Origin of the sequence: Pseudomonas sp. PA-1-3F (genome assembly GCF_021609665.1) — a bacterium.
In the GTDB taxonomy this organism is placed as follows: Bacteria; Pseudomonadota; Gammaproteobacteria; order Pseudomonadales; family Pseudomonadaceae; genus Aquipseudomonas; species Aquipseudomonas paracarnis.
Window position 1 is genome coordinate 1 of the sequence record NZ_WJZD01000004.1, and the last position, 57,671, is coordinate 57,671.

The 57,671-nt window shown below is 60.9% G+C and carries 47 protein-coding genes, 2 tRNA genes and 1 riboswitch (1 of these 50 running past the window's edge); of the genes, 18 read left to right on the forward strand and 31 right to left on the reverse strand.

Going from position 1 to position 57,671, the window contains the following annotated elements:
• The first annotated feature begins 1 nt into the window (after window position 1).
• The 4 genes from GIV26_RS03530 (at window position 2) to GIV26_RS03545 (ending at window position 3,052) form a co-directional block, all read left to right on the forward strand.
• A tRNA-Leu gene (locus tag GIV26_RS03530) sits at window positions 2-88 on the forward strand.
• A 154-nt stretch (window positions 89-242) separates the two neighbouring features.
• Window positions 243-329 (forward strand) — tRNA-Leu (locus GIV26_RS03535).
• Between the two features lie 144 nt (window positions 330-473).
• Window positions 474-1,499, forward strand: a complete 1,026-nt coding sequence (locus GIV26_RS03540) for an extracellular solute-binding protein (RefSeq protein WP_236279508.1) — start codon at window positions 474-476, stop codon at window positions 1,497-1,499.
• Window positions 1,499-3,052 carry an ABC transporter permease gene (locus tag GIV26_RS03545; protein ID WP_236279509.1) on the forward strand — a complete coding sequence of 518 codons (1,554 nt, stop codon included), beginning with the start codon at window positions 1,499-1,501 and terminating at the stop codon, window positions 3,050-3,052. Before GIV26_RS03540 ends, GIV26_RS03545 begins: the two co-directional genes overlap by 1 nt.
• Window positions 3,053-3,160: 108 nt before the next feature.
• Here the strand turns inward: GIV26_RS03545 and GIV26_RS03550 are convergent, their stop codons facing one another.
• From GIV26_RS03550 to GIV26_RS03605, 12 genes are all read right to left on the reverse strand, one after another.
• Window positions 3,161-5,095 (reverse strand): methyl-accepting chemotaxis protein, encoded by a 1,935-nt coding sequence (locus tag GIV26_RS03550; RefSeq protein ID WP_236279510.1) that lies wholly within the window; start codon window positions 5,093-5,095, stop codon window positions 3,161-3,163.
• A 139-nt stretch (window positions 5,096-5,234) separates the two neighbouring features.
• Window positions 5,235-6,524: an adenylosuccinate synthase gene (locus GIV26_RS03555; protein ID WP_014716669.1), complete on the reverse strand. Its 1,290-nt coding sequence runs from the start codon at window positions 6,522-6,524 to the stop codon at window positions 5,235-5,237.
• A 54-nt stretch (window positions 6,525-6,578) separates the two neighbouring features.
• A complete protein-coding gene (locus tag GIV26_RS03560) occupies window positions 6,579-7,766 on the reverse strand; it encodes an ATP phosphoribosyltransferase regulatory subunit (RefSeq protein WP_236279511.1) in 1,188 nt (395 codons plus the stop codon).
• 293 nt (window positions 7,767-8,059) lie between these two features.
• Entirely contained in the window at window positions 8,060-8,926 is an 867-nt protein-coding gene (gene hflC / locus GIV26_RS03565; RefSeq protein ID WP_003188064.1) for a protease modulator HflC, read from the reverse strand.
• A complete protein-coding gene (hflK, locus tag GIV26_RS03570) occupies window positions 8,926-10,101 on the reverse strand; it encodes an FtsH protease activity modulator HflK (protein ID WP_003188062.1) in 1,176 nt (391 codons plus the stop codon). The genes hflC and hflK overlap by 1 nt, the downstream gene beginning before the upstream one ends.
• 96 nt (window positions 10,102-10,197) lie before the next feature.
• The gene (hflX, locus tag GIV26_RS03575; RefSeq protein WP_003188061.1) at window positions 10,198-11,499 is read right to left on the reverse strand and encodes a ribosome rescue GTPase HflX; all 1,302 of its coding nucleotides are present in this window, start codon (window positions 11,497-11,499) and stop codon (window positions 10,198-10,200) included.
• Between the two features lie 12 nt (window positions 11,500-11,511).
• Window positions 11,512-11,772, reverse strand: a complete 261-nt coding sequence (hfq, locus tag GIV26_RS03580; RefSeq protein WP_003188059.1) for an RNA chaperone Hfq — start codon at window positions 11,770-11,772, stop codon at window positions 11,512-11,514.
• Between the two features lie 94 nt (window positions 11,773-11,866).
• Complete coding sequence (gene miaA / locus GIV26_RS03585) at window positions 11,867-12,838, reverse strand: tRNA (adenosine(37)-N6)-dimethylallyltransferase MiaA (protein WP_054896266.1); 972 nt, start codon at window positions 12,836-12,838, stop codon at window positions 11,867-11,869.
• On the reverse strand, window positions 12,838-14,754 hold the full coding sequence (gene mutL / locus GIV26_RS03590) for a DNA mismatch repair endonuclease MutL (RefSeq protein WP_054918857.1): 1,917 nt from the start codon (window positions 14,752-14,754) through the stop codon (window positions 12,838-12,840). The genes miaA and mutL overlap by 1 nt, the downstream gene beginning before the upstream one ends.
• Window positions 14,754-16,175 carry an N-acetylmuramoyl-L-alanine amidase gene (locus tag GIV26_RS03595; protein WP_003188054.1) on the reverse strand — a complete coding sequence of 474 codons (1,422 nt, stop codon included), beginning with the start codon at window positions 16,173-16,175 and terminating at the stop codon, window positions 14,754-14,756. The genes mutL and GIV26_RS03595 overlap by 1 nt, the downstream gene beginning before the upstream one ends.
• A gap of 15 nt (window positions 16,176-16,190) precedes the next feature.
• Entirely contained in the window at window positions 16,191-16,661 is a 471-nt protein-coding gene (tsaE, locus tag GIV26_RS03600; protein ID WP_014716665.1) for a tRNA (adenosine(37)-N6)-threonylcarbamoyltransferase complex ATPase subunit type 1 TsaE, read from the reverse strand.
• Window positions 16,649-17,509 (reverse strand): NAD(P)H-hydrate dehydratase, encoded by an 861-nt coding sequence (locus GIV26_RS03605; protein ID WP_236279512.1) that lies wholly within the window; start codon window positions 17,507-17,509, stop codon window positions 16,649-16,651. Before GIV26_RS03605 ends, tsaE begins: the two co-directional genes overlap by 13 nt.
• A gap of 63 nt (window positions 17,510-17,572) precedes the next feature.
• On the opposite strand from GIV26_RS03605, the gene queG reads away from it, so the two are divergent.
• Window positions 17,573-18,637 (forward strand): tRNA epoxyqueuosine(34) reductase QueG, encoded by a 1,065-nt coding sequence (queG, locus tag GIV26_RS03610; RefSeq protein ID WP_236279513.1) that lies wholly within the window; start codon window positions 17,573-17,575, stop codon window positions 18,635-18,637.
• Here queG and GIV26_RS03615 read toward each other — a convergent pair.
• Together GIV26_RS03615 and orn are read right to left on the reverse strand one after the other, a co-directional pair.
• On the reverse strand, window positions 18,634-19,251 hold the full coding sequence (locus GIV26_RS03615; protein ID WP_169913170.1) for a trimeric intracellular cation channel family protein: 618 nt from the start codon (window positions 19,249-19,251) through the stop codon (window positions 18,634-18,636). The genes queG and GIV26_RS03615 overlap by 4 nt on opposite strands.
• 182 nt (window positions 19,252-19,433) lie before the next feature.
• Complete coding sequence (orn, locus tag GIV26_RS03620) at window positions 19,434-19,976, reverse strand: oligoribonuclease (protein WP_003171343.1); 543 nt, start codon at window positions 19,974-19,976, stop codon at window positions 19,434-19,436.
• A gap of 108 nt (window positions 19,977-20,084) precedes the next feature.
• Here orn and rsgA point away from each other — a divergent pair, with 108 nt between their 5' ends.
• Both rsgA and GIV26_RS03630 read left to right on the forward strand, forming a co-directional pair.
• The gene (gene rsgA, locus GIV26_RS03625; protein WP_072434863.1) at window positions 20,085-21,116 is read left to right on the forward strand and encodes a small ribosomal subunit biogenesis GTPase RsgA; all 1,032 of its coding nucleotides are present in this window, start codon (window positions 20,085-20,087) and stop codon (window positions 21,114-21,116) included.
• 286 nt (window positions 21,117-21,402) lie between these two features.
• A complete protein-coding gene (locus tag GIV26_RS03630) occupies window positions 21,403-21,798 on the forward strand; it encodes a type II toxin-antitoxin system PemK/MazF family toxin (protein ID WP_200648131.1) in 396 nt (131 codons plus the stop codon).
• A gap of 58 nt (window positions 21,799-21,856) precedes the next feature.
• Here the strand turns inward: GIV26_RS03630 and motB are convergent, their stop codons facing one another.
• Both motB and motA read right to left on the reverse strand, forming a co-directional pair.
• Window positions 21,857-22,876: a flagellar motor protein MotB gene (gene motB, locus GIV26_RS03635; RefSeq protein ID WP_034134753.1), complete on the reverse strand. Its 1,020-nt coding sequence runs from the start codon at window positions 22,874-22,876 to the stop codon at window positions 21,857-21,859.
• A 3-nt stretch (window positions 22,877-22,879) separates the two neighbouring features.
• On the reverse strand, window positions 22,880-23,731 hold the full coding sequence (motA, locus tag GIV26_RS03640) for a flagellar motor stator protein MotA (protein ID WP_003188041.1): 852 nt from the start codon (window positions 23,729-23,731) through the stop codon (window positions 22,880-22,882).
• 166 nt (window positions 23,732-23,897) lie between these two features.
• On the opposite strand from motA, the gene GIV26_RS03645 reads away from it, so the two are divergent.
• Genes GIV26_RS03645 through asd form a run of 3 tightly spaced genes read left to right on the forward strand, consistent with a single transcriptional unit; the run spans window position 23,898 to window position 27,182 of the window.
• Window positions 23,898-25,433: an HDOD domain-containing protein gene (locus tag GIV26_RS03645; protein WP_236279514.1), complete on the forward strand. Its 1,536-nt coding sequence runs from the start codon at window positions 23,898-23,900 to the stop codon at window positions 25,431-25,433.
• A 57-nt stretch (window positions 25,434-25,490) separates the two neighbouring features.
• Complete coding sequence (locus GIV26_RS03650; RefSeq protein WP_034125642.1) at window positions 25,491-26,306, forward strand: rhodanese-like domain-containing protein; 816 nt, start codon at window positions 25,491-25,493, stop codon at window positions 26,304-26,306.
• Between the two features lie 15 nt (window positions 26,307-26,321).
• The gene (gene asd / locus GIV26_RS03655; RefSeq protein WP_236279515.1) at window positions 26,322-27,182 is read left to right on the forward strand and encodes an archaetidylserine decarboxylase; all 861 of its coding nucleotides are present in this window, start codon (window positions 26,322-26,324) and stop codon (window positions 27,180-27,182) included.
• 134 nt (window positions 27,183-27,316) lie between these two features.
• Here asd and serB read toward each other — a convergent pair whose 3' ends face one another.
• Window positions 27,317-28,531: a phosphoserine phosphatase SerB gene (gene serB, locus GIV26_RS03660; RefSeq protein ID WP_003188034.1), complete on the reverse strand. Its 1,215-nt coding sequence runs from the start codon at window positions 28,529-28,531 to the stop codon at window positions 27,317-27,319.
• Window positions 28,532-28,664: 133 nt separating this feature from the next.
• Here serB and GIV26_RS03665 point away from each other — a divergent pair, with 133 nt between their 5' ends.
• A complete protein-coding gene (locus tag GIV26_RS03665; RefSeq protein WP_202691009.1) occupies window positions 28,665-30,212 on the forward strand; it encodes a histidine kinase in 1,548 nt (515 codons plus the stop codon).
• Window positions 30,213-30,265: 53 nt separating this feature from the next.
• Here GIV26_RS03665 and GIV26_RS03670 read toward each other — a convergent pair whose 3' ends face one another.
• The 9 genes from GIV26_RS03670 to GIV26_RS03710 form a co-directional block, all read right to left on the reverse strand.
• Window positions 30,266-32,836 carry a hypothetical protein gene (locus tag GIV26_RS03670; protein WP_236279516.1) on the reverse strand — a complete coding sequence of 857 codons (2,571 nt, stop codon included), beginning with the start codon at window positions 32,834-32,836 and terminating at the stop codon, window positions 30,266-30,268.
• 163 nt (window positions 32,837-32,999) lie between these two features.
• Window positions 33,000-33,713 carry a PqiC family protein gene (locus tag GIV26_RS03675; RefSeq protein WP_032873461.1) on the reverse strand — a complete coding sequence of 238 codons (714 nt, stop codon included), beginning with the start codon at window positions 33,711-33,713 and terminating at the stop codon, window positions 33,000-33,002.
• Between the two features lie 173 nt (window positions 33,714-33,886).
• Window positions 33,887-36,151: a DNA topoisomerase IV subunit A gene (gene parC / locus GIV26_RS03680; protein ID WP_034125639.1), complete on the reverse strand. Its 2,265-nt coding sequence runs from the start codon at window positions 36,149-36,151 to the stop codon at window positions 33,887-33,889.
• 70 nt (window positions 36,152-36,221) lie between these two features.
• Window positions 36,222-37,217 (reverse strand): esterase-like activity of phytase family protein, encoded by a 996-nt coding sequence (locus GIV26_RS03685; protein ID WP_236279517.1) that lies wholly within the window; start codon window positions 37,215-37,217, stop codon window positions 36,222-36,224.
• The gene (gene parE / locus GIV26_RS03690) at window positions 37,217-39,121 is read right to left on the reverse strand and encodes a DNA topoisomerase IV subunit B (protein WP_003188026.1); all 1,905 of its coding nucleotides are present in this window, start codon (window positions 39,119-39,121) and stop codon (window positions 37,217-37,219) included. Before parE ends, GIV26_RS03685 begins: the two co-directional genes overlap by 1 nt.
• 46 nt (window positions 39,122-39,167) lie before the next feature.
• A complete protein-coding gene (locus GIV26_RS03695; protein WP_014716651.1) occupies window positions 39,168-39,776 on the reverse strand; it encodes a YqiA/YcfP family alpha/beta fold hydrolase in 609 nt (202 codons plus the stop codon).
• A gap of 187 nt (window positions 39,777-39,963) precedes the next feature.
• Window positions 39,964-40,776, reverse strand: a complete 813-nt coding sequence (gene cpdA / locus GIV26_RS03700) for a 3',5'-cyclic-AMP phosphodiesterase (RefSeq protein ID WP_236279518.1) — start codon at window positions 40,774-40,776, stop codon at window positions 39,964-39,966.
• Window positions 40,777-40,873: 97 nt separating this feature from the next.
• The gene (locus GIV26_RS03705) at window positions 40,874-41,323 is read right to left on the reverse strand and encodes a DUF1249 domain-containing protein (protein ID WP_003188022.1); all 450 of its coding nucleotides are present in this window, start codon (window positions 41,321-41,323) and stop codon (window positions 40,874-40,876) included.
• Window positions 41,314-41,931, reverse strand: a complete 618-nt coding sequence (locus GIV26_RS03710; protein ID WP_034125636.1) for an NUDIX domain-containing protein — start codon at window positions 41,929-41,931, stop codon at window positions 41,314-41,316. Before GIV26_RS03710 ends, GIV26_RS03705 begins: the two co-directional genes overlap by 10 nt.
• Before the next feature lie 193 nt (window positions 41,932-42,124).
• Between GIV26_RS03710 and GIV26_RS03715 the strand changes: the two genes are divergently transcribed.
• A complete protein-coding gene (locus GIV26_RS03715) occupies window positions 42,125-42,871 on the forward strand; it encodes an RsiV family protein (RefSeq protein WP_054896254.1) in 747 nt (248 codons plus the stop codon).
• Window positions 42,872-43,053: 182 nt separating this feature from the next.
• Here GIV26_RS03715 and thiC read toward each other — a convergent pair whose 3' ends face one another.
• Window positions 43,054-44,943 (reverse strand): phosphomethylpyrimidine synthase ThiC, encoded by a 1,890-nt coding sequence (gene thiC, locus GIV26_RS03720; protein ID WP_236279519.1) that lies wholly within the window; start codon window positions 44,941-44,943, stop codon window positions 43,054-43,056.
• A gap of 149 nt (window positions 44,944-45,092) precedes the next feature.
• A riboswitch (TPP riboswitch) is annotated at window positions 45,093-45,198 on the reverse strand.
• A 196-nt stretch (window positions 45,199-45,394) separates the two neighbouring features.
• On the opposite strand from thiC, the gene GIV26_RS03725 reads away from it, so the two are divergent.
• Window positions 45,395-46,834, forward strand: coding sequence for a TolC family outer membrane protein (locus GIV26_RS03725; RefSeq protein WP_032893875.1), 1,440 nt, complete (start codon window positions 45,395-45,397; stop codon window positions 46,832-46,834).
• A gap of 118 nt (window positions 46,835-46,952) precedes the next feature.
• Here the strand turns inward: GIV26_RS03725 and waaA are convergent, their stop codons facing one another.
• Both waaA and GIV26_RS03735 read right to left on the reverse strand, forming a co-directional pair.
• A complete protein-coding gene (gene waaA / locus GIV26_RS03730) occupies window positions 46,953-48,230 on the reverse strand; it encodes a lipid IV(A) 3-deoxy-D-manno-octulosonic acid transferase (protein ID WP_054918870.1) in 1,278 nt (425 codons plus the stop codon).
• 23 nt (window positions 48,231-48,253) lie between these two features.
• Window positions 48,254-49,144 carry a LysR family transcriptional regulator gene (locus GIV26_RS03735; protein ID WP_014716644.1) on the reverse strand — a complete coding sequence of 297 codons (891 nt, stop codon included), beginning with the start codon at window positions 49,142-49,144 and terminating at the stop codon, window positions 48,254-48,256.
• 103 nt (window positions 49,145-49,247) lie between these two features.
• On the opposite strand from GIV26_RS03735, the gene GIV26_RS03740 reads away from it, so the two are divergent.
• From GIV26_RS03740 to GIV26_RS03755, 4 genes are read left to right on the forward strand one after another with little or no spacing between them, the layout of a single operon-like run.
• On the forward strand, window positions 49,248-49,583 hold the full coding sequence (locus tag GIV26_RS03740; RefSeq protein ID WP_003188013.1) for a DMT family transporter: 336 nt from the start codon (window positions 49,248-49,250) through the stop codon (window positions 49,581-49,583).
• Between the two features lie 55 nt (window positions 49,584-49,638).
• Entirely contained in the window at window positions 49,639-50,814 is a 1,176-nt protein-coding gene (locus GIV26_RS03745) for an NAD(P)/FAD-dependent oxidoreductase (RefSeq protein ID WP_057975429.1), read from the forward strand.
• Window positions 50,811-51,623, forward strand: a complete 813-nt coding sequence (locus GIV26_RS03750) for an aldo/keto reductase (RefSeq protein WP_034125629.1) — start codon at window positions 50,811-50,813, stop codon at window positions 51,621-51,623. The genes GIV26_RS03745 and GIV26_RS03750 overlap by 4 nt, the downstream gene beginning before the upstream one ends.
• Before the next feature lie 41 nt (window positions 51,624-51,664).
• Window positions 51,665-52,624: a hypothetical protein gene (locus tag GIV26_RS03755; RefSeq protein WP_003188010.1), complete on the forward strand. Its 960-nt coding sequence runs from the start codon at window positions 51,665-51,667 to the stop codon at window positions 52,622-52,624.
• Window positions 52,625-52,651: 27 nt separating this feature from the next.
• On the opposite strand, the gene hldE is transcribed toward GIV26_RS03755, so the two are convergent.
• Window positions 52,652-54,076 (reverse strand): bifunctional D-glycero-beta-D-manno-heptose-7-phosphate kinase/D-glycero-beta-D-manno-heptose 1-phosphate adenylyltransferase HldE, encoded by a 1,425-nt coding sequence (hldE, locus tag GIV26_RS03760; RefSeq protein ID WP_116666257.1) that lies wholly within the window; start codon window positions 54,074-54,076, stop codon window positions 52,652-52,654.
• 229 nt (window positions 54,077-54,305) lie between these two features.
• Complete coding sequence (gene msbA / locus GIV26_RS03765; protein ID WP_014716640.1) at window positions 54,306-56,111, reverse strand: lipid A export permease/ATP-binding protein MsbA; 1,806 nt, start codon at window positions 56,109-56,111, stop codon at window positions 54,306-54,308.
• Between the two features lie 158 nt (window positions 56,112-56,269).
• Between msbA and GIV26_RS03770 the strand changes: the two genes are divergently transcribed.
• On the forward strand, window positions 56,270-57,671 hold the 5' portion of the coding sequence (locus tag GIV26_RS03770) for a bifunctional O-antigen ligase/aminoglycoside phosphotransferase family protein (RefSeq protein ID WP_236279520.1). It continues 440 nt past the right edge of the window; 1,402 of the gene's 1,842 nt are visible here — the first part of the coding sequence; it begins with the start codon at window positions 56,270-56,272; its stop codon lies off the right edge, out of view.

A 57,671-nucleotide genomic window follows, 5' to 3' on the forward strand; every position in this document is an offset into this window, starting at 1 on the left:
TGCCCAGGTGGTGAAATTGGTAGACACGCCAGCTTCAGGTGCTGGTGATCGCAAGGTCGTGGAAGTTCGAGTCTTCTCCTGGGCACCAAATTCAGATCAAACCCGCGAAAGCGGGTTTTTTCGTTTCAGGCCTCTGATTTTTAACGGAAAAATTGATTTATATTTTTCGAATCAGGGGTTTACAGATCAAAAGCCCCGCCGTATAGTTCGCCCCATCAACAGCGGCAACGTTGTTAGATAATGCCCAGGTGGTGAAATTGGTAGACACGCCAGCTTCAGGTGCTGGTGATCGCAAGGTCGTGGAAGTTCGAGTCTTCTCCTGGGCACCAAATTCAGATCAAACCCGCGAAAGCGGGTTTTTTCGTTTCCGGGGTTTGAAAACTTCCCCAGTGATTTTCCCCTCATCCGCACTTGAGAAGATTTATCGTTTATCCTTGCAATGATTTGTTGCACATAAGCGAGGAACACTTCGGATGATGATCCGTGACAATCGACTCAAGACATCCCTTCTGCGCGGCCTGACCCTCACCCTACTCAGCCTGACCCTGCTCTCGCCCGCCGCCCATTCTGCCGACAAGGTCTCCCTGACCTTATACAACGGCCAACACAAAGAAGTCGGCGATGAACTCGCCAAGGCCTTCGAAGCCAAGACCGGCATCCACGTCAACGTGCGCAAAGGTAGCAGCAACCAGCTGGCCAGCCAGGTCGTCGAAGAAGGTGAGCGCTCCCCTGCCGACGTCATCTACACCGAAGAATCACCGCCCCTGAACAAACTCGGCGAGCAAGGCCTGTTGGCAAAAATCGATGCCAGCACCCTCGATGTACTGCCCAAGGATTACGTGGGCAAAAACGGCGACTGGATGGGCGTGACCGCACGCACCCGCGTCGTAGCCTTCAACCCCAAACTGATTGCCGAAAAAGACCTGCCCAAGTCGGTACTGGATTTTGCCGGCCCCGAGTGGCAAGGCAAAGTCGGCTTCGTTCCCACCAGCGGCGCGTTCCAGGAGCAAGCCGTGGCGATCATCAAGCTGCACGGTCGCGAAGCCGCAGAAGAATGGCTGACCGGCCTGCGCGCCTTCGGCAAGGTGTACAGCAACAATATGGTTGCCCTCAAGGCCGTGGAAAAAGGCGAAGTAGCCACCGTGCTGGTGAATAACTACTACTGGTTTGCCCTGAAAAAGGAAAAAACCAATCTGGATTCCCAACTGCACTACTTCACCGATGGTGATGCTGGCGGCCTGATCACCGTATCCTCCGCTGCCGCACTCAAACCCAGCAAGCATCCCAAAGAAGCTCAGCAATTGCTGGCATTCATGGCCAGCGAAGAAGGCCAGCGCGTGATCACCAACACGTCGGCCGAGTACCCGCTGCGCAAGGGCATGGAATCGAACCGCGGCCTCAAGCCATTCAGCGAGCTGCAGCCACCAAAGGTCACCCCCGCAGACCTGGGCAACGCCGAAGAAGCCCTGGAACTGGAACGTGACGTTGGCCTGAACTGATGAACCCATCGCTTTCCGTCGCGGGGTTCACCCCCCGTCGCAAACGCCCGTCGATCTGGCTGCTGCTACCTGTGCTGTTGCTGGTTGGCCTGAGCCTGTTGCCGCTCGCCTACGTCGGGCTCAAAGCCTGGCAGGCGGGCTGGACGGAGGCGATGCATCTACTGTGGCGGCCTTATGTGTTCGGACTGCTGCGCAACACCCTGGCGCTGATGGTCGGCGTGACGCTGACCTGCGGCGTGATCGGCCTGTCCCTGGCCTGGCTGCTGGAACGCAGCAACCTGCCAGGGCGGCGCATCTGGGGTGTGATCCTGTGCCTGCCGTTTGCGGTGCCGGCGTTCGTCAGCAGTTTTACCTGGGTGTCGCTGAGCGCCCAGTTCGAGGGGCTTGGCGGCGCGACCCTGGTGATGAGCCTGTCCAAATACCCGCTGGTATTTCTGCCGGTGGCGGCAACGCTACGCAATCTTGACCCCTCCCTGGAAGAATCGGCCCGCACGCTGGGGCTCAACCGCTGGGGCGTGTTCTTTCGCATCACCTTGCCGCTGCTGTGGCCATCGCTGCTGGCCGGCTCACTATTGATCGCACTGCACATGCTGGTGGAATTCGGCGCGCTGTCGATCATTGGGCTGCAGACTTTCACCACCGCGATCTACCAGCAGTTCGAACTGGAGTTCAGCAATGCCAATGCGGCAATGCTCTCGGCAGTGCTGCTGGTGATGTGCCTGACCCTGCTATGGCTGGAACTGCGCGTACGCGGCAAAGGCCGGCACGTGCGCATCGGCCAGGGCGCGGCGCGGCACGCCGAGCAGGTTCGACTGGGCAGGTGGGCGCCATTGGGCCAGGTGTATTGCCTGGCGCTGGCGATCATTGGCAGTGGCATCCCACTGGGAATGCTCGGGTATTGGTTGGCAGTCGGTTCGTCGGCAGCGTTTCCGATGGCCGAGATCGGTGAGGCGCTGCTGTCTTCCCTGGCGCTCTCGCTGGGCGGCGCCGCACTGTGCCTGGTACTGGCAGTACCGGTTGGTTTGCTGGTGGTGCGCTACAAAGGCCAACTGGCGCTATGGGCCGAACGCTTGCCGTACTTACTGCATGCCCTGCCCGGCCTGGTGATTGCGTTGACCCTGGTGTATTTCGCCCTGCATTACGTGCCAGCGCTGTACCAGACCTCGGCATTGCTGCTGATTGCTTATGCGCTGCTGTTTTTGCCATTGGCGCAGGCGCCGATTCGTACAGCGCTGAACAAGGCGGCGCCACAGTTGGAAGAGGCTGCGCGCACGTTAGGCGCATCGTCCTTCAGTGCGTTTTGCCGGGTGACGTTGCCAATTATCTTTCCGGCGCTGGGGGCGGCGTTTGCCTTGGTGTTCCTGGATGCGATGAAGGAATTGACGGCGACATTGCTGCTGAGCCCAACCGGGCTGAATACCTTGGCAACGGCCGTCTGGGCGCATACCTCGAATGTGGAATTTGCGGCGGCGGCGCCGTATGCAGCGTTGTTGATTCTGGTGTCGGGGTTGCCGGTGTATCTACTTACGACGCGGATGTATTTGAGCCGCTGAAACAGCTATCGCAGGCAAGCCAGCTCCCACAGTTGACCGCGCTCCAACTTTGGAATGCAGTTGAATGTGGGAGCTGGCTTGCCTGCGATGAAGCCCGTCCAGACAACCTCACGCCCTGAACTGCCCCAAGCTCGCCTTCAACTGCGCCGCCAACCCATCCAGCACCTTCCCACTGGCCGTCGTCTCCACCACCGCTTGCGCCGCACGCTCCGCCTGGGCATGGATCACCTCCACGCGCCCACGCACCGCATGCGCGCCCTGGGCCTGATGCTCAGCCGCACGCGTCGCCAGGCCAATCGCCGCATGCACCTGCTCCACAGAAGCCTGCACCGTCTGCTGCAAGCGCACGCTGTCGCGCAGCACCAGCAAGCCCTCACTGGCCTGGCGCCCCGCCTTGCCGATGGTTTCCACCGCCTCACGTGCGCCCTGCTGCAATGCCACGATATGCGCCTGGATGTCGCCAGTGGAGCTTTGAGTCTTGCTCGCCAGCGCACGCACTTCATCGGCCACCACCGCAAAGCCGCGCCCAGTCTCGCCAGCCCGTGCCGCCTCGATGGCCGCGTTGAGAGCGAGCAGGTTGGTTTGCTCGGCGATGCCGTGAATCACGGTGAGCACGACCTCGATTTGCTCGCTTTGCTGCGCCAGCCGTTCGATCACCTGGGAACCGGCCTGCACCTGCCCCGCCAACGCCTCGATCAAGCTACCGACTTCAGCCGAGGTTCGTGAGTTTTCATCCGTGGCCTGGCGAATATCCACCACCTGCTGCAAGGCCGCCTGCATAGCGTGGCTTTCCTCCTGGGCCTCGTCGGCCATTTGCGACAAAGCGCGCAAACTCTCGGCCACTTCATCACGCTGCAAGCCCGCCGCCGCATCGGCGCCAGCATTGCGCAATGTCATGGCACCGATTTCCACACCGGTACGCTGGGCCACGTCGCCCGCCTCGCGCACGATGGGCTGCAACTTATCCACAAAGCGATTGACCGCCGAGGCCATATCGCCGATTTCATCCTTGCTGTTGATCTGCACGCGCTTGGTGAGGTCACCCTCGCCGGCCGCCAGATCATCCATCGCGGCAATCAGCAACTTCAGGCGATTGACCACGCGCCGCCCCAGCACAATGGCGATCAGCAGCAATACCCCAAGCCCCACCAGTGCCAGCCCCATGCCGATGCGCCAGCGCAGGGTGCCCGCCGCGTCTTGCACGGCGGCGGCGGTGTTGGCCGTCATTTGCGTGGCAGTGGCTTGTGCCGATTGCAGCCGGGCGCCCATGGCGTTGGCGCTGTCAGCGGCGGCTCCCTTGAGGCTATCACCCACCAGTTGATCACCGCTGGCGATCATCGCGGCAAAGCGCTTATCCAAGGCTTGCAGGTCGGCCTCAACCGCAGCGGTCGACACGCCCATGCGCACCTTGCCGATTTCCACACCGTTGGGGCTGATGGAGGCTTCAACGTAGTACACGGAAGGGTCAGTCTTGGCCGCGTCCAGTACCTTATCCAGAGCACGCTCACCCGCGCCTTTTGCCAGCAACGCCTGGTTGATCGGGTTCTCACGGTTCAGATAACGCGTCAGGTGCTCGCCTGCGGCGTCGTCATACACCACGAACAGCACATTGGGGTTGCGCTGGGCCCGGCGGGCAAACTCTGAAAGGGTCGGCACGTCACTGTCCCACATGGCACGGGGCGCGACCGAGGCCAGCAGTTGCGCCATGTCATTGGCGGAGTCCTGCAGGTCTTTTTCCAGCGTCGCACGCAACTGCTTTTGCTCTTCCTGCAAGCGCGTGGAAAGCCCAGTTGTCAGTCGCTGGCGCGTGCTGGCGGACAGGCTGTCCAGGCTGGACGTGACTTCCTTGCCAGCTTGGGCCAGTTCGCCAGACAACTTCTGGCTATCAATGCCCAGGCGATTGCCCAAATCGGCTTCCAGCGCCGTCACCGTGCTCCGCGTCAGCGCGACGGCCACCAGCACTTGCACCAAAAGAGCGATACCAAGGGTAACGAACACCGGCCGCAACAGACGGCTTTGTAACAACGAGAGAACGGCAGACACTGGAAATCCCTCCACCACGGGTGCCACTAATTTGATAGCACCTCGAAAGAGGGAAACACAGCAAGGGTCGTGCCGCTTGCCAGGCAGAAACGACAAAGGGCTCCCGAAGGAGCCCTTTGCTTTTCACATCAACAGCTTATTACGCGAACGGGTGACGCAGAACGATGGTCTCGTTGCGGTCCGGGCCCGTCGAAATAATGTCGATCGGCGCACCGATCAGCTCTTCCACACGCTTGATGTAGGCGCGGGCGTTGGCTGGCAGCTCTTCCAGGGTCTTGGCGCCCACGGTCGATTCGGTCCAGCCTGGCACTTCTTCGTACACAGGCTGCAGGCCCACGTAGCTGTCAGCGTCAGTCGGGGCAACATCGTTGCCTTGGGCGTCTTTGTAGCCGACGCAAATGTTGATGGCTTCCAGACCGTCGAGTACGTCCAGCTTGGTCAGGCAGATGCCCGAGATGCTGTTCACATCTATAGCGCGACGCAGGATAACGGCATCGAACCAGCCGCAACGACGAGCACGGCCAGTGGTGGCGCCGAATTCGTGGCCTTGCTTGGCCAGGTGCGCGCCGACGTCGTCGAACAGCTCAGTCGGGAACGGGCCCGAACCTACGCGAGTGGTGTAGGCCTTGGTGATACCCAGGATGTAGTCCAGGAACATCGGGCCAACGCCAGAACCGGTCGCAACGCCGCCAGCGGTGGTGTTGGAGCTGGTCACGTACGGGTAGGTACCGTGGTCGATGTCCAGCAACGAACCCTGGGCACCTTCGAACATGATGTCCTTGCCAGCGCGACGCAGATCGTGCAGCTCGGCCGTCACGTCCAGCATCAACGGCTTGAGCAGCTCAGCGTATTCCTTGCACTCGGCCAGGGTCTTTTCAAACTCGATGGCTGGCTCTTTGTAGTAACCCACCAGCATGAAGTTGTGGTAATCCACCAGTTCACGCAGCTTGTCTTCAAAGCGCGGCATGTTGAGCAGGTCGCCCACACGCAGGCCACGACGTGCAACCTTGTCTTCGTAGGCCGGGCCGATGCCGCGACCGGTGGTGCCGATCTTCAGCTCGCCACGCGCCTTTTCACGGGCCTGGTCCAGCGCAACGTGGAAGGACAGGATCAGCGGGCAGGACGGGCTGATACGCAGGCGCTCGCGCACCGGTACGCCTTTCTCCTCCAGCTTGGTGATCTCGCGCAGCAGGGCGTCAGGTGCAACCACCACGCCATTGCCGATCAGGCACTGCACGCCTTCGCGCAGGACACCCGACGGGATCAGGTGCAAGACAGTTTTTTCGCCATCGATGACCAGGGTGTGGCCAGCGTTGTGACCACCTTGGTAGCGCACTACGGCGGCAGCATGTTCGGTCAGCAGATCAACGATCTTGCCTTTGCCCTCATCACCCCATTGGGTGCCCAGGACTACGACATTCTTACCCATAACACTTGTCCTCATTCGCGCAAACTTGGTGCCGGCGATGGCCGGCAGGAAAACTCAAGAAGCCAGTGGCGATACTTGCCAAAGCCCGTTCTGCTGAATCAATTGCCGGTCGCAGTCCGCTTCACGGGCGGCGGCCAATGGCTGCCCAGGCAAGGCCTGGACTACACGCTGACCCTCACGGCGTAACTGGCAAACCTGCTGCCAGAGCGCTGCGTCCGTACTGTCGGGCATCCAGATGCCACCAGACGGCAGCTCGACCTCAGCACGCCCCAGGGTCACCAGGGTTTTCAAATCGGTGGAAAAACCAGTGGCCGGACGCGCACGACCGAAGTCGGCGCCGATATCGTCATAGCGACCACCTTGGGCGATGGCCTGGCCAACACCCGAGACGAATACCGCGAACACCACACCGGTGTGGTAGTGGTAGCCGCGCAATTCACCCAGATCAAAATACAGCGGCAGCTCCGGGAACCGTGCTGACAGGCGCTCGGCAATTGCCAGCACATCATCCAGTGCCGCCAATACCGGTGCCGGCGCATTGGCCAGGCGCTCACGCGCAGCCACCAGCACTTCACGGCCGCCGCACAGATTTACCAGCGCCCGCAGCATGCCAGCCAGCTCAGCAGGCACACCCTCGGTGAGAGCGATCACTTCATCGATCGCCTTGCGCTGCAGGGCATCGAACAACTGTTGCTCCACTTCACCGGACAACCCGGCAGCACGCGCCAGGCCACGGTAGATACCGACGTGGCCCAGGTCCATGTGCACGTCCGGCACATCCGCCAGTTGCAGCATGGCCAGCATCAGGCTGATCACTTCCACATCGCTGCTCGGGCTGGCGTCGCCGTACAACTCGGCGCCCAACTGGATCGGGCTACGGGAAGACGACAAGGCGCGCGGCTGGGCATGCAGTACGCTGCCGGCGTAGCACAGGCGGCTCGGGCCTTCGCGACGCAGGGTGTGCGCATCGATGCGCGCCACTTGTGGCGTGATGTCGGCACGGAACCCCATTTGCCGGCCCGATTGCGGGTCGATGACCTTGAAGGTGCGCAGATCCAGGTCCTGGCCCGCGCCGGTCAGCAGGGATTCCAGGTACTCGATATGGGGAGTCACGACAAACTCGTAACCCCAGCTCTGGAACAGATCCAACACCTGGCGACGCGCTACTTCAATGCGCGCAGCTTCTGGTGGCAGTACTTCTTCGATGCCATCTGGCAGCAGCCAGCGGTCTACCGTTGCCATTACGCCATTCCCCTTTGATCCGGGCGGCCAGCCCTCGGCCGAGCCTTGAGTGAAGCAGAAAATACCCGCCCCTTGCATAAACCACGCGCAAGAGCGACGTGACGAACGGCCTGCAAACGGCCTCGTCGGGCACTTTCCTCGAAAAACCTGTCACGCCTGCCGAATCAAACATGCAGACGCAAAAAAGCCGGGAATTTCCCGGCTGCCGCATCATACACCCGTTTTCTGAAAGGATCACCCCGCCAGGCATTTTAGCCGCCCGACGGAGTGCGCCTTACAGAATCACGGGCTGGTTACTTGGACTTTTCCAGGTAGCGGAAGAAGTCGCTGCTTGGGTCCAACACCAGTACGTCGGTTTTGTTCGCGAAGCTTTCACGGTAAGCGCGCAGGCTACGGTAGAACGCGTAGAACTCCTGGTCCTGGCCGTAGGCCTTGGCGTAGATCGCCGCGGCTTGAGCATCGCCGTCACCACGAGCCTCTTCAGACTCACGATAGGCTTCTGCCAGCAGTACACGACGCTGACGGTCGGCATCGGCACGGATACCTTCAGCCAACTCGTTACCCTTGGCGCGGTGCTCACGCGCTTCACGCTCACGCTCGGTGCTCATACGCTCGAACACGCTGCGGTTCACTTCCTTGGGCAGGTCAATGGCCTTGACGCGAACGTCGACCACTTCAATACCCAGCTCTTTTTCCGCCATGGTGTTCAGCGAACGGGTGATGTCAGCCATCAGCGCATCACGTTCACCGGATACCACCTCGTGCAGGGTGCGCTTACCAAACTGGTCACGCAGGCCCGATTCCAGACGACGGGACAAACGCTCGTCGGCAATCTGCTTGAGGCCAGAAGTCGCGGTGTAGAAGCGCTCGGCATCCTTGACGCGCCACTTGGCGTAGGCGTCAACCATCACGGCTTTCTTTTCCAGGGTCAGGAAGCGCTGTGTCGGTGCATCCAGGGTCATCAGGCGGGCGTCGAACTTGCGCACCTGGTTGACGTAGGGGACTTTCACATGCAGGCCTGGCTGGACATCCGCCTGGACCACGCGACCGAATTGCAGCAGCACCGCACGCTCGGTCTGAGCGACGATGTAGAAGCAGTTCCAGGCAGCGATGACCACGACGACGCCCACAATCAGGGCGGTCAGCGATTTATTGCTCATCAACGGCTCTCCCTGGTACGTGTTTGCTGTTGCAGCAAGTCAGCGGCCGCACGGGCGCTCGCTTCGTTGGCAGCGGCATTCGAACCGGTGGACGGTGCACTGGCGCCGCTACGACCACCTTCGATCATCTTGTCCAGCGGCAGGTACAGCAGGTTGTTCTGCCCACCTTTGCTGCCGGTCACGAGAACCTTGCTGGTGTTGCTGAAGACTTCCTGCATGGTGTCCAGATACAGACGCTCGCGGGTCACTTCAGGAGCCTTGCGGTACTCGGCGACCAGCTTGGTGAAACGATCTGCCTCACCCTTGGCGCGGGAGACCACCTCATCGCGGTAACCGTTGGCATCTTCAAGGATGCGCTGGGCCTGACCACGGGCTTCCGGCACAACGCCGTTGGCATAGGTTTCAGCCTGGTTGCGCGAACGCTGCTCGTCTTCACGTGCACGGATCACGTCGTCAAAGGCTTCCTGCACTTCACGCGGTGCCGCTGCGCTCTGTACGTTCACCTGGGTAACGGTGATACCGGTGCGGTAAGTGTCGAGGAAGCGTTGCAGACGCTCCTTGATTTCGCTGGCCATCAACTCACGACCTTCGGTGAGCACCTGGTCCATGGCGGTGGAACCCACCACGTGGCGCAGGGCACTTTCGGTTGCGTGTTGCAGGCTGATTTCCGGCTGATCAACGTTCAGCACGAAGTCTTGCAGGTTGCTGATCTTGTACTGCACGGTCAGCGGCACTTCGACGATGTTCTCGTCTTCGGTCAGCATCTGGCCCTGCTTGGTGTACGCACGCTCACGCGTCACGTTCTCCATGTACTTCTTGTCGATCGGCGGGAAATAGATGTTCAGGCCTGGCCCGACAGTCTCGTAGTACTTGCCGAAGCGCAGCACCACGGCTTGCTCCTGCTCGTCCACCACGTAGACCGCGCTGTACAGCCATACGGCCGCGAGCACGACAAGACCCAGGCCCAGCAGGCCATAGCCACCGCCCTTGCTTGTGCGACCGCCGTCGTCACCACCACGTTTTTTTCCACCACCGAACAACCCATTCAGGCTTTCCTGCAGCTTTCGGAAGGCCTCGTCGAGATCCGGTGGCCCCTTGCGGTCGCCATTATTGCGGCGCTTACCACCCCAAGGATCCTGATTATTCGAGTTGCCACCCGGCTCATTCCAAGCCATAGCGCTCTCCATCTGATAAAGCAAAGACGCACCCACGGCGCGCCGACCAATGCTACAGAATGCCTGCTACTGCGGCACAACCGCTTTCTCAGGCTTTTATTGCAAAGTGTGTTGTTCGATGAACTCTGCCGGTACAACACCCTCTCGGCTGACCAGCCGATTGAGTTCCGAGCGTGGCAATCGAACGGCCAGCAAGCTGACACCTTCTTCGTCGTGTTCTTCTTTCTGTACCGCGCCCAACTCGAAAAACTGTGCACGCAGTCGAGCAAAACGCTGCGGCAAGCGCAAGGTGCCGACGAACAAATCGCTGCCGAGCAATTCGGCAATGGCTTGTTCCAGCAACTCCAAGCCACTGCCATCTCGCGCCGATAACCAGACCCGCTGGGGCTTGCCGTTCTCGTCGCGCTGGATCTGTGGCTCAACGCCTTCAAGCAAATCGAGTTTGTTATAGACCTCGAGGATCGGCAAGTCCTGGGCACCAATCTCGCCCAGCACCACCATGACCTGTTCAATCTGCAACATGCGATCCGGTTCGGCCGCATCGATCACGTGCAACAGCAGGTCGGAATTGCTCGACTCTTCGAGCGTAGACCGAAATGCCTCGACGAGCTTGTGGGGCAGGTGACGAATGAAACCCACAGTATCGGCCAGCACAATCGGCCCCAGGTCGTCGATGTCCAGACGCCGCAGGGTCGGGTCGAGGGTGGCGAACAGTTGGTCGGCCGCGTAAACATCCGACTTGGTCACGTTATTGAACAACGTGGACTTGCCGGCGTTGGTGTACCCCACCAGGGACACGGTCGGGATATCCGCACGGGAACGGCCACGTCGCGACTGTTCACGCTGGCTGCGCACTTTTTCGAGGCGGCCCTTGATCTGGCGCAGGCGAACCCGCAGCAGACGCCGGTCGGTTTCCAGCTGGGTTTCACCCGGGCCACGCATGCCGATACCGCCACCCTGACGCTCAAGGTGAGTCCAGCCGCGAACCAGGCGCGTGCTCATGTGGTCAAGCTGGGCCAGTTCAACCTGGAGCTTACCTTCATGGGTGCGGGCGCGTTGGGCGAAAATATCGAGAATCAGACCGGTACGGTCGATCACGCGACACTCGAAAACACGTTCGAGGTTACGTTCCTGACTGGGCGTGAGGGTGTGATTGAAGATCACCAGATCGGCTTCTTCGGCATGAACCAGGTCGCGCAGTTCCTCGACCTTGCCGCTGCCAATCAGATATTTGGCGGTTGGCCGATGACGCGGTACGTTAAAAAACGCAACGGTCTCGGCGCCGGCCGAATTTGCCAACTCCTGAAACTCCTGCGGATCTTCGCGCGCCTCAGGGTCCTGTCCATCCAAGTGAACGAGGATTACTCGCTCACCACCACCGTGGCGCTCAAAGAACAAAGGAGACTCCTATCAGGCGTTACCTGGCTCAGCGTCACCCTGTTCATCACCTGCTGCGCTAGGCAGACGGATTGGACGAACTGGAACGACTGTCGAGATAGCGTGCTTGTAAACCATCTGGCTGACGGTGTTTTTCAGCAGGATAACGAATTGGTCGAACGACTCGATCGTACCTTGCAGCTTGATGCCGTTGACCAGATAGATGGAAACCCCAACTTTCTCTTTACGTAAAGTATTCAAGTAAGGGTCTTGTAGCGAATGCCCTTTTGACATGTGCCGCACTCCTTTAAGGATCAATAATAAAAAATCGGAAAATAGATAGCTTATGGCCGTCACACCCCCAAGGATAGACGGCAATTGCAAGGACTCAGCTCAATATGGAGACCGTTCCCAAGTATTTCAAGGCGCGTGACAGATTGTCGCTGTCCAGGCTGTCCAACCAGTGCAAATCGCTCCAGCTGCGCAGCCAGGTGAACTGGCGCTTCGCCAATTGGCGCGTGGCAATGATGCCGCGCTCCTGCATTTCGGCGGACGTCAGCTTGCCATCCAGATGATCCCAGACTTGGCGGTAGCCTACAGCACGTATCGAAGGCAGCCCTGCATGCAGGTCGCCTCTTGAACGCAATGCTACGACCTCGTCCACAAACCCCTGTTCCAACATTATTGTGAATCTTTGTGCAATTCGTTCATGCAACACCTGGCGGTTTGCCGGAGCGATGGCCAGATTCGCCACAGTATAGGGCAATTGTGACTGTCCAGATGCGCCTGCATCAGTACTTTGCGCAGTTTGTTTCAGGCGATGTTCAGTCATGGTCTGACCACTGACACGCCATACTTCCAGGGCGCGTGTGAGCCGCTGGGGGTCATTGGGGTGAATACGTGCCGCAGAAACCGGGTCTACCGCCGCCAACTGGTCGTGAAGGGCCTGCCAGCCAAGGCGCGCAGCCTCTTCTTCAAGCTCGGCGCGCACCTGGGCATCGGCAGGCGGCATATCGGCCAGACCTTCCTGCAACGCCTTGTAATAGAGCATGGTGCCGCCCACCAGCAGCGGGATATTGCCGCGCGCGGTGATCTCGGCCATGGCCGCCAGGGCGTCGGTGCGAAAATCCGCCGCCGAATAGCTCTGCGCCGGATCGATGATGTCGATCAACTTGTGCGGATACTGGGCCAACAGCGCCTTCGACGGCTTGGCCGTACCGATATCCATGTCCCGGTAAACCAGGGCAGAGTCGACGCTGATCAACTCGCAGGGCAGCACCTTGGTCAGCTCGATGGCCAGGTCGGTCTTGCCGGCGGCCGTGGGGCCCATCAGGAAAATGGCGGGAGGCAAGGCACTCATCAGCGGCCGCGCAAGAACAGTTTGTCCAGATCATCCAGGCCCATCTGGGTCCAGGTCGGTCGGCCATGGTTGCATTGGCCGCTGCGCTCGGTGTTTTCCATGTCGCGCAACAGGCCGTTCATTTCCGGCAGGGCCAGGCGGCGGTTGGCGCGGATGGCGCCGTGGCAGGCCATGGTGCCGAGCAATTCGTTGATATGCGCCTGGATACGGTCGCTGGTGCCGTACTCCATCAGGTCGGCCAGCACATCGGCCACCAGGCGGTTGGCCTCGGCCTGCTTGAGCAGCGCGGGAATCTGGCGGATCGCCAGGGTTTCCGGACCCAGGCGTTGCAGCTCGAAGCCCAGCTTCTGGAACACACCGTGATGTTCTTCTGCGCAGTCGGCTTCACGCTGGCTCACCGCCAGGGATTCGGGCACCAGCAGCGGCTGGCCGCTGAGGCCTTCGCTGGCCATGGCGATCTTCAGGCGCTCGTACATGATCCGTTCATGGGCAGCGTGCATGTCCACCAGCACCAGGCCATGGGCGTTTTCGGCGAGGATATAAATGCCTTTGAGCTGCGCCAGGGCATAGCCCAGCGGCGGGATATCACCGCCGCCTTCGGGCAACGCCACAGCAGCACCCGGCTCGGCACCCGGCAACGGCGCGAAAAACTCACGGTACGCCGCCTGGGCTTCGGCCACCGGCGCCGTCGATTGCGGGCGCGGTGTGTATTGGTACTGATAACCCGCACCGGCACCCGAATTCGGCGCCGTGTAGGCTGGCTGCGCCTGGGGCGATTGCAGCAGGTTGGCCGCCAGGCTCATTTCACCTTGCGGCCCGAACTCGCCGGCCTCGGGACCGCTCGGGCGCACCACCGCGGTGACGATCGGCGCCGACAATTGATCATCCGGGCGCACATCACCCAGGGCACGGTGCAGCGTGCCATACAGGAAGTCATGCACCATGCGCCCATCACGGAAACGTACTTCGTGCTTGGTTGGGTGCACGTTGACGTCGACCACCGAAGGGTCAACCTCAAAGAACAGTACAAAGGTCGGGTGCCGCCCGTTGAACAGCACATCGCGATAAGCCTGGCGTACCGCATGGGCCACCAGTTTGTCGCGGACCGCCCGGCCGTTCACAAAGAAATACTGCAAGTCGGCCTGGCTTCGAGAGAACGTCGGCAACCCGACCCAGCCCCACAACCTCAAGCCATTGCGCTCGATCTCAATCGGCAGCGCCTGTTCCAGGAACCCGCTGCCACACACCGCTGCCACCCGCCGAGCACGTGCGGCGTCGTCGTTGGCTTCGTGCAGGCTGAGGATGGTCTTGCCATTGTGGCGCAGGTGAAACGCCACATCGAAACGCGCCAAGGCCAGGCGCTTGATGACTTCTTGCAGGTGATCGAATTCGGTTTTCTCGGCCTTGAGGAACTTGCGCCGCGCCGGGGTATTGAAGAACAGGTCGCGCACTTCCACCGAGGTGCCCACCGGATGCGCCGCCGGCTGGACCCGAGGCGCCATGTCGCGGCCTTCGGTTTCCACCTGCCAGGCCTGCTCGGCGCTGCGGGTGCGGGAGGTCAGGGTCAGACGGGCCACGGAGCTGATGGAGGCCAGGGCCTCGCCTCGAAAGCCCAGGCTCATGACCCGCTCCAGGTCTTCCAGGTCGCGGATCTTGCTGGTGGCGTGACGGGCCAGGGCCAGGGGCAGGTCATCCGAAGAGATGCCGCTGCCATCGTCACGTACCCGCAGCAGCTTGACGCCGCCCTGCTCCACATCGACATCAATGCGTTTGGCACCGGAGTCGATGCTGTTTTCCAGCAACTCCTTGATGACCGACGCCGGGCGTTCAACCACCTCACCCGCGGCGATCTGGTTGGCAAGGCGCGGGCTGAGCAATTCAATGCGCGAGCCGCTGTTCAAGGTGGATTCGCTCATCACTGCGCCGCCAATGAAGTGCCGGGGATGGTCAACACCTGGCCTATCTTCAACTCGTCGGTTTTCAGGTTATTGGCGCTGCGCAAGGCAGCAGGCGTGACCTGGAAACGGACCGCCAGCATGGCAACGGTATCACCGGGTTGCACACGATGGTCACGCGGGCCCTGGGCGATTTTGCCGGAGTCGCGCAACCAGGCGATATAGGTGCCCGGCGGCGGGTTTTGCTGGAAAAACTGGCGCACGCCGGCGCTGATCGAGCGCGCCAGCGCTTGCTGATGACTGGCGCTGGCCAGTTTCGACGCTTCGTTGGCGTTGGAGATAAACCCGGTTTCCACCAGGATCGACGGGATGTCCGGCGACTTCAACACCATGAACCCGGCTTGTTCCACACGCTGTTTATGCAGCGACGTCACGCGACCGATATTGCTCAGCACTTTCTGCCCGACGTTAAGACTGGAAGTCAGCGAGGCCGTCATCGACAGGTCGAGCAGCACCCCGGCAAGCATCTTGTCCTTGTCATCAAGGGAAACGTTGCCGGCCCCGCCGATCAAGTCTGAACGGTTTTCACTGTCGGCCAGCCAGCGCGCAGTCTCGGAGGTGGCGCCGCGATCCGACAGGGCAAATACCGAGGCGCCAAAGGCAGCGGTTGAAGGCGCGGCGTCGGCGTGAATGGACACAAACAGATCCGCGCCCTTCTTACGGGCAATTTCAGTACGGCCACGCAGCGGAATGAAGTAGTCACCGGTACGGGTCAGCTCGGCGCGGTAGCCTTTCATGCCATTGACCTGGCGTTGCAGCTCACGAGCGATGGCCAGTACCACGTCCTTCTCGTGCTGGCCCCGTGAGCCGGAAGCCCCCGGGTCTTCGCCACCGTGGCCGGCGTCGATCACCACGATAATGTCGCGCTTGCCTGCCGGTGCAGGCGGCGGCGGTGGCAGCTTGACCTGGGGTTGCGAAGGGTTGACCGGCACCGCAGGCACCGTCGCCACGCTTGGCGTTGGCGCAGGCGGCGGTGCGGCGTCGGCGGGGTTGTCGAACAGGTCGACCACCAGGCGGTTGCCGTACTGGGCGTTGGGGGCCAGGGAGAAGCTTTTGGGGGTCACGGCCTTTTTCAGGTCAATGACCACACGCAGGTCGGTCGGCGTACGCTGGGCAGAGCGCATGGCGGTGATGGGCGTGTTGGCGGTGGAGACTTTCAGCGGCGCGGCCAGGCTGGCACCGTTGATATCGATCACCAGGCGATCAGGCGCCGTCAAGGTAAAGACGCTGTGCTGGACCGGGCCAGACAGGTCGAACACCAGTCGCGTGTTATCCGGCGCTCGCCACAGGCGAACACTTTTCACCTGTGAAGCAGCCAGAGCATTGACAGTCATTGCCGCAAGCAACACCCCCACGACAGCAACCAACGCGCGAAAGCGCATACCTAACCCCACCAATTATTTGAATTCCAATGCCAGAGCAGCACACCACGACTCAGCGCGTGGGCTCTGGGGCAACAACTTCAGCTGACGTCCGTGCTCATGCGGCGTAATGGTAATGGTCAGGTCCGGCTTTGGCAAAAAGCCTGTGCCTTTATTTGGCCACTCGATCAGGCACAGCGCATCATCGTCGAAGTAATCACGGATGCCCATGAACTCCAACTCTTCCGGATCGACCAGGCGATAGAGGTCGAAGTGGAAAGCACGCACGTCGCCGATCTCGTAGGGCTCGACCAACGTGAAGGTCGGGCTTTTTACCGCGCCGGTATGGCCAAGGCCGCGAATAATCCCTCGGGACAGTGTGGTTTTGCCTGCGCCCAGGTCACCCTCGAGAAAGATCAACCCGGCCCCTTGCGTGACCTGTGAAATACGCTGGCCCAACGCGACCATGGCCTCTTCATCTGCCAGGAAAAGAATTACTTCAGGCACGGCGACTGCTCCTCCAGCAATTGACGAATGGCGGGGATCAGGTCGCTGGCAGCCAAGCCGCGACCAAAACTGCCCTGGCGGTCTCCGGCGGTCGCGTGCAACCACACGGCCAGGCAGCTCGCTTCGTACGCGAGCATCCCCTGAGCCAATAGTGCCCCGACCAGGCCGGCCAAGACATCACCGAGCCCCGCCGCCGCCATTGCCGGGTGGCCTTGATCACAACGGGCAAGCCGTCCATCCGGGCTGGCAATCAAACTGCCAGCACCCTTGAGGATAGCCACTGCATTGAATTTCTGACTCAACGCGCGCGCCACCTTAAGGCGATCTGCCTGAACCTCGGCTGTCGATAGCCCCAACAAACGCGCAGCTTCGCCCGGATGAGGGGTAATCACACAGTTGGCCGGCAGCTCGACGCTGCCAGTGGCCAGTTGATTGAGCGCGTCGGCATCCCACACCTGCGGCACGCTGGCATTGGCCGCGACCGACAACAGGCTCTTGCCCCAGGCGTCATCGCCCAGGCCTGGGCCAATGACGATCACCGAGATTTTTTCCAGCAGGCCCATCAACTGGTTGGCCGAGCTCACGCCGACGGCCATGACCTCCGGCAGCCGAGCCAGAGCGGCCGGCACGTGTTCCGGCCGCGTCGCCAGCGAGACCATGCCGGCGCCGCTGCGCAGGGCACTTTCGCTGCTCAGCAACGCTGCGCCGCCAAAGCCACGGTCACCACCGATGACCAACAGGTGGCCGAACTGGCCCTTATGGGCGTCCGGGGAACGCGCAGCCAGTTGCGGCAAATGGCCGGGCAACAACAGCTGAACGTCGGTAATTGGGTGTTTTGTCTGAGGCATGCGTCTTCAAGCTCCGATGTCTGGCAGAATTATACGCATCTAACCTGTGGTTTCCCGTGTCTCATGCCTGCTATTACCTCCGATCTGCCCGCCCTCGCCCAATCGATCAAAGACTGGGGTCGCGAGCTGGGCTTTCAACAAGTGGGCATCAGCGGCCTCGACCTGGCTGAGCATGAACAGCACCTGCAACGCTGGCTCGACGCGGGTTACCACGGCGAGATGGAGTACATGGGCGCCCACGGCAGCAAACGCTCCCACCCGGACGAGCTGGTGCCCGGCACCTTGCGCGTGGTGTCACTGCGCATGGACTACCTGCCCGGCGACACCCAGATGGCGCAATTGCTGGCCCAACCAGAAAAAGCCTACATCTCGCGCTACGCCCTGGGCCGCGATTACCACAAGCTGATCCGCAAGCGCGTGCAGCAACTGGCCGACCGCATCCAGGCGCAGATCGGGCCGTTCGGCTTTCGCGCCTTCGTCGACAGCGCGCCCGTCCTGGAAAAAGCCATTGCCGAGCAAGCGGGCCTGGGCTGGATCGGTAAAAACACCCTGGTTCTCAACCGCAAGGCCGGCAGTTATTTCTTCCTGAGCGAACTGTTTGTCGATCTACCGTTGCCGGTAGACCCACCCCACGCCACAGAACACTGCGGCCGCTGCACGGCGTGCCTGGACATCTGCCCCACCAACGCCTTCGTCGGCCCCTATGTGCTGGACGCCCGGCGCTGTATTTCCTACCTGACCATCGAACTCAAGAGCGCCATCCCCGAAGACCTGCGCCCACTGATTGGTAACCGGGTATTTGGCTGCGATGACTGTCAGATCGTTTGCCCGTGGAATCGTTTCGCTCGCCCCACCGCCGAAAGCGATTTCAAGCCACGGCACAATCTGGACAACGCAGAACTGGCCGAATTGTTTATGTGGGACGAGGATAAATTCCTCAACAGCACCGAGGGCTCGCCCCTGCGCCGCGCCGGTTACGAGCGCTGGTTACGCAACCTGGCGGTGGGCCTGGGAAATGCGCCGTCGAGCATTCCGGTACTGGAAGCCTTGAAGGCGCGGCGGGACTACCCCTCGGAGCTGGTGCGCGAGCATGTGGAATGGGCGCTGAACCAGCACGCCACGCGCTAGTGCACATCGTCGTTGTAGACGAACTTGGGCATTTCCCAGTGAAAACGGATCGCCAGCAGGCGCAATAGAAAGCCACTGAACAGCGTCAGCAGAATCGCTTGCTCGCTGGGCAGCTCCAGGTACAGGCACAGCAAGTAGAACCAGGCAGCCAGAAACGACACGCTGGCATACAGCTCGCGGCGGAAGATCAGCGGGATGTCGTTACAGAAGATATCCCGCAGGATGCCGCCGAATACCCCGGTGATGACCCCGCTGACCGACGCCACCAACATGCCGTGGCCCATTTCCAGGGCGGTCATGCAGCCGATCAGGGTGAAGGCCACCAACCCCACCGCATCCAGCGCCAGGAACAGCGAGCGCAGGTGGCGCATCAGCGGTGCGATAAAGATCGTCACCAGCGCCGCAACAGAGGTCAGCACCAAGTATTCCGGGTGTTTGACCCAGGTCAGCGGGTAGTGGCCGAGCAACACATCGCGCACCGAACCGCCGCCCAGGGCTGTCACGCAAGCGATCAGCACCACGCCAAACCAGTCCATGCCACGCCGACCCGCGGACAGGGCGCCAGTCATGGCTTCGGCGGTGATGGCGACGAGGTAGAGCATCAGCAACATGATGGCGATCCTGACAGAGAGGCCGGCAGTCTAATCATTTGCCGAGGGCACCAAAAGGGGGCGCTTGGCGATAAACCGCGTCGCCTGTATCGCAGGCAAGCCAGCTCCCACACTTTGAATTTGCGAATGCAGTCAAATGTGGGAGCTGGCTTGCCTGCGATGGCGCACTCACTGGCGCCGCAGAATCAAGCCTTGATGAAATGCTTGCGGTAATGCTGCAACTCGGCAATCGACTCACGAATATCGTCCAGCGCCAGGTGCGTGCTGCCTTTATGGAAGCTGTCTTTGACTTCCGGCGCCCAACGCGCAGCCAGTTCCTTCAAGGTCGACACGTCCAGGTTGCGGTAGTGGAAGTAACTTTCCAGCCCCTTCATGTGCGTATAAAGGAAGCGACGATCCTGGCAGATGCTATTGCCGCAGATTGGCGACTTGCCCTTGGGCACCCATTTTTCCAGGAAGGCGATAGTTTCGGCCTCGGCTTCGGCCATGCTGATGCGGCTGTCGCGCACGCGCTGGGTCAGCCCGGAGTTACCGTGGGTGCGGGTGTTCCACTCGTCCATGGTGGCGAGTACGGCGTCGCTGTGGTGGATGGCGATCACCGGGCCTTCGGCCAAGGTGTTGAGGTTGCTGTCGGTGACAATGGTCGCCATCTCGATGATGACGTCGGTGTCGGGGTTCAGACCGGTCATTTCCAGATCGATCCAAATCAGGTTCTGTGGGTTTTGCATGGCTTGATTCTCTTGGCACCTTGGCGTAGCCGGGCAGTTTAGCAGGCGGGGGCGTGCTAGACTCGCGACCGTTTTACCCAACTTTTGCATTATCGACACGGAACACCAATGGCCAAACGCCAGCTCAACCGTCGCCAAAACTGGCGCATCGAAAAGATTCAAGGTGAACGCGCCGCCCGCGCCGCCAAACGTGAATCCTCCGCCGTGGAAGCGCTCGAGGGCGGCGACCTGGGGCCCGAACAAACGGGCCTGGTGATCGCGCACTTTGGCGTGCAGGTCGAAGTCGAGGCGCTCGAAGGCGAACTCGCAGGCCAGGTGTTCCGTTGCCACCTGCGCGCCAACCTGCCCGCGCTGGTCACCGGCGACAAGGTGGTGTGGCGTGCCGGCAACCAGGGCATCGGCGTCATCGTCGCCCAGTTGCCACGCAGCACCGAACTGCGCCGCCCCGACAGCCGTGGGCAGCTCAAGCCGGTGGCGGCCAACGTCGACATGATCGTGATCGTGTTCGCGCCGCTGCCCGAGCCCCATGCCAACCTGATCGACCGTTACCTGGTCGCGGCCGAGCATGCTGGCATCCGCCCGTTGCTGCTGCTGAACAAATTCGACCTGATCGACGAGCAGAACGCCCCGGCGCTCAATGCGTTGCTGGCGGTCTACCGCACCCTGGGCTACCCGGTGCTGGAAGTGTCGGCTCACCACGGCAACGGCATGGAACAGCTGCAACAGCAGTTGGACGGGCGGATCAGCGTGTTCGTCGGCCAGTCTGGCGTGGGCAAGTCGTCGCTGGTCAACAGCCTGTTGCCGGAAGTCGAAACCCGCGTGGGCCCGCTGTCGGAGCTGTCCGGCCAGGGCACCCACACCACCACCACCGCACGGCTGTTCCACTTCCCGGGCGGCGGCGAGTTGATTGACTCCCCGGGTATTCGTGAGTTCGGCTTGGGCCACGTCAGCCGTAGCGATGTGGAAGCCGGCTTCATCGAGTTCAACGACCTGATCGGCACCTGCCGCTTCCGCGACTGCAAACACGACCGCGAGCCGGGCTGTGCTTTGCTCAAGGCGTTGGAGGATGGACGCGTGCAACAACAGCGGATGAACAGCTATCGGTCGATTATTGCGAGCTTGCCTGAGAGCAATTATTGACGGTCAATTTCTTGATACACATAAACCAGCGGGCTGAAAGCCCTAGCCCATTGATTTAACAGGAGCAGGCATCAAGAATTCGAGTCAACTGGGTGGCTGATACGCACAAGCCAGCTTGTATTCGGATTTCCTGATGCTCATAATTGCTCCGTCACCAGCGAAAGCTGGCAGGAGTCTGGATCCTTTTCGGAGTTGATCCAGCGGCGCAGAAGGGGCGAAGCAAGCTCCACTGCGTGTCGAATGAAGCCGCCTTCGGGCGGCTTTGCTTTTTGTGGGGAATTAACATTTGGCTCTCTACTATCACCCCAAACAAGGCGACGTTTTGCTGTGTGACTTCACCCGAGGCTTTGTCGCCCCGGAAATGCTGAAGATCCGCAAAGTCGTAGTGATATCTCCTACCGCGACCCACAGTCGCAAGCTCTGCACCGTGGTGCCAATCTCCTCTACTGCACCAGCGACCCAATACGACTGGCACCATTTGCTACGCACCAATCCACTTCAGTCCGATGGCTATAAAGAGCTATGGGTGAAGTGCGACATGATTTATACCGTCAGCTTTGAGCGCCTCGACAAGTTGCATAGAAAGACTCGCGCCAAAGGTCGAGAGTACTTCGTCCCACGCCTGTGCGCCGACGACATGCGAGGCGTAGTCAGTGGTGTCAAAGCGTACCTCCCACTTTGAACACACATGAAAACGCCCCGAATGATCGGGGCGTTTACGTTTCCAGCGCTTAGATCAACTATGACCCCGGTGCAGGCGCCGTAGGATCCTTGACGCCCCCATCATCAAACAGGTTCAGCTTCTGGCGCAGCTCATGGGCTGGCAGCGGTTCCTGCTCCGGCGGCAGCGCGTTCGGGTCGGCCGGCACTTCGCCTGGCGCACCGTCGCCCTGCGTCGGTGCCGGTGGCGGTGGTTGATCGCCTTCAATCGCACGCTGGGCTTTTTTGGTCAGCACCACGATGTCGATACGGCGGTTGACCGGGTTGAACGGGTCTTTGGGATCAAACAGTTGCGAGGAGGCAAAACCCACTACCCGCGCCACTTGCGGGTCCGGGTAGCTGCCGGCCACCAGCGCACGCCGGGCAGCATTGGCGCGGTTGGCCGAGAGTTCCCAGTTGCCGAAATCACCCTGGCCCGCGTAGGGCTTGGCGTCGGTATGCCCGCTGATGCTGATTTTGTTCGGCACCGCCTTGATGGTGTCAGCCATGGCCAGCAGGATGTCTTCAAAGTACGGCTTCAACCGCGCACTGCCAGAGTCGAACATCGGCCGGTTGGCCGCATCGGTAATCTGGATGCGCAGCCCCTCGGGGGTGATCTCGAAGGAAATCTGGTCCTTGAACTTCAGCAACTGTGGGTTTTCTTCAACCTTGTTCTGCAATTCCTGCAGCAACAGTTCCAGTCGCTCCTGTTCGACCTGCTCGGCCATGGATTCGACAGTGTCGCGCTCGATCGGGATTTTTTCCTGAGGCGATTCAGTTTGCACTTCCGGGTTGATGGTGCGCTCGGGCGCCAGTTCCGGCGAGCCGCCCAGGTCAATGACAAACGGCGTACCGCTTTCCGAAAAGCCAATCGGGTCCTTGAAGTAGCCGGCGATGGCGATTTTCTGTTCTGGCGTAGCGGTGGACATCAGCCACAACACCAGGAAGAACGCCATCATCGCCGTGGCAAAGTCGGCGAAGGCGATTTTCCAGGCACCGCCATGGTGCCCCGCAGCGAAGCGCTTGACGCGCTTGATGATGATCGGCTGGTTGTTTTCCATGGCTTAGCGACCGCGAACCGCTTGTTCCAGCTCGGAGAAACTTGGGCGGTGTTTCGGGTACAACACCTTGCGCCCGAACTCCACGGCCAACGACGGCGGCATGCCCGACGCCGATGCCACTAGGCACGCCTTGATCGCTTCGTAGAGGTTGATCTCTTCCTTGGCATCGTGGGCCAGGGAGGTGGCGAGCGGGCCGAAGAAACCATAGGCGGCGAGAATACCGAAGAAGGTGCCCACCAGCGCCGCACCTACGTGCATGCCGATGGCCGCCTGATCGCCCTCGCCCAGGGACGCCATGGTCACCACGATCCCCAGTACCGCCGCGACAATACCAAAACCGGGCATGCCGTCGGCAATGCCGGTCACGGCGTGGGAAGGATGCTCCAGCTCTTCCTTGAGGCTGAACAACTCCATGTCGAACAGGCCTTCCAGCTCGTGAGGCGCCATGTTGCCGGAGGACATGATGCGCAGGTAATCACAGATATACGCGGTCATGCGCTCGTCTTTGAGCACGGCCGGGTACTTGGCAAAAATCGGGCTGGCCGCGGCGTCTTCGATATCGCCTTCGATCGCCATCATGCCTTCGCGGCGGCTTTTGTTGAGGATCTCGTAGATCAGCCCCAGCACTTCCAGATAAAACGTGTGGGAGAAGCGCGAACTGAACATACCCAGGGACTTCTTGACCACGTGCATGGTCATATAGCCTGGGTTGGCCTGCAAAAATGCGCCGAACGCGGCACCGCCGATAATCAGCACTTCGAAAGGCTGGATCAGTGCGGCGATTTTACCGTGGGAGAGGACGTACCCTCCGAGCACACTTGCGATGACGACAATGATGCCGATAATTTTAGCCATAGGAGAGGGGTACTTGCGCCGTCGGGTTCATGGACATATGGGGTGCAGCAGAAAACTCTTGTTCTACTTATCGGCAAAACTGCGCCAGACTATAGCCCGTTAAGGCGAAAAGCCAATTCGGCCCGTTCCGGGCGTGTTGAACGCAAGTGATGATCGCGCCCCAATCATGGCAATTGAAACGACAGTCCCAACAAACCGCCCCACTACCCTCGCCGCTTGGATCAAGTGCCTGGACGACGTGCTGCTGCCCGTGCCGCAGGCCAGCCATGAACGCGTGTGCAAAGCCATTCGCGATAGCCGCAGTTCATTGCGAGATATTGCTGAGTTGATGCAAAACAGTCCGGCCCTGGTGCTGAGTGTGATGCGCGAAGCCAACAGCCACGCCCACGGCAGCCTGGCCGAACCTGCGGAAAACCTTGAAGTCGCACTTAACCGTCTTGGCCTCAAACGTGCCGAAGAGTTGTTGGCGCGCCTGCCTTCGGTACCCGCACGGGAAATCCCCGTGGCCTTGCGTCAGCTGTTGCTGATCAGCCAGCACGCATCCCAGCAAGCCAACGGTTTGTTCGGCAGTCGCCTGGCGCGGCTGTGGCAGGACATCCACTGGGGCAGCCTGCTGTTTCTGTCGCCACTGTGGCCGATGGCCGTTGCCTACCCCAAGCTCCTGGAGGAATGGGAGTTACGGGTGATCCATAAAGGCCAATCGGCGCGCCAGGTCGAGCAACAGCTGTTCGGCGTGCACTTGCTCGACCTGTGCCTGGGCTTGACCGAAGCCTGGCACCTGCCGATCTGGGTTTCCCAGGGCTACAAGTTGCTGCTGGACGAGCAACGCCTGCTGGTCAAAGCGCTGCACATTGCCCGTCAAGACGATGCCCTGCGCCACCAGCAATTGCTCGATGCCGAGCCCAACCTGCGGCGCTGGCTGAACCAACCGGCCAACACCGTGTTGCTGGCCAACGGCCTGGCGATGTCGGCCCAGGAATCCTGGACCTGCCCACACACCGAGCGCTGGCAATACCTGACGGCGCTGTACCTGCAAACGCCGTTGAGCGATGTGCAACAGCAAGCCCACCAGCAAGCGGTGACCAGTGCTCGTGCCACCTTGATGCCCGACCTCTGGCACCCGGCGCTGTCGCTGATCTGGCCGTGGCACGTACAGAAAGTCCATCGCGGCTTGTTGCCTGCACCACCGCCCACCGCCGAAGCCTTGGCCGTGTGGCGCACGCGTTGCACCGAGTTGCTGGTGGAGCCGAGCCGCTTTGCCAACGCCATGCACCTGACCACTTGCGCCAAGGAAGCCCTGGTGGCAAGTGGCATGCAGCGGGTACTGATATTCATGGCAGATCGCGCCTTGAGCACCTTGCGTGTACACCAAGCCGACGGCCTGCCCAAGGACGCGGCTCACCTGAGCCTGGATGTGGTCAATAGCACACTGCTGCAACGCCTGCTGGAAAAGTCCGCCCAGGTACGCCTGAACCCCGACAACCATGCGCAGTTTTCCGCATTGCTGCCACCGATCCTGCGTCGTCTGTTTATTGGCGAGCATCTGCTGCTGCGCTCACTAAGCTGCAACGGCCGTGTGGTCATGCTGATCGTGGCGGACCAGGGCGGCGGGCCGTTCTCGGAAACCACCGTGCAGGCGTTCGGCAAAACCGCCCAATGCATCGAGAAAGCCCTGCACAGCTTTACCAACCGCAGCGCCTGATGCTTGCGCTACAATCACCGGCCTTTATCGCCAACATTTGTGCCCAGGAGACCTCACATGCCTGACTTCTCTGGCTTGCCGCTGGTGATCGAATCCGCCGACCTGTTGGGTCGCCTCGATTCCAAGCACCTGATACTGGTGGACCTCACCAGTATCGCCCGCTACGCCGAAGGGCATATCCCCGGCGCGCATTTCGTTGACCCCAAGCGCACCCAGCTGGGACAGCCACCGGCACCCGGCCTGCTACCAAGCAAGGCCGACCTGGAAAAACTGTTCGGCGAACTGGGCCACACCCCGGACGCCACCTATGTGGTCTACGACGACGAAGGCGGCGGTTGGGCCGGGCGTTTTATCTGGATGCTCGACGTGATCGGCCACCAGAAATATCACTACCTCGACGGTGGCCTGCTGGCTTGGCTGGAGGAAGGGCACCCGCTTTCCACCGATGTGCCCCCAGCAGCCGGCGGCCCGGTCAGCCTTACGCTGCACGACGGCCCCACAGCCACCCGCGAATACCTGCAAAGCCGCCTCGGCGCGGCCGACCTGGGGATCTGGGACGCTCGTGGCCCGCTGGAGTATTCCGGCGAGAAAGTGCTCGCAGCCAAGGGCGGCCACATTCCCGGCGCGGTGAACTTCGAATGGACCGCCGGCATGGACAAGGCGCGCAGCCTGCGTATCCGCCGTGACATGCCGCAAATCCTCGAAGACCTCGGGCTGACCAAAGACAAAGAAATCATCACCCACTGCCAGACTCACCACCGCTCTGGCTTCACCTACCTGGTGGCCAAGGCGCTCGGTTATCCGCGAGTCAAAGGTTATGCCGGTTCCTGGGGCGAATGGGGCAACCACCCCGACACCCCCGTTGAGATTTAAGGTTTAAGGACAGTTATGAAAAAGCAGTTTTTTATCCTCAGCCAGTACTTGCTGCCGCACCACTTGCTGTCGCGCCTGGCCGGCTGTATCGCCGAGTGCCGCGTGCGCTGGTTCAAGAACGCATTCACTGCCTGGTTCGCCAAGCGCTACCAGGTGGACATGTCCCAGGCCCTGGTGGAAGACCTGACCGCCTACGAGCACTTCAACGCCTTCTTCACCCGCGCGCTGAAAGACGGCGCCCGTCCGTTGGATCCAACCCCTGGCGCAGTGCTGAGCCCTGCCGATGGCGCGGTCAGCCAGCTAGGCCCGATCGAACATGGTCGTATCTTCCAGGCCAAGGGCCACAGCTTCAGCGTGCTGGAACTGCTCGGTGGCGATGCGGCAATGGCTGCGCCGTTCATGGGCGGCGACTTCGCGACTATTTACCTGTCGCCCAAGGACTACCACCGGGTACATATGCCACTGGCCGGTACCCTGCGCGAGATGGTGTATGTGCCAGGGCGGATTTTCTCGGTCAACCAGACCACCGCCGAAAACGTGCCGGAACTGTTTGCCCGTAACGAGCGCGTTGTCTGCTTGTTCGACACCGAACGCGGCCCGATGGCCGTGGTGTTGGTAGGTGCGATGATCGTTGCGTCGATTGAAACCGTGTGGGCCGGTTTGGTAACGCCGCCGAAACGCGAGCTGAAAACCTTCCGCTACGACGAAGCGGCCCGCGCGCCGATTCATCTGGAGAAAGGTGCGGAGCTGGGTCGCTTCAAACTGGGATCGACCGCCATCGTGTTGTTCGGGCCGGATCAGGTGAAGTGGGCTGAAGAACTGGCAGCGGGTACGCCGGTGCAGATGGGCCAGGGCATCGCCGCTGCTAAAGCCTGATATTGCAGTTGATCGTTCCCACGCTCCGCGTGGGAATGCAGCCCGAGGCGCTCTGCGCCCAAAGCGTGACGCAGAGCGTCACTGGAGGCGCTCCCACGCGGAGCGTGGGAACGATCAGTGACAGTGAGATCGGCTTATAGCTGACCGTCGCGGTCACGCAAGCCCAGCAGATACAACACGCCATCCAACCCCAAGGTCGAAATCGCCTGCTTGGCTGACTGCTTGACCAACGGTTTGGCGCGAAAGGCCACGCCCAACCCGGCAATCGCCAGCATCGGCAAGTCATTGGCGCCGTCGCCGACCGCAATGGTCTGCTCCAGGCGCAAGCCTTCCTTATGGGCCAATTCCTTGAGCAGGTCGGCCTTGCGCTGGGCGTCGACAATCGGCTCCACCGCGACGCCAGTCACTTTGCCATCCACCACTTCCAGCTCGTTGGCGAATACATAGTCAATGCCCAGCTTGGCCTGCAACTGCTTGGCAAAGTAAGTGAAGCCGCCGGACAGGATGGCGGTCTTGTAGCCCAGGCGCTTGAGTTCGGCGAACAGGGTTTCGGCGCCTTCAGTCAGGCGCAGCGACGCGCCGATCGAATCCAGCACGCCAACGTCCAAGCCTTTGAGCAGCGCCAGACGCTCCTTGAAGCTGGCACGAAAATCCAGCTCGCCGGCCATCGCGCGCTCGGTAATCTCCGAGACTTGCTCGCCCACACCGGCCGCCTTGGCCAGCTCGTCGATGACTTCGGCTTCGATCAAGGTGGAGTCCATGTCGAACACCGCCAAGCGGCGGTTGCGACGGAACAGGGAGTCTTCCTGGAAGGCGATATCGACATTCAGTTCCTGGGCCACGCTCAGGAAATCGGCGCGTAGCGCTTGCGCGTCAGCCGGTTCACCGCGCACAGAGAACTCGATGCAGCCCTTGCCTTTGTCAGCCGGAGTGTCCAAGGGCATGCGACCCGACAGACGGTCGATATGGTCGATATTCAATCCGTATTGCGCGGTGATCGAACTGACGCGCTGCAACTGCTCAGCCGTTACCTTGCGGGTCAACAGGGTGACGATATGGCGCTTTTTACCCTGGCCTTCGACCCAGTGCTGGTAGTCAGCTTCGGACACCGGGGTGAAACGTACCTGTTGATCGAGCTTATACGCCGTAAACAGGATGTCCTTGAGTACCGAGGAGGCCTGTTCGGTGCTGGGGATCTCCACCAGGATGCCGAACGACAAGGTGTCGTGGATCACCGCCTGGCCGATGTCGAGAATGTTCACACCACCCTGGGCCAGGACGCCGGTAATGGCTGCGGTGAGACCCGGCCGGTCTTCACCCGTGATGTTGATCAGGACAATTTCGCGCAAAGCGCACCCCCAGGCTGGAAAAAAACCGCATTCTACCCACTTTCAGTGACCATCGGGCACAGCCAGCGCTTTGCCGGCCATGGGCCTGTCGCTATACTGCGCGTCAACTTCACGGACCAAGAGCCGAGCGCAAGTGAACCGGCCCACGCCAGTAAAAACCGATAACTTCTTCCTGCTGATCTTCCGGGCACTGCGCCATCGCCGTGTACCGATTGCATTGCGCATCGCCAGCCATAACGTGATCCTGGTCGCTCTGGCCCTGGTGATCTACGCCTGCGTGATGGGTTTGCAGTTCAAGCAGGCCATGCACGAGCAAGCTGACGCCCTGGGCGCGAGCCTGACAACCCAGACTGCCACTTCGGCGACTGAGTTGTTGGTGTCCAACGACATCCTCAGCCTCAACGTGTTGCTCAACAACCTGACCAAGAACCCGCTCGTGGCCCACGCCGCTATCTATAGCGTGGACAACCGGATCATGGCCGAGGCCGGGCAACGCCCGAAAAACGGTCTGCTCGGTGAGGCCGAAGGCCTGTATCAGAGTAATATTACGTTCCAGGACGTGAAGGCCGGCCAACTGCGTATCAGCCTTGATATGCAACAGTTCCAGCAGCCGATGACCATCAGCCTGCAAAGCATGGGCATTCTGAGCGCGATCCTACTGGCCTTGGCCCTGGCCTTGAGCCTGCGCCTGGGCCGGCATATCTCCACGCCGTTGATGCAACTGCGCATCTGGCTGCGGGATATCGACGAACACACCCCGGCCACTGATCGCCAGGACGAAATCGGCGACCTCGCGCGCCAGCTCCACGCCAGCTTTGCCCCGGAGCCAAAAGCGCCTGAAGTCGAGCCCGAGCCTGAGTACGACGACGCCGAGGACTACGCCGACGAGCCTGAGTTTGAAGTGCGCGACCTGCGCGACCCGGGCTTCGACGAAAGCGCCCCGGTGGCCGGCCTCAAGCCTGCGCCGCGCCATGTGATCAAGGCCGAGGAAGACGAGCTGGGCGACGAAGACCCGTTCGCCGACCTGCGCGACACCTCGGCAGCCGCCCCAGTCGCTGCGCCCAAACCCGTTGCGGTCAAGAACGCCGAGCCACAGCACAGTGCCGTACTCGCCGTGCAACTGGGCGCCCAGGAGCAACTGCGCCGCCTGCCCCGTGCCCGCCTGACCGAACTGCTCGAACGCTACCGCGACTGCCTCGACCAGGCCGCTTCGCTCTACCAGAGCGAACTGCACACCCTGAACGATGGCAGCACGCTGATGCTGTTCCACAGCGAAGACAGCGGCGAGGACTACCTGACCAATGCCATCTGCTGCGGCGAGCTGTTGCGCGCCCTGGGCCATGCCCTGCAGATCGAAGTGGCCGACAGCGGCATTACCCTGCAACTGCAGTTGGGTCTAACCGTGGGTGACGATCTGTTTGGCATTAGCCAGATCGACCTGCTACTCACCGAAATCGCCCAGGATGCCCTGGCCTTGTCCCAGCACAGCCGTAACCTGCTGTTGGTGGAGCGCAAGATCAGTGAAGACACGCTGATCCGCCAACGCGCACGTATCCGTCCGATTGCCAGCCCTGAAGGGGCCAGCTGTGTGGAGCGGTTGATGGAGCCGTATCCATCGATGCTGGAGCGGCAGTTGGCGCGGATGCATGAGACCCGCAACAAGGGTCGACTCCAAGACTAATGCATTGATGATCACAAGCCCGCAGAGAACAAACACCTGCGGGCTTTCTAGTACTATTTGATTTTCTTGCTATCCACGACATTTATGGTTCGGCGTGGAATCCAGCCTGACCTGACCTGGTCCAAAAGCTGATACCCACTCATTTTAAAGTTGGACCCGACGGGTAGCGGCCTTTCTATCTGGACAGACCATTGTCCAAAACCATCGACAACCGCGTACCCAAGTGGAACTCCGGGCCTGTTCTCCTGATTCAACTCAACCACGGCCCCCACAACGCCAGTGCCTTTTACAAGAGGCTGGCGGCCAACGGTCTGGTTTTCGGCAGGGGTTTCGATAACCGGAGCATCGGGAACCTGCACTACCTGGAAGGTCCTATTCGCCAACCAGCGGGCGATTTTACCGTCAAGCTGCTGATAGCCCGTCATGACAAAGGAGTTTGTGACCGGCAGAGGCTGATCAACCTGCACCGACCAGCGTCCATAGCCATCGACAGTGGTGGTCGCCAAGGCGTTATACGGGTCACCCGATTTGAGCAACACGACGGTCGCGCCCGCAATACCACTACCTGACACAACTGGCCGACGTCCTGTTTTCACACCTTGTGCAGGGGTTTCGATAATCGCCAGATCGGGAGCATCGACAACCTGGATAGTTCTATTGGCCAACCAACCGGATCTTTTCCCCTCAATCGACTGATATCCAGTCACGGTAAAGGCGGGTGGGCTTATCGGCAGCGGATTATCAACCTGCGTGGCCCATCGCCCATAACCATCGACGGTAGTAGTGGCTAAAATATTTTCAGGTTTGTACGACTGCATCAACACAACAGTAGCACCTGCTACACCCGTACCTGTCACAAAAGGCCGGCGGCCCGTTCTGACGCTTTGGGCCGGCGTTTGGATAATCGCCGGGTCAGGTACATCAACAACCTTGAGTGTCCTGTTCGCCAGCCAACCCGAACGTTTTCCATCAAGGGTTTGATAGCCGGTCATGGTAAAGGCGGGTGGACTTATCGGTAGAGGGCGCTCTATGCGCACTGACCAGCGGCCATAGCCATCGACCCTAGTAGTGGCCAGCGGGTTGTAAGGATCGTAGGATTTAAGCAACACCACAGTAGCACCAGGAACACCGGTACCTGACACTTGCGGCAGGCGGCCAACTTCGACATTTTGGGCGGGGGTCTCGATTATTGCCGCAGGCACGCTCAGTTCAGCCACCTTGAAGCTGCGATTGCCAGATAACACCGAGGTTCTTCCCCCAAAAGTTTGTCGGGCAGTATAAGAATAACTGCCAACATCATGCACTGACAGCGAGTACACCGACCAGTTGCCGTTGCCATCAGCAATGGCTGTGCCCACGACTTCCTCGGGCTTGGAAGCATTTACTATTTCAATACGTGCGCCAGGCCAGGCAGTGCCGGCAAATACTGGCTGTTTACCGGTGCTGGCCCCCTCGAGAGGGACCGCAATGACGGGAGCGGGGACCGTGGTTGTACAGTAAGGAAAACCCGCCCCATCAAGCGCGACCGCGACTATCGCCTCGTCCGGCCCGGCGCTGCACACAAGCACTTTAACCTTGCCGGAAGAGTCCTCAAATGTCTGCCCCGTAAGTAAGGTAGGATCGTTGGTTCTTGGCGTCTCTGGCGTGGCATCAATCTGCACATTCTGCACGCCTTGCTCCCTCGCATAACGCATCCACACGCCATTGACCCGGTTGTCATTCTCCGGAAAGTTATCAAAGACCGTAGGTTTCCTGTATTCGAGCGACAACAACGGGTAGTAGGCCCCACCGGGCGAATGGGTTTCAGGGATCTTGATCAGGTACAGCTGCGGGCCTTCGCGTCCCAACACCTTCAAACTGTAAAGGCCGGTGCGCGTGATAGTCGTCGCCTGGCCATCATCCAGCCAGCCGACATAGCGGCGGCTGACCGCAGGATAAAGCGTGCCACCACCTGACACTGAGTCACCAGTGTCTCCATACTCAACGTAAGTGCAATCAACAGGCGCACTCACAGACGCGCCATTGCGGGGGCAGCCTATGAGGCTTCCCCCATGACGAAAGCCTAAATTATGACCAAGCTCGTGCTTGTAAACATGCGGTGAGCCTGCCTTGCCAAACACTCCAACATGCCTACCGGGGGTAAAGGCCAAGGCGCCACCGCCACAGTTAACGATGTTAATTTCATAGTCGAAATCATCGGGATTAAGGCCATTCTTTTCGGCAGTCTTGCGACCCTCCGCGATAGACGTGGACATAGAGCATCCCTCAGGCTTCGGTCCAGACGTCGCCTCCACTACCCGCCCCTCCAACTTCAGCTTTCCACCGGACGCAGCCAGAATATAAGAGCGTAATGAATTAGGATCAGTAGACAGCGTATGCAACTCCACCTGATCCCTGTCCAACACACGCTCTCCCTGCCAATGGGTTACCGTGACCAACATCCTCTTGGTGCCCGTCACAGGGCGGATTATCTGACTCAAGCTTGACAGTTCACCTTCGGCTGGCGGAAGTTCATCATTTTCAAGGCCGCCAAATTCACGATTAACTTCATGGCTACAGCCCATGAGAGCAACACTTAATGCACTACAAAAAAACCAAGCGAGGAAGATCGATATTTTTTTCATGAGTTCAGTACCTTAAGAGATAGGACTGAAATCACACTAGAGACCTTATGCGCAGCTGGATACTGTCAGAATTAACAGGTACGCAGAATTAGGCGCTGGCGTTTTACAGCAGGCATGAAAAAGCCCGCGGGCTTGGCGGGCTTTTTCAAAAATAAATTTCAGATCAGAACCTGAACACTTCCAGATCCGTACGAATCGGCGTGGCCATCGGCATCTTCGGCTTTTCCGGGGCCGCAGGCTTGGCCTGGGCGGGGGCCTGTTTACGCGGCTGCGCTTCGGCAATCGGCGGCTGGTTGGCCAGTGGTTTGAGCGCCACCGACAACTGCTGTGCCAAGTGCTGCAACAGCACACCCTGAGCCTGGACCTGGGACGCAGTGGTGCCGGCGTGTTCTTCCTGCAGGTGCACAATGCGGTTGTCCCGCACCTGCCCGCGACGGTCGATCAGGCGCCACTGTGCATCCAGGATCGCCGGTTGCGACTTGCCGGAATCCAGCCGCGTAATGGTCAGCAACACCTGTACATCCGGGGTGAACCCGGAGGGTCCCGGCGCCAGGACTACTCGCTGGCTGTCTAACTGGCCGGCGACCTGACGCAACATCAACTGGTTGATATCCGACGACAGGCTACCGGCCCAACGACCATCTGTGGAACCTTGCAGGCTGCCGTCGTTCTGACGTTGAAGCAGGGTTTCGCGTTGCAGGTAATCGGCAACGACTACCGGCCCCAGCAATACTGCCATGCCAGCGGTTTGGGCTGGCTGAGCCGGACTTCCGCTGTCCAGCTGGTACAGCGACACCGGTTGATGTGTGCTGCAACCCGCCAACCCCAAAAGGCCAGCGAGCATCAAAAATAGAGGAAGGCGTGGAGCAGTCATCATCCCATCCAAGTGGCTGCCACAAGGCGAACCACAATGTAATACTAAAAATAACCTGAACACGCTCGGCCACGCCGGCGCTGGAAAGGCCATATCATCCGTGAATATGCGCCATGACTCCAGCGCGAAAGCATCGATCTACGCGTTAAATCGTAGATCGAGGCCTCTAGTACCGCTTAAACCGGCGTTTCGACCAGCAAGGCATCCACTCGCTGGAAGCCTCGTGGCAGTTTGTTACCTCGCCGGCCACGCTCACCCTTGTAGTGTTCAAGGTCGTCAGGGCGCAATGACAACGTGCGCTTGCCGGCCTGGAGCACCAGGGTAGAGCCTTCCGGGACCACGGCGATGTCAGTCACATACTCCTCGCGACTGGCCACCCGGTCACCGGGAATCCCGATGATCTTGTTGCCTTTACCCTTGCCCAACTGCGGCAAGTCGCTGATCTTGAACACCAGCAAGCGCCCTTCGGTGGTCACCGACGCCAGCCAGTTGCTTTCACGATCCTCCACCGGCCTCGGCAGAATCACCTTGGCGTTGTTCGGTAGGCTCAACAGCGCCTTGCCCGCCTTGTTCTTGGCCTGCAGGTCTTCACCCTTGACCACGAAACCGTAACCGGCGTCGGAGGCGATGACATACAGCGAATCATCGTCCGGCAACAGCACGCACTCGAAATTCGCCCCCGGCGGCGGCGTGAGGCGCCCGGTCAACGGCTCGCCCTGCCCCCGTGCAGACGGCAGGGTGTGGGCCGGCACCGAATAACTGCGCCCGGTCGAGTCGATAAACACCGCGAACTGATTGGAACGCCCGGCGGCAGCGGTCTTGAAGCCATCACCGGCTTTGTACGAAAGGCCGGTTGCGTCAATATCATGCCCTTTGGCGGAGCGAACCCAACCCTTTTCCGACAGAACGACGGTAATTTTCTCGTTGGGCAACAGCTCGGTTTCGGTCAGGGCCTTGGCTTCAGCGCGCTCGACGATAGGCGAGCGACGGTCATCGCCATAGGTTTCCGCATCTTTGAGCAGCTCACTGCGCACCAGCTTCTTGAGCTTGGCTTCGCTGCCCAGCAGGGCTTGCAGCTTGGCTTGTTCCTTGAGCAGGGCATCCTGCTCATCGCGCAGTTTCATTTCTTCCAGGCGTGCCAACTGGCGCAAGCGGGTGTCGAGGATGTAGTCCGCCTGGATTTCGCTCAGCTCGAAACGCGCGATCAGCTCGGCCTTCGGATGCTCGGCGGTACGGATGATATGGATCACTTCATCCAGGTTGAGGTAGGCGATCAGCAAACCGTCCAACAGATGCAAGCGGCGCTCGACCTTGTCGAGGCGGAATTGCAGGCGGCGGCGCACGGTTTGTACACGGAACTCCAGCCATTCCACCAGCAGATTGCGCAGGTTCTTCAACTGCGGCTTGCCGTCCAGGCCGATGATATTGACGTTGACCCGATAGCTGGACTCCAGGTCGGTGCTGGCGAACAAGTGCTGCATCAGCACTTCATGATCCACCCGGCTGTTGGTCGGGATGATCACGATGCGGCATGGGTTCTCATGGTCGGACTCGTCACGCAGGTCGGCCACTTGTGGCAATTTCGACGGCTTGGCCTGCATCAACGCGGCGATCTGCTCCAGCACCTTGGCACCCGATACCTGGTGCGGCAGCGCGGTCACAATAATGTCGCCGTCCTCGATGTGGTACACCGCGCGCATACGCACCGAGCCCTTGCCCGTTTCGTACATCTTCAGCAGGTCCGCGCGCGGCGTGATGATTTCTGCTTCGGTCGGGTAATCCGGGCCCTGGATATGCTCGCAGAGCTGCTCGACCGTAGCTTTGGGCTCATCCAGCAAGCGCACGCAGGCAGTGGCGACTTCGCGCAGGTTGTGCGGCGGCACATCGGTGGCCATGCCGACCGCAATACCGGTGGTGCCGTTGAGCAGGATATTCGGCAAACGCGCCGGCAACACCAGGGGTTCGTCGAGGGTGCCGTCAAAGTTCGGCCCCCAGTCGGCAGTGCCCTGGCCCAGCTCGCTGAGCAGCACTTCGGAATAACGCGACAGCCGCGCCTCGGTGTAACGCATGGCGGCGAAGGATTTGGGGTCATCCGGTGCCCCCCAGTTACCTTGGCCGTCCACCAGGGTATAGCGGTAGCTGAACGGCTGGGCCATCAGCACCATGGCTTCATAGCACGCCGAGTCGCCGTGGGGGTGGAATTTACCCAGCACGTCACCGACGGTACGCGCCGACTTCTTGTGCTTGGAATCGGCGTCCAGGCCCAACTCACTCATGGCGTAGATGATGCGCCGTTGCACGGGCTTCAGGCCGTCGCCGATATGCGGCAAGGCACGGTCCATGATCACGTACATGGAGTAGTTGAGGTAGGCATTTTCGGTGAATTCAGCCAGCGACCGGCGTTCTACGCCATCTAAGCTGTCTGCGAGGATGTCACTCATGCGGGCCTCATCATGGGGTAAGGCGCAGCGGAACTGCCGCTGCGCTGATTCAATTCAAAAAAATCTCGACTCATGGCTGGGCACTCCAGCCGCCATCCGGAGCGGCAAAACGATAGACCATCGGACGTTTTTCACCATCGGCACGCGGGCCGAAATTGTTGTCGATCCCGACCCAGGCACCGTCGGCATCCACCAACAGGGCTTCAGCCAGGCCATACGACTGCGGGTAACGTCGCTGCGGCGTCAGGGCTTCGTCGGCAAACGACCAGCACAGCTCAACCTTGGCCGTGAGCGGGTCGCGCCGGCAGATCTGAAACGCATTGCGCTCCAGGGTAAACAGCTTGCCGTTGAACAGCGACAGGTCAGCAAAGTCCTTGGACACGGCCTTGGCGTTGGGGAACTGCGCCGGTTGCACTTCCTGGCCGGCCTCGCTCAACAATACACAACGGCCATCGCAATCCCATACGCTCTGCCCACGCTTGATCGAGACCAGGCCACGGCGTTCGCGCTCGGCAGCCAGCCAGATCTGATGGCCTTCAGGGTTTACCGCCAGGCCTTCGAACAAGGCATTAAAGTGCAGCAACATGCCACTAGCCCTGGCTTCACGCACCATGCCCGGTGCGATTTTCAACCACTCCGGGGCGCCCGTTGCGGGTACCTGCAACACCGCGGCATGGGCTTCGCTGACAATGTAGCGGTTGCCTGCGGCATCACAGCTGATGCCTTCAAAGTCCAGGTCACCGCCACGTATGAACGAAGCGGCCTTGGTGCGCGAACGCAAGCCCCAAGGCAGGCCGGACTCGGGCACGGGCGGCACGTCGATCGTCAGCGCTTGCGCGCTCCAGGTCGGCGCACGGGTATCAAGGCGGTAGATCTGGTCGTCATCGCGGTCCGAAACCGTCCACAGCTCGTTGCCACACAACGCCAGGCCCGACAGGTTCCCACCGCGCATGCCGTCAACCGGGTGTTCCGAGACCAGCTTGAGCTCTGCCACGCTGGCTGCGGCCACCTGGGTGACCGCCAGCCCGCTCAACATCAGGATCGCCAGGGCGAAGCCTGTGCGCATCAGCCCAGAACCTCGGCCAGGTTGCCTTTGGATTCAAGCCAGGTCTTGCGGTCGCCAGCGCGTTTCTTCGCCAGCAGCATGTCCATCATTTCCGAGGTGGCGGCGAAGTCTTCCAGGGTCAACTGCACCAGGCGCCGGGTGTTCGGGTCCATGGTGGTTTCGCGCAGTTGCGGCGGGTTCATTTCACCCAGGCCCTTGAATCGCGTGACCTGTGGCTTGCCGCGTTTCTTCTCGGCCACCAGGCGGTCAAGGATGCCATCGCGCTCGGCTTCGTCCAGGGCGTAGAAGATTTCCTTGCCCAGGTCGATGCGGTACAGCGGCGGCATGGCGACGTAGACGTGACCGGCATCCACCAACGGGCGGAAATGCTGGACGAACAACGCGCACAGCAAGGTAGCAATGTGCAGGCCGTCCGAGTCGGCGTCGGCGAGGATACAGATCTTGCCGTAGCGCAGCTGGCTCATGTCTGCCGCGCCCGGATCGACGCCGATGGCGACCGCGATGTTATGCACTTCCTGGCTGGCGAGCACTTCGCTGCCATCGACTTCCCAGGTGTTGAGGATCTTGCCGCGCAACGGCAGGATCGCCTGGAACTCCTTGTCCCGCGCTTGCTTGGCGGAACCGCCGGCGGAGTCACCTTCCACCAGGAACAGCTCGGAACGCATCGGGTCTTGCCCGGCGCAATCGGCCAGTTTGCCCGGCAGTGCCGGGCCCTGGGTGATGCGCTTGCGCTCGACCTTTTTGCTCGCCTTCAAGCGCCGGCCGGCGTTGTTGATCGCCAGCTCCGCCAGGGCCAGGCCCAGCTCGGGATGCTCGTTGAGCCACAGGCTGAAGGCGTCCTTGACCACGCCAGAGACAAACGCCGCTGCCTCGCGGGACGACAGGCGCTCCTTGGTCTGCCCGGAGAATTGCGGTTCCTGCATCTTCATCGACAGCACGAACGCGATGCGCTCCCACACGTCTTCCGGCGCCAGTTTGACGCCGCGCGGCAACAGGCTGCGGTATTCGCAGAACTCACGCATGGCATCCAGCAAGCCTTGGCGCAAACCGTTGACGTGGGTGCCGCCCTGGGCCGTGGGGATCAGGTTGACGTAGCTTTCCTGCACGCTGTCGCCACCTTCGGGCAACCACAGCAGCGCCCAGTCCACCGCTTCTTTATTACCCGACAGGCTGCCGCAGAACGGCTCGTTGGGCAGGCGTTCGAAGTCGCTGACCGAGTCTTCCAGGTAGGAACGCAGGCCGTCTTCGTAGTGCCACTCGACCTTCTCGCCGGTGCCTTTGTCTTCAAAGCTGACCAGCAGCCCCGGGCACAGCACGGCCTTGGCCTTGAGCACGTGCTTGAGGCGGCTGATGGAGAATTTGGGCGAATCGAAATACTTGGGGTCCGGCGCAAAGTACACGCTGGTGCCGGTGTTGCGCTTGCCAACGGTGCCGATCACTTCCAGGTCGGTGGCTTTGTAGCCATCGGCGAAAGTCATCTGGTACTCGTTGCCATCGCGCTTGACCTTGACCCGCACCAGGGTCGACAGCGCGTTGACCACGGAAATACCCACACCGTGCAAACCGCCGGAGAACTGGTAGTTCTTGTTGGAGAACTTGCCGCCGGCATGGAGCTTGGTAAGGATCAGCTCGACGCCCGGCACACCCTCTTCGGGGTGAATGTCCACCGGCATGCCACGACCATCGTCGGACACTTCCAGGGAATGGTCGGCGTGAAGGATGACTTGCACCGACTTGGCGTGCCCGGCCAAGGCTTCGTCGACGCTGTTGTCGATGACTTCCTGGGCAAGGTGGTTCGGCCGACTGGTGTCGGTATACATGCCGGGGCGTTTGCGCACCGGGTCGAGGCCCGAGAGGACTTCGATGGCGTCGGCGTTATAAGAGCTAGCGCTGGGAGTGGCCATGGGGTCTCGTCGTGAGTCGTTCGATTAAAAAGTGACCTGCGATTTTTTACAGTGACGAAAAATCGAAGGATTGAAACTGATCTGCGCCAATGCCGGCAAAACACAACAGTGCCGGCAATTGCTGGGCGAACCCCTGGTAGCCATGGTCGCCACCGGCCTGGATGCGCAAGGCGCAGGCCCGGTAATACTGTTGGGCCAGGCGATAATCCAGGGTTTCGTCCCCGGTCTGCAACCACACCTGATAACGCGCGGCATCCTGGGGCGCCGGTACTTCCAGCTCGGCCAGGGCCGTGACGTGGTCCTGTGTCAATTCCCAGGTCTCATCGGTGTAGAGGTTCTTCTGTGTGCCCAGGTAACCGTCAAACATCCGATGGGGACTGACCGCCGGGTTGACCAGCAACGCCTTGAGACCATGGCGTTCTGCAAGATGGGTTGCATAGTAGCCGCCGAGTGAGCTGCCGACCAGCAGTGGCCGGCCCAGTTGCGCAATCGCTTGCTCCAATTGAAGAATCGCCTGACGAGGGTGGTGATGCAGCGCCGGTACACGTAGCTGGTCGGACAGGCCGAGGGTGCCCATCACAGTGGTCAACTGGCTGGCCTTGTTGGAAGCCGGCGCACTGTTGAAACCGTGGATATACAGGATCGAAGCGGACATGCCGGGCTCTCCATGCTGGGGCCAAAGAGGCGCAGTTTACAGGGGTTCGAGGCCGGCTGTGAGCACCTCAATCTATCAGATATCGAATAACCCCTGTGGGAGCTGGCTTGCCTGCGATAGCGGTGCATCAGTCACCCATCATTGGCTGACCGCCATCGCAGGCAAGCCAGCTCCCACAATTGATACCTCAGTAGCCGTTGCTGCCGTAATCGATGGTGAATGCAAAGCCGACCAAACGCTCCACCCCCGTCTCCAACCGTCCGTCGCCATGCAAACGCAACCAGCGATAACCCGGCGCCTGCTCGCTGACCTGGAAATCCTCACTTCCCGGCGCGAACTGGATACAGGTGGACGGCGAAGCCAGCAACCGCACACCGTTGCGCTCGCCGTCGATTTCCTGATGCACATGGCCCCAAAGCAATGCCTTGGTCTGCGGGAAGCGCTCAAGCACGGCAAACAGCGCCTCGGGGTTGCGCAGGCCGATAGGCTCCATCCACGCACAACCGATGGGCACCGGATGATGGTGGAAACACACCAGGTGATGGCGGTCCGGCGCTTCGCTCAAGGCCTGCGCCAGCCGTTGCAGTTGCTCGTCTTGCAAGTAGCCCGGCACCGAACCGGGTACCGCCGAATCCAGCAGGGTGATACGCCAGTTGCCGATATCCACCACCGGTTCGAGCAAATCACTGTGCATGGCAGCCTGGGCCATGACCTGCGGTTCGTCGTGGTTGCCGGGAATCCAGCGCGCCGGGGCGCCAAGGGGAGCGGTCAAATCGCGAAACTGCTGATAGGACGCCAGCGTGCCGTCCTGAGACAAGTCGCCGGTCGCCAGTATCAGGTCGATGGCCGGCTGTTGCGCACGCACCAGCTCGACCACCCGCTGCAGGCTTTCACGGGTATTCATGCCCAGCAACGTGGCGTCAGCGTCGGCGAACAGGTGGCTGTCGGACAACTGCACCAGCAACACGGCATCAGGATTCACGGCGGATACGCTCGGCAAGGCGCTCTCCCTGGCAACTACAGGAATGGACATTTGGCGCGATTATGCTGGGGCAGGACACAAAGAGGAAACCCAAGGAAGCAGGCACAGTTCACATCTACCGCACCACTTCAAACTCATGGCCCAAGGCCAGGCAGTGGCTGAGCCATTCGCCGAGGAACACATTGAGCTGTGCTTTCTCATCGGGCTGGTGCATGAACACATTCGGGTAAGGATAGATGCTGCGAAAGCGTCGTGCGTGCTCGGCACTGATCACTTCGGCCATACGCGCGTCGTGGTACACCTGTACTTCCAGCTGCGGCACCGGCAACCACGGCAGGCTGTGCTCCTGGCGCACCCGCAGGGTGGTGGTGTACGGGCAGGTGAGAATGACTTCCAGGGTCAGCACACCGAGCATCTGATCGCCATGGGTGACAGCAATGCGCCGCGCCTGGGGGGCGTGGCGCATGTCCGGGAGCAGGCGCATCAGCCGCGCATAGTTGGCCTCGCAGGCCGCTTGCAGCCCGATCAGGTCAACTCGATAACGTTCCCGTGCCTTTACTGCCATAACCCCCTCACTTCCGCGCGATTAAGCGCAAGCCATTGCAGGGCGATAATGCTGGCTGCGTTGGAAATCTTGCCATCGCGCACCGCCTGCAAGGCATCTTCGAATGCCCAGACGGTGACGCGGATGTCTTCTGCTTCTTCTTCCAATCCATGGACACCACCCGCGCCCGAGCTGTCGCATCGGCCCAGGTACAGGTGGACAAATTCAGTACTGCCGCCCGGCGACGGGAAATACTTGGTGATCGGCCACAGCGCGGAGAATGTCAGCCCAGCTTCCTCCTCGGCCTCGCGGTGTGCAACCTCCTCGGGTTGCTCATCCTTGTCAATCAGGCCGGCGACCATCTCCACCAGCCAGGGGTTATCGGCGCGGCCCATGGCGCCGACGCGGAACTGTTCGATCAACACCACCTCATCGCGCAGCGGGTCGTAGGGCAGCACGCACACGGCGTCATGACGCACGAACACCTCGCGGTTGATCACCCGGCTCATGCCGCCGTCGAATTTTTCGTGGCGCAGTTGCACGCGATCGAGCTTGTAGAAGCCTTTATAGGCATTGTCACGCTGAACAATCTCGATCTTGTTCGGCGTCGACTTCGCGATGTCCGTCATGGTGTCCCTCGTTAAGCTCGTGCAATGGGCGCCATCCTAACGCGCCGACGCCCGTTGATGCAGCCCCTTTGCGGTTGCCGGGAGAGGCGGCGAGCGTCAAACTCGCTGCAATCAGTTTAGTGGCGAACTGGCGGCCACGTTGGCAGTCCAAGCGCTACTCTTTTCGCTTTCCATCGATTTACGAAGGACACACATGTCGCTTTTAAAAATCGCCTCCGTGGCCTGTATTGCCTTGACCCTGGGTGCTTGCCAGAGCCTGTTCCAACCGGCCTATCTCAAGCCGCTGGACGTTACCACCGACAAATCGGAGCAGATCAAGCCCGGCTGTGACAGCCCGGCCTGCCCGCTGGTGAACATCGACACCGTGCATTTCCCCACCGAGCCACAACTCGACAGCCTGGTGGAACAGCGTTTGCTGCAAATGACCCGCACCACGCCTGGCGCCAGCGTACCGGCGAGCCTGAACGCCTACCGGAACACCTTCCTGCGTGAGTCGCCGGACCGCCATGGCATGTACTTGCAGGCCAAGGTACGTGACCAGCATGACGGACTGGTGATCGTTGAAGTGTCCAGTTACCTGGACACCGGCGTCGCCCACGGCGAGCCAGGCCGGGGGTTTATCAACTATTCACGGATTCTGCATAAGGAACTGACCCTGGCCGACATGCTGTTGCCCGGCCAGGAACAGGCCTTCTGGAATACCGCGAAAGTCGCCCACAACAGTTGGCTGATCAGCACCAAGATGGACCGCGACCCGGAGTTCGTGAAGAGCTGGCCGTTCCAGAAAACCCCGAACGTGGCCCTGACCAGCGGCGGTGTGGTGCTCAAGTACAACGTCAGCACCATCGCCCCTTACGCACAGGGGCTGATCGAAATCACCCTGCCCTATACGCGCCTCACCGGCGTGATCAAGCCTGAGCTGGTGCCCGCACGCCGTTGATCGGTTGGTGGTTCAAGGGTGTTATTGCAGAGGGAGATTGGGTGTTCGTCGGATCGCTATCGCGGGCAAGCCCGACTCCCACAGGGGATCGGCTGTGAACACAAAATCTGTGTACCACTCGGCCAACTGTGGGAGCCGGGCTTGCCCGCGATGACGGCGGTGCAGACACCGCCGCCTAGGGATCAGACCTTCTTGTAGAGCTGGCTACCTTCCTGCTTGAACCGCTCAGCCTGCTCGGCCAAGCCCCTGGCCACGTCCACATCCACCGCATCAATGCGCTGGTTGGCCGCGTACTCACGCACCTCATGGGTGACCTTCATCGAGCAGAATTTAGGCCCACACATGGAGCAGAAATGCGCGACCTTGGCCGATTCCTTGGGCAACGTCTCGTCGTGGAATGCCCGTGCGGTGTCCGGGTCCAGGCCGAGGTTGAACTGGTCTTCCCAGCGGAATTCGAAGCGCGCCTTGCTCAGGGCGTTATCGCGAATCTGCGCGCCAGGGTGGCCTTTGGCAAGGTCGGCCGCGTGGGCCGCAATCTTGTAGGTGATGATCCCGGTCTTCACGTCATCCTTGTTCGGCAGCCCCAAGTGCTCCTTGGGCGTGACGTAGCAGAGCATGGCGCAACCGAACCAGCCGATCATCGCCGCACCGATACCCGAGGTGATGTGGTCGTAGCCCGGCGCAATATCAGTGGTCAGCGGGCCGAGGGTGTAGAACGGCGCCTCGTCGCAGCACTCCAACTGCTTGTCCATGTTCTCTTTGATCAGTTGCATCGGCACATGGCCGGGGCCTTCGATCATGGTTTGTACGTCGTGCTTCCAGGCGATCTTGGTCAGCTCGCCCAGAGTCTCCAGTTCACCGAATTGCGCAGCGTCGTTGGCATCGGCCACCGACCCCGGGCGCAGGCCATCCCCCAGGGAGAAGCTGACGTCATAGGCCTTCATGATTTCGCAGATCTCTTCGAAGTGCGTGTAGGCGAAGTTTTCCTTGTGATGGGCCAAGCACCACTTGGCCATGATCGCGCCGCCACGGCTGACAATGCCGGTGACGCGATTGGCGGTCAGCGGCACGTAGCGCAGCAGTACGCCGGCGTGAATGGTGAAGTAGTCCACGCCTTGCTCGGCCTGTTCGATCAGGGTGTCGCGGAACAGCTCCCAGGTCAGGTCTTCGGCAACGCCGTCGACTTTTTCCAGGGCCTGGTAGATAGGCACGGTGCCGATCGGCACGGGCGAATTACGGATGATCCACTCGCGGGTTTCATGAATATGCTTGCCAGTGGACAGGTCCATGATGTTGTCCGAGCCCCAGCGAATGCCCCAGGTCATCTTCGCCACTTCTTCTTCAATGGACGAACCCAGGGCGCTGTTGCCGATGTTGCCGTTGATCTTCACCAGGAAGTTACGGCCGATAATCATCGGTTCCAGCTCAGTGTGGTTGATGTTGGCCGGGATGATTGCGCGGCCGCGGGCGATTTCTTCGCGCACGAACTCGGGCGTGATGATTTTCGGAATACTGGCGCCGAAGCTGTGCCCGGCATGTTGTTGCTTAAGCAGGCCGCTGGCGCGGGCTTCCTCAAGCTTCATGTTTTCGCGGATGGCCACGTATTCCATTTCTGGCGTGATGATGCCTTTGCGCGCGTAGTGCATCTGGCTGACGTTGGCGCCGGCCTTGGCCCGACGCGGGTTTTGCAGGTGGGCAAAGCGCAGGTAGGCCAGGTCGGGGTTATCCAGACGTTCCTGGCCGTAGCGTGAACTCAAGCAGGCCAGCCGCTCGGTGTCACCACGCTCTTCGATCCACGGCGAGCGCACATCGGCCAAGCCTTTGCGCACGTCGATGATGACATTGGGGTCGGTATAGGGGCCGGAGGTATCGTAGACCACTACAGGGGCGTTGATTTCGCCACCAAACTCAGTGGGGGTCACGTCCAGGCTGATTTCACGCATCGGCACGCGAATATCCGGGCGGGAGCCCTGCACGTAGATTTTTTGCGAGCGGGTAAATGGCTGCACGGAGCCGGAGTCGACCTTGGCCGATTCACTCAGGTGCACGGTATTTTTTAGTTTTGTACTCATCACAGGCTCTCCAACTTATCCAGGCGGTGGATTTTTGTCGGAGCGAACCTGTGACGGACGGACGCACTGGAACCAGTGCTGTGCTTGGCGCACGAGGGCTGTTCGATTGTCGAACAACATCCCGGACGAAGCACAAGAGGACTCGCCGGGGGACGAGAAATCTTGTTCCCTACGCAGGCGCTAACCTGATCAGGTTCAACGGGATCCGGTATTTACCGATCTCAGCCTTCCAACAAGGCACCCCGACAAGAACGCGGCCAGTCTAGACCATGGCGTGGGCAAATTGCCAATAGCGGTGCATTCAGCGTGATGAATGGCGTGATCGTGGGATTGTTGTGTGACGGTACGGCCACTACACTCGGGCACGGCCTCAAGGCTTGACGCCAGGCATGGCCAGCCTTAGCCTTGGGCGCTGAATTATCACCGTAATATTCTTACTAGGGATCGCCTCATGCTGCGCAAACTCTCACTGGCTGTTGCCGTGTCTTGTGCGACCAACGGACTGGTCTGGGCAGCTGAAGCGCCCTTGTCCGCCAATACCGACCTGGTCAGCGTCTATCAGGAAGCGGCGAACAACAACGCCGACCTGGCCGCTGCCCGTGCGCAGTACGGCGCGCAAAAAGAAGTAGTGCCCCAGGCCCGCGCAGGTTTGCTGCCGAATCTGTCGGCCGGCGCCGACAGCAATAACGTACGTACCCAGATCGACCAACCGGCCGCCACGGCCAACCGTGACGCCCACTCCTGGCGGGCCACCCTGAGCCAGCCGCTGTTCCGTGCCGACCGCTGGTTCCAGCTGCAAGCCGCCCAAGCCGTTAACGAGCAAGCCTCGCTGCAACTGTCGGCCTCCGAGCAGAACCTGATTTTGCAAAGTGCCGAGAGCTACTTCGCCGTGCTGCGTGCCCAGGACAACCTGGCGTCGACCAAGGCCGAAGAAAATGCCTTCAAGCGCCAGCTCGACCAGTCCAACGAACGCTTCGATGTGGGCCTGTCGGACAAGACCGATGTGCTGCAATCACAAGCCAGCTACGACACTGCCCGGGCCAACCGCATCCTGGCCCAGCGTCAGGTGGACGACGCTTTCGAAGCGCTGATCACCCTGACCAACCGCCAATACAACTCGATTCAGGGTATCGTCCACACGCTGCCGGTGCTGCCGCCGGCACCGAACGACGCCAAGGCCTGGGTCGAAACTGCCGGGCGCCAGAACCTTAACCTGCTCGCCAGCAATTACGCGGTAACCGCCGCCGAAGAGACCCTTCGGCAGCGCAAGGCCGGCCACTTGCCGACGCTCGATGCGGTTGCGCAATACGAAAAAGGCGACAACGACGCCCTGGGCTTCAGCAACCCGAATCAGTTGCCTATCCCGTACGGTGGCGATGTGTCGCAACGCACCGTCGGCCTGCGCTTGAACATCCCGATCTACAGCGGCGGCCTCACCAGTTCGCAAGTGCGCGAATCCTATTCGCGCCTCGACCAGACCGAGCAACAGCGCGAAGGCCTGCGCCGCCAGGTAGTGGAAAACACCCGTAACCTGCACCGTGCAGTCAACACCGATGTGGAGCAGGTACAGGCACGCCGTCAGTCGATCATCTCCAACCAGAGCGCGGTGGAAGCCACGGAAATCGGCTATCAGGTGGGCACGCGCAACATCGTCGACGTACTGGATTCACAGCGCCAGTTGTACGCGTCGGTGCGCAACTACAACAACAGCCGCTACGACTACATCCTCGATAACCTGCGCTTGAAGCAGGCGGCAGGCACGCTCAACCCAGGGGATTTGCAGGATCTGGCGCGCTATCTCAAGGCCGACTACAACCCGGACAAAGACTTCCTGCCGCCGGACCTGGCCAAAGCCGCTGCCGAACAGCTCAAGGCCCGCCCCGGCTATTAAGCGCACCGCCGAACCCATGTGGGAGCTGGCTTGCCTGCGATGCAGACACCTCGGTATATCTGGTACACCGAGGTGATGCTATCGCAGGCAAGCCAGCTCCCACATTGGGTTGGTGTGGTCAGTGTTTGATCAGTTTGTCCAAGCCATCCAGTAAACGCTTTAACGCGCCCTGGTTGGCCTGCATCACCTTGAGCCCAGCCTGCGCCATCTTGCGTGCGTCCTGGGGCAACTCAAACAACTGTCGCACCGCTTCGGCCAGCCCATCGGCATCGTCCACCTCTCGCAAAGCCCCGGCGTCGCGCATCATCGCGGTGATGTCGAGGAAGTTGAAGACATGCGGGCCCATGATCACCGGTTTACCCAGCGCCGCCGGTTCCAGCGGGTTGTGCCCGCCGGTCGGTACCAGGCTGCCGCCGACAAATGCGCTGTCGGCCAGGGCGTAAAGAAACAGCAATTCGCCCATGGTGTCGCCAAGCAGCACCGCGGTTTGCTCGGTGACCGGCTCACCGCTGGAGCGACGCACGGTGGCAAACCCTTGCTGCACGCAGCGCTCAAACGTCGGGCCAAAGCGCTCCTGATGACGAGGCACCAGAATCAGCAGTGCATTGGGATAGTTCGCCAGCAACTGGCGATGAGCTGCCAACACCACGTCGTCTTCACCTTCGTGGGTACTGGCGGCGATCCAGACCGGACGCTCGCTGGCGCCCCATTGTTCACGCAGGGCGGCGGCGCGGGCCGTCAACTGAGGGTCGATGCTCAGGTCGAACTTGATCGAGCCGGTCACTTCCACGGTTTCAGGCCGTGCGCCCAGGCCGCGAAAACGTTCGGCCTCTGTCTCGGTCTGTACGGCGAACAAGCTCATTTCTGCCAGCATCGGCGCCGTCAGCTTGGCAAATCGCGCATACCCTTTGGCCGAACGCGCGGACAGCCGCGCATTGGCCAGCGCCACCGGGATACCGCGCTGGGCGCAGGCATGGATATGGTTGGGCCACAGCTCGGTTTCCATGATCACCGCCAGCGTAGGCTGCACGCGGTCGAGAAAACGCTTGGCGGCGCAGGGCAAGTCGTACGGCAAATAGCAGTGCTGGATGCGCGGTTCGTTGGCAAATAGCGCCTGGATACGCTCGGAACCTGTGGGTGTCATGCAGGTGACAGTCATCGGCAGCTGTGGGTAACGCTCCAATAAGCCGCGAATCATCGGGGCGGCGGCAATGCTTTCGCCGACCGATACCGCGTGCACCCAGATCCCGCCGGGCCGCATCACCGGCAAGCCATAGGAAAACCGCTCGCCCACCCGCTTGGCATAGGCCGGCGCTTTGCGCGCACGCAACCACAAGCGTAAAGCCACCAACGGCAGCGCCAGGTAAAACAGACAGCTGTAGAGAGTTCTATTCATGGCGGCGGAGTTTATCGGCTTTTTCAGTCGATCGCCTGCAAGCACTCGGCAAAACGTTTGGCCAAGAAGCGAGCGGCGGGCCCCAGGTGCTCGTCGCGGCGCCACACCAGTTCCACCACCAGGGCGGGCGGGGTCCATTCGCTGGCCAATTCGACCATCTGTTGCTGGTAGGTCGGGTATTGCACGATATGCCGAGGCAGCCAGGCCCAGCCCAGGCCACTCATCAGCCATTCGGCCAATACGTAGAAGCTGTCGGCACGCCATACCAAGGGGCTGGCCGCCTCGCTGCCGGGGTAGACGCTGGTCTGGGTCGACATCAGCAACTGCCGAAACTGGGCCAGGTGTTGGCACGTCACGTACTGCTCCTTGGCCAACGGGTGATTGACTCCGCACACCGTGACCATTTCCACACTGCCCACCACCCTTCGCTCCAGGGCTTCGGGAATCTGGTCGTGATAGAACAACAGCCCCAGGTCCGCCTTGCGCTCCACCAGCTTGCGCGCCACATCGCCCTGAGCTGCGCTGGACAACTGCACCTCCAGCAGCGGGTAGTGCACGGCCAGCGCCTCCAGGCTGTCGAGCACAGGCTGGAACAACATCGCCTCATCCTGAGCCAGGCGCAGGCAGGCTTCCTCGCCGCGGGTCAACGACAACGCCCGGCCCGTGAGGCGCTCACACTGGCGCAGCACCTCACGCGCTTCCTCCAGCAACACACTGCCGGCCTCGGTCAGGCGCGGTTGCCGGCCGCTGCTACGTTCGAACAGGACAACGCCCAAGTCAGCCTCCAGCAGGGCAATGCCACTGCTGACCGCCGATTGCGCCTTGCGCTGCCCACGGGCCACGGCAGAAAACGAACGCTGCTCGGCGACGCTGACAAACAGCCGCATCTGCTCCAGATCCCATTGCACGCTCATGGCTCAACCCATCTCAATTCCAGATAGGTAATGACTTTACCCCATCTGGCGAACCTCTAGAATGCCGACCTTATCAAATGCGCATCACGTCGAGGATTGCCCCATGAATGCCGCCTACTACTACTTGGCCATCGCCATCTGCTCGGAAGTGATCGCCACCGTTTCCATGAAAGCCATCAAAGGCTGGAGCACCCCTATCCCGTTGCTGCTGGTGATCGTCGGCTACGGCGTGGCGTTCTGGATGCTGACCCTAGTGGTACGCACCGTGCCGGTCGGCGTGGCATACGCGGTATGGGCCGGGATGGGCATCGTGATGGTCAGCATCGCGGCGTTGTTCATCTATGGGCAGAAGCTGGATGTACCGGCGATGCTGGGGATGGGCCTGATTGTGCTGGGCGTGGTGGTGATTCAGCTGTTCTCGAAAACCGCCGGGCACTGACCGCCACTCAACAGCCTGTATACTGCGCCTCTTGTCTTGAACACTGAGGTCGCCGATGCCATCCGTTATTTCCACCGACGTTCTGATTGTCGGCGCCGGGGTTGCCGGCCTCTGGCTCAATGCGCGCCTGCGCGGCCAGGGGTTTTCCACGGTACTGGTGGAAAGCGCCACCCTGGGCGGCGGGCAAAGCCTGAAGTCCCAGGGGATCATTCACGGCGGTGCGAAATACGCCTTGCATGGCGCGCTCACCGGCGCCTCCGAAGCCATTGCCGATATGCCGCGCCGCTGGCGTGAAGCCCTGGCCGGCAGCGGCGAGCTGGACCTGTCCGGTGTGCGCGTGCTGTCCCAGGCGCATTACTTGTGGTCGCCCGGCACGATTGCCGGCAACCTCACCAGCTTTTTTGCCAGCAAGGCCGTGCGTGGCCGCGTCGATCAGGTCAAGGGCGACGAACTGCCCCTGGCGCTGCAGGACCGTCGCTTCAAAGGCAAGGTCTATCGCCTGGCCGAGCTGGTGGTGGACGTGCCCAGCCTGATCAACCGCCTGGCGCAATTGGCCGGTGACGGTCTGCTTGCTGGTCAGCACATCGAACCGTTGCTGGAGGGTGGCACCCTGGTGGGCTTGAAGGTCGATGGCCGTGAAATCCGCGCCCAACGCATAGTCCTGAGCGCTGGCGGCGGCACGGCAGACTTGCTCGCCGCCCTGGGCCATAGCCAGCCGGCCATGCAAAAACGCCCGCTGCACATGATCATCGCCAAAGGCCCCGGCCTCAAGCCGCTGTACGCCCACTGCCTGGGCGGCGGCACCAAGCCGCGGATCACCGTAACCACCCACCCGGCCGCCGACGGCAACTGGGTGTGGTACATGGGCGGCGATATCGCCGAGGCTGACGGTGTGGCGCGTACGCCGCAAGAACAGATCGCCACCGCGCAAAAAGAGCTGGCGCAACTGCTGCCCTGGATCGACATGAGCCAGACTCAGTGGGCCACCCTGCGGGTGGATCGCGCCGAGCCGCTGCAATCGGGGCTGAGCCGTCCCGATAACGCGTTCCTTGCCGAAGACGGCCGTCTGCTGGTGGGCTGGCCCACCAAACTGGCCCTGGCGCCGGACTTCGCCGACCGCGTACTCCACGCCCTGGAGCGCGACGGCATACGCCCCAGCGCCAGCGCCCCTCTGCCCGAACTGCCAACCCCGGCAATCGGCCAACCCGCCTGGGAGCAACTGTTGCCATGAGCCTGCCAACCCTGCACGACCTGCATCGCCCCCTGGGCAGCACCGGCCTGCTGGTGTCGCCCCTGGGCCTGGGCACCGTCAAGTTGGGCCGCGACCAAGGGGTGAAATATCCCAACGGCTTTCAGATCCCTGGCGACGACGACGCCCGCATGTTGTTGCGCCAGGCCCGCGAGCTGGGCATCAACCTGATCGACACCGCGCCGGCCTACGGCATGAGCGAAGAGCGCCTGGGGCCGCTGCTGCGTGACCAGCGCAAGGACTGGGTAATCGTCAGCAAGGTTGGCGAAGAGTTTGCCAATGGCGTGTCCCACCACGATTTCAGCGCGGCCCATACGCGAATGTCGATTGAACGCAGCCTGAAACGACTTGAAACGGATTTTATCGACCTGGTGCTGGTGCACTCCGACGGCAACGACTTGCATATCCTCAATGATTGCGAGGTTTACCAGACCCTGGCGCAGCTGAAGAAAGACGGCAAGATCCGCGGTTTCGGCTTCTCCGGCAAAACCGTCGAAGGCGGGGTGAAAGCGCTGGAGCAGGGCGACTGTGCGATGGTCACCTACAACCTCAACGAACAGGCTGAGAAGGCCGTGATCGACTATGCGGCCGCCCACGGCAAGGGCATCCTGGTGAAAAAGGCGCTGGCCAGCGGCCACGTATGCCTGGAACCGGGAATGGATCCAATTCAGGCCAGTTTCACCTTGTTGTTCGCGCAAACGGGCGTCGCCAGTGCTATTGTCGGGACCATTAATCCGCTGCACCTGGCCCATAACGTAGCAACTGCTGCCCGGGTCATTCGTCAACTCTGATGCCGCCCACGCGGCCGACCCCGTCGCAAGAAGGAGCCGACATGCCGCGTACGCTCATAAGAAAGAACCCCAGCAACTTCAAGACACTGCCGCTGCACGTCGAAGCCACCCCCGAAGGCCTGAGCTACCAGAGCGTCGGCATGCCGCTCAACTTCGCCCAGACCCTGCAACGGCGCAAGCCGGTCGAGGTACCAGATGCCGAACGCTTCGCCCTGGAACTGGCGAACCTCGGCGTCTCGGTACGCCTGACCCTGCACTGGCAAAACAAGGACTACTGGGTGCTGGTGCGCCAACGCCGCCAGGACCGTGGCGATGTTGTGCTCAAGCTGATCTCCGGCTACGTCCCGGCCCATGAACTGAACCTGCCGCTGCACACCGCCATCCAGGAAATTGCCGAAGAGTGTCTGCTCGAAACCCCAGAAGGCTGGCTCGGCGGGCGCTTCAACGACACCTGGCTGCCGGCGCCCTACTCCGCAGCTTTGCATTACCGCGAGGCCCTGCCGTTTCGCCTGAGCCCTTTGTCTGGGGCCGCACGCCCGGTGCGCTGCGCCACCATGCAACTGATCGAGCGGCCACGGGCCTACGTGCACCTGCCGACCGCCTCGCTGCAATTGATTTATGACCTGCGCCTGGAAGTGCCGAAGGAAGCCAAGTCCCTCAGCTTGTTTCATGTGGATGAGCGTTTGGAGGGTGACCAACTGGTGGCGCGCCTGGACCGTCAGCGCCCGGACCTGTACTTGATGCCGCTCAAAGATGGCGAGCCACTGGCAGAGTTGTACACGGTCAAGAAAGACCAACTGTACCCGGCCAGCACGCGCGGCCTCTATCTGGCGGAAAGTTTTGCCCAGCAAGAGGGATGGCTGGTGCGCGATGAGCGGATTCGCTGGAAGGATTGGCTCAGGCAGCAGGGCCTGGCAGAACCGGAAAAAGACTCCAAGCTCAAGCGCTTGACCGGCAAGGCACGGCAGATGCTGCGCAAGATCGTGCCGAAGAAAAGCTAGGGGCGAGCAGGCTCGCCCCACGGGGTATCACTCGTTGTTGCGGATCTTCTCGACAATCGCAGTGGTGGAGCTGTTTTCAACCAACCCCAGCACTTTGACCGTGCCGCCGTAGGCGCTGACGATGTCCGCACCGACTACCTGATCGACAGTGTAGTCACCACCCTTGACCAGCACGTCGGGCTTGACCTGGGCCAACAGGTTTTCCGGGGTGCCTTCGGAGAAGCTGATCACCCAGTCCACCGCGCCCAGGCCCGCGAGTACCGCCATGCGCCGGTCAACACTGTTGATCGGGCGGCCAGGACCTTTCAAGCGGCTGACCGAAGCGTCATCGTTGACCGCAACGATCAAGCGATCGCCTTGGGCGCTTGCCTGCTCCAGGTACGTCACATGCCCGGCGTGCAGGATGTCAAAGCAGCCGTTGGTGAACACAATGCTTTCGTTGTGAGCTCGAGCATCGTCAATTGCCAGCAGCAACTGCTCCAGGCCCAGCACACCGCGCTCCGAGCCTTCGGAACGCTGGATCGCACGGCGCAACTCAGGTGCGCTGATGGCTGCAGTACCCAGCTTGCCCACCACAATGCCCGCGGCCAGGTTAGCCAAGGCCACGGCGTGGGGCAGTTCCTCGCCAGCCGCGATAGACGCAGCCAGAGTAGAGATTACCGTGTCACCGGCGCCCGTAACGTCAAACACTTCACGGGCACGCGCTGGCAGGTGCATCGCCGGATGGCCCGGACGCAACAGGGTCATGCCGTGCTCGCCACGGGTCACCAGCAAGGCGCCCAAGTCGAGATCGGCCATCAGCGCCGCGCCCTTGCTCACCAGTTCGTGCTCATCAGCGCAACCGCCGACGATGGTTTCGAACTCACTGAGGTTGGGCGTGAGCAGGCTGGCGCCTCGGTAAACAGAGAAGTCCTTGCCCTTGGGATCGGCCAGCACCGGAATGTTGCGAGCCTTGGCGGCCTGGATCAACACCTGGTGATTCTGCAAGGCGCCTTTGCCGTAGTCGGACAACACCAGCACCTTGATACCGTCGAGCAGCGCGTCGACCTGGTCGCCAAGGGCCAGGGCGTCGGTGGCGAAGGGTTCTTCAAAATCGATACGCAGCAACTGCTGATGACGGCTCATGACCCGCAGCTTGACGATCGTCGGCTGATGGGCGATGCGCTGAAACAACGCACGCACGCCGGCGCCCTGCAGGCTGTTGGCCAGGCTTTCGGCCGCTTCGTCGTCGCCGGTCACCCCCACCAGGGAGGCCGGGGCGCCGAGGGCGGCAATATTGAGCGCGACGTTGGCAGCGCCACCTGGGCGGTCTTCGATTTGCTCGACCTTGACGACCGGTACCGGAGCCTCAGGGGAAATCCGTGAGGTACCACCATGCCAGTAACGGTCGAGCATGACATCGCCGACCACCAAGACAGCGGCTTGATTGAATCGCGGCATGGACAACTTCATGGAGCAACCCACATACAAAATGAACAGGGGCGCGATATTAGCACAGGGTTTGCGATGGCTTGCGACCACCGCAGGGCAAATGTGGGAGGGGATTTGCTCTCTGTAGGAGCGAGCTTGCTCGCGAGAAACTTACAGACGCCGCATTTATTCAGGAAGCGCGGGTCATCGTTGAAGTTTTTCGCGAGCAAGCTCGCTCCCACATTTCATTTACCCCGTGATGCCGGGTGGATCAGGTGATATCAGCCTGCACCGGTGCATCCAGGCCCATGGCATGCAGGCGGGCGTAATAGCCGTTCTGCGCCAACAACTCGCCATGGGTACCGCGCTCGACAATCCGCCCGTCATCCATCACCAGGATCAGGTCAGCCTTCTCGATGGTGGACAAGCGGTGTGCGATCACCAAGGTCGTGCGGCCTTGCATGACCTTATCGAGTGCCGCCTGGATATGCCGCTCGGACTCGGTATCAAGGGCCGAAGTGGCCTCGTCGAGGATCAGCAACGGCGCATTCTTGAGCAACGCACGGGCAATCGCCAAGCGCTGGCGCTGGCCGCCGGACAACAGCACACCGTTCTCACCCACCTGGGTATCGAAGCCCTTGGGCAACTGATCGATGAAGTCCTTGGCGTTGGCATCCGCCGCCGCCGCCTCAACGTCGGCACGAGGCGCACCGGCCAGGTCGCCGTAGGCGATGTTGTTGGTCACGGTGTCGCTGAACAGGGTCACGTGCTGGGTAACCTGGGCAATATGCTTGCGCAGGTTGAGCAGCTTGTAGTCTTCGATCTCGATGCCATCGAGCAGAATTTCACCGCTTTCATGGTGGTAGAAACGCGGGATCAGGCTGGCCAGGGTCGACTTGCCGCTGCCCGAACGACCCACCAGGGCGATCATCTGCCCAGGCTCGGCGGTGAAGCTGATGTCCTTGAGCACATGGCGATCGGTGCCAGGGTAGGTGAAGTTCAGGTGACGCACTTCCAGGCGACCGCTGACCTTGTCGCGTTCGAGAGTGCCGTGGTCGACCTCAACGTCTTCGTCCAGCTGTTCGAAGATGCTTTCGGCGCCCGCCACACCTTTCTGAATAGTCGAGCTGACCTCCGAGAGCTGGCGGATCGGCTTGGGCAACAAGCCCGCCAGAGTGATGTAGGCCACCATGTCACCCGCCGAGGCGTCGCCACGCAGGTACAGCACCAGGAACATCAGTACTGCCATGGCGGAGTAGATCACCAATTGCAGCGCCGGGGTGTAGATCGCCCCGGTGCGGGTCATGCGCAGTTGCTTGTTGGTGTTGCTCTGGCTGGCCTTGAAAAAGCGCTTCTGTTCGTAGACTTCGCCGCCGAAGCTGCGCACCACGCGGTAGCCCTGGATGGTCTCCGAGGCCACGTGGGTCACGTCGCCCATGGCCACCTGGATCTTCTTGCTCTGCTTGCGGAATTTCTTGCTGGCGGTACTGACCATCACGGCAATCAACGGCAGGATCGCGATCATTACCAACGTCAGGCGCCAGTTCATGTACAGCAAGGAAGCGAACAGGAAGATCACCGTCATGCCTTCGCGGATCACCACCTTGATAGCATCGGTCGCGGCCCCCGTGACCATGGTCACGTTGAAGGTGATGCGGGAAATCAGATGCCCGGAGTTGTGGTTATCGAAGTAGCGGTTGGGCAGCGTCAGCAGGTTGTTGAACAGTTGTACCCGCAAGTCGTGGACCAGACCCAGGGAGACCTTGGCCAACAGGTAGTTGCCCAGGAACGAACCAAGGCCCTGCCAGGCCGCGATCAAGATGATCAGCAGCGGCACTGCCTGCAGCAATTGCAGGTCGCGCAAAAAGGGCACGGTCGGGAACAGCACAGCTTCCGGATTGGAGAGACCGTCGACAAAGTACTTGAGGATGTAACCCAACATCGGTTGGGTCGACGCGAAAATCAGAAATCCAAGGATACTCAACGCGAACAAGCCCATATAGGGCTTAACGTAACTGAGCAGGCGGAAGTATATTTTCAAGCTCGAAGGGCTTGCGCTCGGACTGGAGTCGGTCATATCACGCGGCGTTTTGAAAAAGGAGGCTGACTTTAGCACAGCTTCTCTGTTGTACTTGCACCCGGCGTAAGCCGCGGCCCGGTTGGATCCTACCGGCGACATTACTTAGCCACTAGCTTAAGATGGTCGGCTTTCTATTTCTGGAATGGCTTTACTGTATGCACTCCAAGCGCCTTACCTATGGCTCAAATCGCGTTTTCGACTTCCTGGTCCTATGGATTTTGCCTGTTGGCTTGCTGCTGCTCCTGAGTGCACTGTTCTTTGTCGGCAATCGCAATGTACTGCACCGCATTGTCTACATCCTGTTCAGCGTACCGACCTTGTTTCTGTTGTGCATGCGCCCTCGGGAATTCAAGGACCTGCTGCGCGAGCCCCTGGCAATCGCGTTCCTGGCGTTCTCCGCCTGGGCGTTGACCAGTCTGCTCTGGAGCCCGGCGCCCAGTTCCGATACTGACCTGTTCAAGCGACCATTGAATACCTTCATGCTGTTTGGCGGCTGCGGTCTGCTGCTGCATTACCGCAACGAATTGTTCAAGCCGATCTTCTTCAGCGCTGCGGTGATTGCGCTGGTGGTCAGCCTGGGTAACCTGGTGGCGTTCGCCAAGGGTTATTCGCCCGGCATGCGCATGATCGGCGGCCTGGGCGCCCTCGACAACCCACTGCTCAGCTCGCATCTGTTTGGCTTTTTCACGGTGTACTGGCTGTATGTCTGCATGACTACCCAGCGTCTCAAGGTGCTGTGGTTCAGCGTTCCGGCCCTGGCGGTCATGACCACTGCGGTGCTGGCGACCGGCTCACGCACGCCACTGGTGGCGCTGACGCTGGCCATCCTGTGGATGAGTTTCGTAAGCCGCAACCGCCGTGCGGCACTGCTCATTATCGGCATGGCCGTGGGTGCTGCCGGACTCCTGTTGCTCCACCCCGAATTGATCACCAAACGCGGCAGCTCGTTTCGCTTCGAACTGTGGAGCATGTCTCTGCAGCTTATCGCCGAACATCCATGGATCGGGCATAGCTACGACTCGGAGCTGTTTCTCACAGTGTCGGATGGCCTTCAACTACGCGAAACCCACAGCTTCGCCCTTGGCGTGCTCTATTACGTCGGCATCATCGGTTTCATCCCATGGGCCTTCATGCTCGTTTGGGGCTTATACAAAGGCCTGCAGCAACGCGCCCAGCCGCTGTTCATCCTGGCTTCGTCACTGCTGGCCTACGGCATCGGTGCGGGCCTGACCGAGGGCGGCGGCATTCTGTCGCGCCCTAAGGAGCACTGGTTCCTGCTGTGGATTCCGTTGGCAATTATCACCGGCCTGAGCCTCGCCCAGCGCCATCGCAGCCTGCTGCGCATGCCGGTGCAGAACCTCAAGCCCGCAGCGTTTGAACAGCTTTGCAGCAACGCCCATGTGATTGAGGCCGATGGCCTGGGGCCCAAAGTTCTGCGCCTGGAGGACGGCAGTTTCCTGAAGCTGTTCCGCCCACGCCGCTGGTACACCTCCGGCAGCTTCAACCCGTACTCCGAGCGCTTTGCCAGCAACAGCGAGCAACTGCGCACCCTGGGCA

Bases quoted from the DNA above. Each gene is read 5' to 3' on its own strand.
- GIV26_RS03540 (WP_236279508.1), top strand. From the start codon at position 474: ATGATGATCCGTGACAATCGACTCAAGACATCCCTTCTGCGCGGCCTG.
- GIV26_RS03545 (WP_236279509.1), top strand. From the start codon at position 1,499: ATGAACCCATCGCTTTCCGTCGCGGGGTTCACCCCCCGTCGCAAACGC.
- GIV26_RS03555 (WP_014716669.1), bottom strand. From the start codon at position 6,524: ATGGGTAAGAATGTCGTAGTCCTGGGCACCCAATGGGGTGATGAGGGC.
- GIV26_RS03560 (WP_236279511.1), bottom strand. From the start codon at position 7,766: ATGGCAACGGTAGACCGCTGGCTGCTGCCAGATGGCATCGAAGAAGTA.
- hflC (WP_003188064.1), bottom strand. From the start codon at position 8,926: ATGAGCAATAAATCGCTGACCGCCCTGATTGTGGGCGTCGTCGTGGTC.
- hflK (WP_003188062.1), bottom strand. From the start codon at position 10,101: ATGGCTTGGAATGAGCCGGGTGGCAACTCGAATAATCAGGATCCTTGG.
- hfq (WP_003188059.1), bottom strand. From the start codon at position 11,772: ATGTCAAAAGGGCATTCGCTACAAGACCCTTACTTGAATACTTTACGT.
- miaA (WP_054896266.1), bottom strand. From the start codon at position 12,838: ATGAGTGCCTTGCCTCCCGCCATTTTCCTGATGGGCCCCACGGCCGCC.
- mutL (WP_054918857.1), bottom strand. From the start codon at position 14,754: ATGAGCGAATCCACCTTGAACAGCGGCTCGCGCATTGAATTGCTCAGC.
- GIV26_RS03595 (WP_003188054.1), bottom strand. From the start codon at position 16,175: ATGCGCTTTCGCGCGTTGGTTGCTGTCGTGGGGGTGTTGCTTGCGGCA.
- GIV26_RS03605 (WP_236279512.1), bottom strand. From the start codon at position 17,509: ATGCCTCAGACAAAACACCCAATTACCGACGTTCAGCTGTTGTTGCCC.
- queG (WP_236279513.1), top strand. From the start codon at position 17,573: ATGCCTGCTATTACCTCCGATCTGCCCGCCCTCGCCCAATCGATCAAA.
- orn (WP_003171343.1), bottom strand. From the start codon at position 19,976: ATGCAAAACCCACAGAACCTGATTTGGATCGATCTGGAAATGACCGGT.
- rsgA (WP_072434863.1), top strand. From the start codon at position 20,085: ATGGCCAAACGCCAGCTCAACCGTCGCCAAAACTGGCGCATCGAAAAG.
- motB (WP_034134753.1), bottom strand. From the start codon at position 22,876: ATGGAAAACAACCAGCCGATCATCATCAAGCGCGTCAAGCGCTTCGCT.
- motA (WP_003188041.1), bottom strand. From the start codon at position 23,731: ATGGCTAAAATTATCGGCATCATTGTCGTCATCGCAAGTGTGCTCGGA.
- GIV26_RS03645 (WP_236279514.1), top strand. From the start codon at position 23,898: ATGGCAATTGAAACGACAGTCCCAACAAACCGCCCCACTACCCTCGCC.
- GIV26_RS03650 (WP_034125642.1), top strand. From the start codon at position 25,491: ATGCCTGACTTCTCTGGCTTGCCGCTGGTGATCGAATCCGCCGACCTG.
- asd (WP_236279515.1), top strand. From the start codon at position 26,322: ATGAAAAAGCAGTTTTTTATCCTCAGCCAGTACTTGCTGCCGCACCAC.
- GIV26_RS03670 (WP_236279516.1), bottom strand. From the start codon at position 32,836: ATGAAAAAAATATCGATCTTCCTCGCTTGGTTTTTTTGTAGTGCATTA.
- GIV26_RS03675 (WP_032873461.1), bottom strand. From the start codon at position 33,713: ATGATGACTGCTCCACGCCTTCCTCTATTTTTGATGCTCGCTGGCCTT.
- parC (WP_034125639.1), bottom strand. From the start codon at position 36,151: ATGAGTGACATCCTCGCAGACAGCTTAGATGGCGTAGAACGCCGGTCG.
- GIV26_RS03685 (WP_236279517.1), bottom strand. From the start codon at position 37,217: ATGCGCACAGGCTTCGCCCTGGCGATCCTGATGTTGAGCGGGCTGGCG.
- parE (WP_003188026.1), bottom strand. From the start codon at position 39,121: ATGGCCACTCCCAGCGCTAGCTCTTATAACGCCGACGCCATCGAAGTC.
- GIV26_RS03695 (WP_014716651.1), bottom strand. From the start codon at position 39,776: ATGTCCGCTTCGATCCTGTATATCCACGGTTTCAACAGTGCGCCGGCT.
- GIV26_RS03705 (WP_003188022.1), bottom strand. From the start codon at position 41,323: ATGGCAGTAAAGGCACGGGAACGTTATCGAGTTGACCTGATCGGGCTG.
- GIV26_RS03710 (WP_034125636.1), bottom strand. From the start codon at position 41,931: ATGACGGACATCGCGAAGTCGACGCCGAACAAGATCGAGATTGTTCAG.
- GIV26_RS03715 (WP_054896254.1), top strand. From the start codon at position 42,125: ATGTCGCTTTTAAAAATCGCCTCCGTGGCCTGTATTGCCTTGACCCTG.
- thiC (WP_236279519.1), bottom strand. From the start codon at position 44,943: ATGAGTACAAAACTAAAAAATACCGTGCACCTGAGTGAATCGGCCAAG.
- GIV26_RS03725 (WP_032893875.1), top strand. From the start codon at position 45,395: ATGCTGCGCAAACTCTCACTGGCTGTTGCCGTGTCTTGTGCGACCAAC.
- waaA (WP_054918870.1), bottom strand. From the start codon at position 48,230: ATGAATAGAACTCTCTACAGCTGTCTGTTTTACCTGGCGCTGCCGTTG.
- GIV26_RS03735 (WP_014716644.1), bottom strand. From the start codon at position 49,144: ATGAGCGTGCAATGGGATCTGGAGCAGATGCGGCTGTTTGTCAGCGTC.
- GIV26_RS03740 (WP_003188013.1), top strand. From the start codon at position 49,248: ATGAATGCCGCCTACTACTACTTGGCCATCGCCATCTGCTCGGAAGTG.
- GIV26_RS03745 (WP_057975429.1), top strand. From the start codon at position 49,639: ATGCCATCCGTTATTTCCACCGACGTTCTGATTGTCGGCGCCGGGGTT.
- GIV26_RS03750 (WP_034125629.1), top strand. From the start codon at position 50,811: ATGAGCCTGCCAACCCTGCACGACCTGCATCGCCCCCTGGGCAGCACC.
- GIV26_RS03755 (WP_003188010.1), top strand. From the start codon at position 51,665: ATGCCGCGTACGCTCATAAGAAAGAACCCCAGCAACTTCAAGACACTG.
- hldE (WP_116666257.1), bottom strand. From the start codon at position 54,076: ATGAAGTTGTCCATGCCGCGATTCAATCAAGCCGCTGTCTTGGTGGTC.
- msbA (WP_014716640.1), bottom strand. From the start codon at position 56,111: ATGACCGACTCCAGTCCGAGCGCAAGCCCTTCGAGCTTGAAAATATAC.